Below are 57671 nucleotides of genomic sequence, written 5' to 3' on the forward strand. Positions count from 1 at the left end.
AGCGCCAATTACGACGATCTGGCCGATGGCCGGGTGGACGCCATGTCGGTCTACCGCACCGAGGCGCCGTACGTGCTGGACCGCCTCAACGTCCGCTACGAACTGCTGTCGCCGCGCAGCCAGGGCCTGGATTTCTACGGCGACGTGCTGTACACCACCGAGAGCGAATTGCGCGAGCATCCGGCGCGCGCCCAGGCCCTGCGCGAAGCGACGCTGCGCGGCTGGGTGTACGCCATGCGCCACCCGGCCGAAATCGCCGACCTGATACGCGCCCGCTATCCCGAACGCCATAGCCGCGAACACCTGATGGTTGAAGCGCAGGCGATCGCCCAGTTGCTGGAGCAGCCGCTGATCGAACCCGGTTACAGCAATCCGCAACGCTGGCACGCCATCGCCCAGGCGTATATCGAGCAGGGCATGTTGCCGGCCCATTTCAGCCTGGACGGCTTTCTGTACCAGCCGCCGGACGGCAATCCGCTGCTGCGCTACGGCGGCGCCATCGCCGGCGCGCTGCTGCTGATCATCTCGTTGGCCGGCGCCTGGCGCCTGCGCGTGCAGGGCCGGGCGCTGCGCGAGGCGCGCGCGGAGCTGGGCGGCGCCGAGCGCATGGCCAGCCTGGCGCTGGAAGGCGCGCGCGAAGGCAGCTGGGAATGGCGGCTGGACAGCGGCGCCCTGCTCTTTTCGCCGCGCTACTGCGAGATGCTGGGCTACACGCCGGACGCATTCCATCCCACGCTGGCGCAATGGCTGGACTACGTGCACCCGGACGACCGGCCGCGCATCGAGCGGCTGATCCAGCTGCACCTGGCCAGCACCACCGACGCCACCGGCGATATCCGCAGCGAGCACCGGCTGCGCACCAGCGACGGCAGCTGGAAGTGGGTACTGGCGCGCGGCATGATCCTGCGGCGCGACGCCAACGGCCGGCCGCTGCGCGCGGCCGGCACCATGGCCGACATCAGCGAACGGGCGCAGGCCGAGGAACAGCGCATGTGGGCGGTGCTGGACGCCACGCCGGGCGCGCTGCTGGTGGCCGAGAAAAACGGCAAGGTGCGCCATGCCAATCCGGCCTGCGCGCACAGCTTCGGCTACGAGGGCGACCTGGCCGGCCGCTCGGTCGAGCAGCTGGCGCCGGAGGCGATGCGCAGCAATGGCCGCGCGCGCGAGCTGTTCGTGCGCCCCAACCTGCCGGGCCGCGTGTTGTGCGCGATGCGCGCCGACGGCGGCAGCTTCCCGGCCATGGTGCATATGACGCCGGTGTCGCTGGGCGAGCAGGAGCTGGTGATCATGGCGTTGCGCGACATGACCCAGCGCCAGCGCGCCGAGGAGGCGCTGCAAGCCTCGTCGGAACGCTATCGCCAGATCGTGCAGACCGCCGCCGAGGGCATCTGGATGACCAACGCCGACGACCTGACCACCTTCGTCAACCCGACGCTGGCGCGCATGCTGGACTACGACATGGAGCAGATGATGGGCCGCGCCATGACCGATTTCATGGACGACAGCGGCCGCGCGCTGCTCAAGCAGCATTTGCGGCGCCGCCTGTCCGGCGAGGCCAGCCAGGGCGACGTCTGCTTCCGGCGGCGCGACGGCAGCAGCGTCTGGTGCCTGCTGTCGACCACCGTGATGAACGCCGACTCCGGCCACTACGCCGGCACGCTGGCCATGCTGACCGACATCACCGCGCGCCGCCAGGCCGAGGAGGCGCTGCACGATTCCAGCCAGCGCCTGGCGTCGATCTTCAACGCCGTCACCAACGGCCTGGTGATGATCGGCGGCGGCGGCGCCATCATCGAACGCAACGCCGCCGCCGCGCGCATGCTGGCGCACACCGCGGAGCTGACGCCGGCCGGCCTGTGGGCCGGCGTGCGCGAGGACGGTACGCCGTTCGACGCCGCCAGCCATCCGGTGCAACTGGCGCTCACGCTCGGCATGCCGGTGCGCGACGTGGTCATGGGCCTGGCACAGCCGGACGGCACGCGCTGCTGGATGTCGGTCAACGCCGAGCCGATCCCGGACGACAGCGGCGCCGTGCACCTGGTGGTGGCCAGCCTGACCGACATCACCGACCGCAAACGCGGCCAGGACGCGCTGGAAGAACGGGTGGCAATGCGCACCCGCGAGCTGGAACACGCGCGCCAGGTGGCCGAGGAAGCCAGCCAGACCAAGGGCCAGTTCCTGGCCAACATGAGCCACGAGATCCGCACCCCGATGAACGGCGTGATCGGCATGGCCTACCTGGCGCTGAAGACCGAACTCGATCCGCGCCAGCGCGATTACCTGGAAAAGATCCGCTTCGCCGGCGAGCACCTGCTGGGCATCATCGACGACATCCTGGACATCTCCAAGATCGAGGCCGGCAAGCTGGAAATCGAGCACGTCGACTTCGCGCTCGACCACGTGATCCAGACCCTCAACACCGTGGTGGCGCCCAAGGCCGCCAGCCGCGAGCTGGAACTGGTGGTCGACCTCGATCCGACCCTGCCCAGGGTGCTGCGCGGCGACCCGCTGCGCCTGGGCCAGGTGCTGATCAACTACACCAACAACGCCATCAAGTTCAGCGAGAAGGGCCGCATCGAGGTGCGGGTGCGCCAGGTGGTCGGCGACGCCCACGGCTGCCTGCTGCGCTTCGAGGTCAGCGACTGCGGCATCGGCCTGTCGGAAGCGGAAATCGACAAGCTGTTCCAGTCCTTCCAGCAGGCCGACACCTCCACCACCCGCGAATACGGCGGCACCGGCCTCGGTCTGTCGATCTGCAAGCAGCTGGCGCAGCTGATGGGCGGCGAGGTGGGCGTGCGCAGCCGCCCGGGCCACGGCAGCACCTTCTGGTTCACCGCGCGCCTCGGCATCAGCAGCGCCAGCGTGCCGCAGCTGATCGACCGCGTCAAGGACGCCGCCGCCGAGCTGCTGGCGTCCTCGCGCAGCGCCGCCGTCATGGCGGCGCTGAAGAACGCCCGCATCCTGCTGGTGGAGGACAACACCTTCAACCAGCAGATCGCGCTGGAGATGCTGGAGGAAGTGGGATCGTCGGTGTGCCTGGCCGCCAACGGCATGGAGGCGCTGGAGCTGCTGCGCCAGACCGCCTTCGACTGCGTGCTGATGGACGTGCAGATGCCGCTGATGGACGGCCTGGAGGCGACCCGCCGCATCCGCGCCGACCCGCGCCTGGCCGACATGCGGGTGCTGGCCATGACCGCCACCGCCACCAGCGAGGACCGGGTGCGCTGCATCGAGGCCGGCATGGACGACTTCATCTCCAAGCCGATCCAGCCGGCGCTGATGTACCAGACCATCGCCAACTGGCTGCCCGAGCGCGACGACAACCACGCGCGCGACCTGCCGGCGCGGCCGCGCCAGCCGGCCTTCAAGACCACGCTGGGCGGCGACCCGGCGGTGATCGACCTGTCGATCCTGGCCAAGCTGCTGGGGTATCATCCGCACAAGGTGCGCAAGTTCGCCTTCAAGTTCCTGCAGAACGCCCAGGATGGGCTGAACCAGATGGAGGCGGCGCTGCGGCGCGGCGACCTGTCCCTGCTGCGCGACCTCGGCCACAAGCTGAAATCGCCGGCGCGCACCGTCGGCGCGCTGGGCATGGGCGAACTGCTGCTGCAGCTGGAACAGTTGCCGGCCGACGCCAGCGACGCCGACAACCAGCAACGCGCCCAGGCGCTGCTGCAGCAACTGTGGCCGCTGCTGGAGCAGATCACCGAGCAGATCATGACCAACACCACCTTCGCCGACGACAACTGAGATGCGCATACTGCTGCTGGACGACGATGCCTTCATGCTGGAGCTGGTGGCCGACATGGTCGCCGCACTGGGCGAACACACCGTGCTGCGTGAAACCGACGGCCGCCGCGCGCTGATCGAGCTGCGCCTGCGGCCGCCGGAACTGGTGATCTGCGACCTGTCGATGCCGGTCATGGACGGCATCGATTTCCTGCGCCTGGCGGCGGCGCAGCAGTACCGCGGCTGCGTGGTGCTGCTGTCCGGCGTCGACGCGGCGGTGCTGAACACCGCCGGCCGCCTGGCCGAGGCCCAGGGCCTGCACATCCTGGCGGCCTGCGCCAAGCCGATCGGCGAGGCGACGCTGGCCGGCCTGCTGGCGCGCGCGGCCGCCCATTGCCACGTCGAAATCCCCCCTTTGCCAGGCAAGCTTGGCAAATAGTTCAGCGGCTTTCGACAAACAACCGCACGTTTCTGAAAAATGGGTTATTATTTACGCCATCCCTGCCTGCCGACCTTGTTGCTATCCCCTCCGAGACATTGAAATCGTGCAAATGGCACCCAATTGCTGCCCATGGCAGCGTTTGCGGGTCGTCCCCAGGCGTTATTGATTCCCCTGACCTCGAATGAGGAAACTATGAGCGAAAATATCAAACACATTACCGATGCATCCTTTGAAGCCGACGTGCTGAAGTCCGACCGTCCTGTGCTGGTCGATTTCTGGGCCGAATGGTGCGGCCCTTGCAAGAGCATCGCCCCGATCCTGGAAGAAGTGGCCAAGGAATACGAAGGCAAGATCCAGATCACCAAGATGGACGTGGATTCCAACCAGCAGATCCCGAGCAAGTTCGGCGTGCGCGGCATCCCGACCCTGATCCTGTTCAAGAACGGCGTCGCTGCCGCGCAAAAGGTTGGCGCCATGGCAAAAGGCCAGCTGACCTCTTTCATCGACAGCAATATCTAAGTTAAGATATCGCTACGTTGCACAGCGGCGCCGCGCCCGCGGCCGCCGCTGAATAATACGAGACAACCCACGTAGTCCCCTCCCCTACCTTTACTTTCCCGTCGCGGGATACTCAACAATATGCATCTATCTGAATTGAAGGCCTTACACGTTTCGGCGTTGTTGGAAATGGCCATCGGACTGGATATCGACAATGCGGCGCGCCTGCGCAAGCAAGAGTTGATGTTCGCCATCCTCAAAAAACGCGCCAAATCGGGCGAGCAGATCTTCGGCGACGGCGCCCTGGAAGTGCTGCCGGACGGCTTTGGCTTCCTGCGCTCGCCGGACGCCAGCTACATGGCGTCGACCGACGACATCTACATTTCGCCGTCGCAGATCCGCCGCTTCAACCTGCACACCGGCGACTCGATCGAAGGTGAAGTGCGCACGCCAAAAGACGGCGAACGCTATTTCGCGCTGGTCAAGGTCGACAAGGTCAACGGCGAATCGCCGGAAGCGTCGAAACACCGCATATTGTTCGAGAACCTGACGCCGCTGCACCCGAACGAGCCGCTGCGCCTGGAACGCGACATCAATGGCACCGAAAACATCACCGGCCGCATCATCGACCTGATCGCGCCAATCGGCAAAGGCCAGCGCGGCCTGCTGGTGGCGTCGCCGAAGTCCGGTAAATCGGTCATGCTGCAGCACATCGCCCACGCGATCACCTCGAACCACCCGGACGTCACGCTGATCGTGCTGCTGATCGACGAACGTCCAGAGGAAGTGACCGAGATGCAGCGTTCGGTGCGCGGCGAAGTCGTCGCTTCCACCTTCGACGAACCGGCCACCCGCCACGTACAGGTTGCCGAGATGGTGCTGGAAAAAGCCAAGCGCCTGGTCGAAATGAAAAAAGACGTGGTGATCCTGCTGGACTCGATCACCCGCCTGGCGCGTGCCTACAACACCGTGATCCCGGCCTCGGGCAAGGTGCTGACCGGTGGTGTCGACGCCAACGCGCTGCAGCGTCCGAAGCGCTTCTTCGGCGCCGCCCGTAACGTCGAGGAAGGCGGCTCGCTGACCATCGTCGCCACCGCGCTGATCGAAACCGGCTCGCGCATGGACGACGTGATTTACGAGGAATTCAAGGGCACCGGCAACATGGAGGTGCACCTGGAGCGCCGCCTGGCCGAGAAGCGCGTCTACCCGGCCATCAACCTGAACAAGTCGGGCACGCGCCGCGAGGAACTGCTGATCAAGCCGGACCAGCTGCAGAAGATCTGGATCCTGCGCAAGCTGCTGTACTCGATGGACGAGATCGAGGCGATGGAGTTCATCCTCGACAAGATGCGCGCGACCAAGAACAACACCGAGTTCTTCGACATGATGCGCCGCGGCGGCTAAGCCCCGCCCGTCGTACCGGCGCAGGCCGGCACCCATGGCACGCTGGCCGTCAGGCTCAGCATGGATTCCGGCCTGCGCCGGAATGACGATGATAGACAGGCAACTCCGGTTGCCTGTTTGCGTTTACCGGCGTATAATCGCCGATCGCATTATTTTTAACCCTGGCAAGTGAGCGGCAATCGGGTCACGAGGTGGTATCGACCGACGAAGTGCTGTTTGGCTACCAAACTAACCGAGGTTCCCCATGAAAGCAGAAGGCCATCCAGAATACCGCGAAGTCGTGTTCCACGACCTGTCGTGCGACTTCAAATTCATCACCCGCTCGACCATCGCCACCCGCGAAAAAATCGAATTCAACGGCCAGGAATACCCGCTGGTGAAGATCGAGGTCTCGGCTGAATCGCACCCGTTCTACACCGGTAAGCACAAGATCGTCGACACCGCTGGCCGCGTTGAAAAATTCCGCCAGAAGTTCGGTTCGGTCGGTTCGAAAACCGCCGTCGCAGCAGGCTAATCCCCACGATTATTGCCGCTTCGATAAAAAAAGCAGCCTCGGGCTGCTTTTTTTGTTTATTGCCCTCATACTCCGGTTCTACTCTTTAAAACACACTGATCGATGAAGCCAGTCCGTCTTCCCGCCGCCGCTACCCTGGCACTGCCGCGCTGGGCGCTGTTCGCCCTCGGCCTGCTGTACATCCTGCCTGGCCTGATCGGCCGCGAACCGTGGAAGAACGACGACGCCGCCAGCTTCGGCATCATGTGGACCATGGCGCATGGCAGCTGGCAGGACTGGCTGTGGCCCAACATCGCCGGCCTGTCGTGGCCGGACGAGGGGCCGCTGGCGTTCTGGCTGGGCGCGCTCGGTATCAAGCTGTTCGGCTGGCTGCTGGGCGACGTGCTGGGCGCCCGCGTCGGCACCGTCGGCATCTTCCTGCTGGGCGTGCTGTCGCTGTGGTACGCCACCTTCAACCTTGGCCGCCGCCAGGACGCGCAGCCGCTGCGCCTGGCCTTCGGCGGCCAGCCCGAGCCGGACGACTTCGGCCGCACGCTGGCCGACGCCGCCGTGCTGATCTACCTCGGCTGCCTCGGCCTGCTGCAGCACAGCCACGAAACCACGCCGGAGGCGCTGCAGGTGTCGCTGACCGCGCTGCTGCTGTACCGCACCGTGCGCTACGTGGAAACGCCGTCGCTGCGCAACGCCGCCCTCAGCGGCCTGGCGATCGGCCTGCTGACGCTGGCGCGCGGCTGGATCACGCCGGTGTTCCTCATGCTGGCCCTGTTCGCCTGCACCCGCTTCCTGGCCCAGCCGGCCATCCGCGCCCTGCGCGACCTCGGCGCCATGATCGCCGTCGGCGCCGTCGTCACCGCGCTGTGGCTGGCGCCGGCGCAGTTGCTGGCGCCCTACCACCAGCAGCCGCTGAACGCCTGGCTGGGCTGGAACTGGCTGCAACTGGACTGGCCAAGCTGGACCTCGGTCAAGTTCTTCTTCCGCGTCGGCGTCTGGTTCTTCTGGCCGGCCTGGCCGTTTGCCGGCTGGGCGGTATGGGCCTGGCGCCGCCAGCGCGGCGTGTTGCACATCGTGGTGCCGCTGGCCTTCTTCGGCATGGGCCTGCTGCTGACCTTGTTCAATCCGCAACCCGAGCAGGGCCAGCTGCTGGTGCTGCTGCCGCCGCTGGCGGTGATGGCCGCCTTCGGCCTGCTGACCGTCAAGCGCGGCGCCATCAACGCCATCGACTGGTTCTCGGTGATGGCGCTGACGCTGTGCGCGGCCGTGATCTGGGTGTTCTGGTTCGCCAAGCTGACCGGCTGGCCGGCGCAGGCCGCGCGCAACGCGCTCAAGCTGGTGCCGGGCTTCACGCCCGAGCTGGGCTGGATCGCCTTCCTGGTCGCGCTGGCCGCCACGCTGGGCTGGTTCGTGCTGGTGTACTGGCGCATCTCGCGCCAGCCGGCGGTGCTGTGGCGCGCGGTGGTGCTGTCCTCGGGCGGCCTGATCCTGATCTGGATATTGCTGATGACGCTGTTCCTGCCGGACTTCAACTACGGCAAGAGCTACGCCGGCGTGGCGCGCCAGATCGCCAACAAGCTGCCGGCCGGCACCCGCTGCATCGAATCCAACGTCGGCCCGGCCCAGCGCGCGTCGCTGGCGTTTTACGGCCAGCTGCCGTTCGCCGGCGTCGAAGCAGGGCGCTGCAACGTGCTGCTGTTGCAGGATAGCGTCAAAGTCCGCGACGACCATGAAATCCAGCCGCAGTTCCGCGGCAAGCAATGGGTGCTGCTGTGGGAAGGCCGGCGCCCGGCCGACCGCGAGGAACGCTTCCGCCTGTACCGCCGCGCCGACTGAGCCGGGGCGCGCACGTTACAAACGTCATGTTGCTGGCCGGATAGCATGCTGCTATCCTTTTTGGCAGAAAGCGGCCAGCCCATGCGATTTATTTTCCTGACATTATTCCTGCTGGCGACTTGCGCGCGCGCGGCCGAGGCCCCGCTGTACATCACCACGGAACACGCGCCGCCATCGAGCATGCGCGGCGACGACGGCGTCGTGACCGGCCGCGCCACCGAGAAGATCCGCGCGCTGATGGCGCGCACCGGCACCGACTACCGCATCGAGCAGCTGCCGTGGAAGCGCGCGCTGATGCTGGCGCAAACCCGCGACCACACCTGCGTCTACTCCACCTCGCGCACGCCGGAGCGCGAAGCGCGCTTCAAATGGATCGGTCCCACCGACGAGGCCGAATGGCAGTTCTGGGGCCGCGCCGATCACGCCTTTCCGCTCAACACGGTCGACGACGCGCGCAAGCTGCGCATCGGCACCGCCATTGGCGACGCCCGCGACGACTACCTGCGCAACCGCGGCTTCAACGTCGACGCCGCCAGCAGCGACCTGGCCAATCCGCACAAGCTGCTGCTCAACCGCATCGACCTGTGGGCGGTGGCGGTGCGCAACGGCAGCGCCGGCCCCAGCCAGCCGGGCTGGGCCGGCAAGGTGGTGCCGCTGCTGGTGTTTCACCGGGTCCAGGTGTACCTGGCCTGCAACCGCGCCATGCCGGACCAGCAGGTCGAGCAGCTGAACGCCGCGCTGGCCGAACTGCGCCGCGACGGCACGCTGGCGCGCATCGACCGCAAGTACGAGCACGGCGGCCAGTAGGCGCGGTCGCGCGCGCTTAGCGGCGCGCCACCATGATGCCGTTGGCCGGCACGTTTTGCGCCAGCGGCAGCTTCTGGAAATCGCTGATCGCGATGCCGTCGCCATCATCCTGGAAATCAAACCGCACGCCGGCGTCGGTCATGAAGCTGGTCTGCGAGATGGCGTAGATGCGCACTGGACGGCCTTTGTCCAGCGTGGCGTACAGCTTGGTCAGGCGGTTGTCGAACGAGATGCGCTGGCCGTTTGCCAGCTTGTAGGTATTGCGATACGGGCTGAATTCGTCAGGCTGCATCTGGTACTGCTGGGCACGCGGGGCGGAGACGCTGACGCTGGTGTCGCCGGCGTGGGCGGCGGAGAAAGTGGTCAGAACGAGCGCGGCGACAACGCCGATCATGGTCGATTTCATGGTGAACTCCAGTAAGTAGTGTGAACTGCGGGAGTCACCGCTGGGGGTTGGTTATTCAGCGGCGGACATGAGCAGATTATCAAAGCCGGCGCCAAACATCCTGCGTATGCGACGAGCGGCAAAAGCGCGGGCGCGAGCGGTCAAAAAGCGGGGACAGACGGTTTACCGGCCGCGACTGTTGCGCGCGCCGGCTTTTTCTGCGGACGATGTGATACAAACCGCGCCAACCGGGCTATAGTGATGCAATGAGTTGCCCTACGGCAGCAAATACCTCCCGGTTGCGCCTCCAGTCCGCGCACCGGCCACGGCGGCCCAGGCTGCTGCGCCCCACCCTCGCGCCCAGCCCCCGGCAACATGCTCCCGATGGTGCAATATGTTCACTCTTTACAAACTTCAAACGGCACTGCGCAAAACCACCGTGCGCGCCGCCCTGCTGGTCCTGACGCTGTCGCTGGCCGTGCTGCTGGGCCTGCGCGCCGACGTGCCGCAAGACCCCAGCCCCATCCTGCGCACGCAGGACATCGCCCAGATCACGGCGCTGCCGGCCAAGCGCGCGCAGCTGGAGTACCTGCTGATCGCCGCGCCGCAGTCGGAGGCGCCGCGCTATGTGTTCAAGCTGAAGAATGACAACAAGCTGTACGTGGTCAAGGTGCCGGGCACCACCCACATCAGCCTGGAGCGCGAGGTCCTGCTGCGCAACAACCTCCCCTACGCCATCGCCCGCGACGACTACCTGGCCTCGCACAAGGCGGTGATGCAGGACGACGACAGCAGCCTGCTGGCGCGCGCCGGCGCTTTCGTGGTGCGCCACCTGCTGGACATCCTGCTGGTCATCCTGGCCTTGTTCCTGCTGAAGAACGGCCTGCCCGGCATGGGCGTCAACGCCACCGTGCTGACGCCGGACCAGCTGGGCGGCAGCATGGACGACCTGATCGGCATGGAAGACATCAAGCAGGAAGTGCTGCACCTGGAAGACATGATACGCAACCGCGACCTGTACAAAGAGCACGACATCGACAAGCCGTTCAACGTCATGCTGACCGGCCCGGCTGGCACCGGCAAGACCAAGCTGGCCGGCTACCTGGCCAAGCGGCTCGACATTCCGCTGATCCAGGCCTCCGGCTCGGCGCTGGAATCGGGCTACATCGGCGGCGGCTCCAAGGCGCTGCACGCGCTGCACCGCAAGGCCTGCGCGCGCGGCAAGTGCATCATCTTCCTCGACGAGGCACAGGGCCTGTTCATGCCGCGCGGCCGCGGCGAAAAGAAATGGGAGGACGACACCGCCAACACCCTGCTGGGCCTGCTCGACGGCGTGCGCAGCGACAAGGGCGAGGGCGTGATCTGGGTGGTGGCCTCCAACTTCGACGACGCCTCGACCCGCATGGACGAGGCCATGCTGCGCCGCTTCTCGGTCAAGATCAACTTCCGCCTGCCGAACAAGAGCGAGCGGCGCGAACTGCTGCGCTCCTTCCTGGCGCGCAAGGCCGACGGCTGCGTCGACTGGAACGACCTCAACCTGGACCACGTGGCCGAGATCACCGCCAACCTCAGCCCGGCCGTGCTGCAGACCGTGGTCGAGCGCGCCAGCATGCTGTCGATCCAGGAGAAACAGGTCATCAACACCGACCTGATGTTCCGCGCCTTCGAGCGCGCCACCATCGGCCTGACCGACCGCGCCACCACCGCCGAGAAAACCCGCCAGCGCGAGCGCGTCGCCCTGCACGAGCTGGGCCACTTCTTCATGCAGATCGACCCGTGGCTGCGCCAGGGGCTGTCGCTGGCCGAGGTCAAGGAACGCTCGCCGCTGTTAAAAATTTCCACCGAGTCGGTGTCCAAGCTGGGCGCGCTCGGCTACGTGCTGTCGGCCGCGGACGACGTGGCGCTGCGCACGCTGGAGGAACTGGAGCGCGACGTCATCCAGCTGTACGGCGGCGTGGCGGCCGAGGAACTGTTCTACGGCGCGCGCGGCATCTCGGTCGGCAGCCAGAACGACATCGAAAAAGCCACCTCGATGCTGGACCTGATGGTCAACAAACTGTCGATGTACTCGCGCTCGAAGATCGACCACAGCCAGTTCAAGGACCAGGAGGCCGACCTCGGCCAGGTGGCGGCCAAGGCGGACGAGCTGTACAGCTACACGCTGACCGCCATCGCCGACTACCGCGAGCAGATCGCCGAACTGAAGGGGGTGCTGATGGACCAGTACGTGCTGTCGAAAGACGCCATCTTCGCGCTGCTGGAACAGCAGCAGCAACGCGCTCAGGCGGAGGCCCTGTGCTGACCGGGCGCCACGCCAAACAGGCGCCGGTACTCGCGGCTGAACTGCGACGGGCTGTCGTAGCCCACGGCAAAGCCGACGGCCGCCACATTCTGCGACGAACTCAGCAACAGGGAGCGCGCCTGCTGCAGACGTATCTGCTTCTGAAACTGAATCGGACTCAGCGACGTCACCCGGCGGAAGTGCCGGTGGAATGACGTCGGGCTCATGCCAACCTGCCCGGCCACGTCCTCGATGTGGAAGGGCTCGGCGTGATGCTGGCGTATCCAGCGGATCGCGCGGCTGATCTGCGCCATCGTGCTGTCGGCCAGGCCCAGCTGGCTGACCATGGCGCCCTGCGGCCCGCGCATCAGGCGCCATAAAATTTCGCGCTCGATGGCCGGCGCCAGCACCGGCAAGTCCGCCGGCCGCTCCAGCAGGCGCAGCAGACGCACCAGCGGCTCCAGCAAGCCATCGTCCAGCGCGCTGACGGCGATGCCCGGCGGCTCGGCGCTGGGGCCGCGCGGCAGGCCGGTGTCCAGCATCAGCGCGGTGATCACGTCCGGCTTCAGCGTCAGGCTCATGCCAAGGAAAGGCCGGGCGGCGCTGGCCTGCGACACATGGCCGCTGACCGGCAAATCCACCGACGCCACCAGATACTGGCCGGCCTGATAATCCAGGTCCTGCGTGCCCAGCACCAGGTGCTTGGCGCCCTGCGCCACCACCGACAGCACCGGCTCGGTCACGTAGGCGGTCAGCGGCGTGGGCGCGGGCGCGGCCGCCACCAGCAGGCCCGGCAACGGACGCCGCAGGCCGTCCGCGCCGGCGTGGCGGGCGATCAGGGCTTGCAGTTCGGCGAAAAGGGTGGCGTCCATGGTTGGTCGGATTATGCATGAATCTGGCAGTTTTGCGATACCTCGACCGGATGAGAAAAGCGTCCAATAACGCTATCGACTGATCCCTCAAGGAGCCCATCATGCAAAGCGTCACCTTTCCCAGCAACGGCCTGAAGATCGCCGCCCACCTCTACCTGCCGGCCGGCGCCGGCCCGCACGCCGCCATCGTGGTCGGCCATCCGGGCAGCAGCGTCAAGGAGCAGAGCGCCGGCCTGTACGCGCGCCATCTGGCCGAGCTCGGCTATATCGCCCTGGCCTTCGACGCCGCCCACCAGGGCGAAAGCGAAGGCCTGCCGCGCGGGCTGGAAGACCCGGCACAGCGGGTGGAAGACTTCAAGGCCGCCGTGTCGTATCTCACCACCCGCGCCGACGTCGATCCGCAGCGCATCGGCGCGCTCGGCATCTGCGCCTCGGGCGGCTACGTGACGGCGGCCGGCGCCACCGACCACCGCATCCAGGCGGTGGCCACCGTCAGCGCGGCCGACATTGGCCGCCACCTGTCGCGCGGCGCCGACGGCCAGCAAAGTCCGGCGGTCCTGCAAACCCTGCTCGACACCGCCGCCGCCGCCCGCACCGCCGAGGCGCGCGGCGACAGCCTCGGCGCGCTGCCGCTGTTCCCGGCCGACGCCGAGCAAGCCCGCGCCGGCGGCCTGCACAGTTTTGAAGGATGGGAATACTACTGCACGCCGCGCGGCGAACATCCGCGCTCGGCGCGCACGCTGACCTGGGACAGCGTCGACCGCATCGCCGGCTTTGACGCCTTCCACTTCATCCACCTGATCGCGCCGCGGCCGCTGCTGATGATCGTCGGCGGCGACGCCATCACCGCCTGGATGAGCGAGGAAGCGATGGCACAGGCGCGCGAACCAAAGCAACTGCACCGCATCGACGGCGCCACCCACGTCGACCTGTACGACCGCAAGGTCGCGCAGGCGATCGACAAGCTGGCCGGGTTCTTCGGGCAGCAGTTGGCCTCACGGCGTGAGGAAGCGTAAATAAAGCGGTAATGCTTGCAGCGCCAGCACGGCGATCGTAATCCACTGCAAAATTTCGACGCGCCGCAGTCGCGCGTCCATTTTTTCGACCTTGCGCTCCAACGCCTCGACCCGGCGCTCCAACGCCTCGACCCGGCGCTCCAGAGCCTCAACCCGATGCTCGAGCGCCTCAACCCGATGTTCCAGCGCCTCAACCCGCTTTTCGAGCGCCTCGACCCTGGCGGACAGCGCATTCACCCGCTCCTCCAGCACCGCGACCTTGACGATCAATATCGCCACATCCTTGCGCAGATCCCGCAGTTGCTCGCTATGGTTATCAATCAAGCCATCATGCTTGTCCTTGACGAGCCGCTTCAACTCATCAACCTGCTCCTCCAGCGCCTCCACCCGCTCGACCAGTTCCATGGCAGCCTCCGACGTGAGGCATTCATTATCCGCCCCGTCCAGCCGCGCTCCGTTTGATCTGCGTCACACTTTCATCGGCAGGATCACCATCTGCAAGCCCTCCAGGTGCAAGCGCCGCTGCGCCGCCAGCGCCGCCTGGTTATGCAGCAGCCGCGTGAACCAGTTATCCGAAGCAAAGATCAGCTTGCTCGTGAAGAAAATCGAATGCGGAAACTCGCGGCTGATCTCCTCGCACATGCGCGTCACCTCCTCCACCGCATCCGTGCCAAAGCCCAGATACGACGCCGATGCCATGCCATGGCTATGACAGAAATCCACGAAGAACTCCAGCGTCTCCGCCGCCTCCGCGCGCATCTGCTCCATCGCCCCCTCGCCGCCATAGGCATGCGCATCGACGGTACGCGCATTCACAAACAGAAAATTCTTGAAGTGATCGGGAAACATGCGCTGCACCCACAACAACGCATGCAAACCGCCGCCGCGCGAATTCCCCACGATGAACACCGCCGTCTGCGCCGCCGGATCCGGCTCCACCGGCTCCGTATTCGACCCGAACGGCTGCGACGCGAACACCTCATCCACCGAATGGATCGCCTGCTTGGTCTGGCGATAGTGATTGCGGATATACACACACAGCGTCGCAATCGCCGCGATAATCAGCGCCGTCGCCCAGCCGCCCTCGGCAAAGCGCTCCACCAGCAACACCAGCAAAATCCCCGCGCAAATCACAAAGCCCAGCGCAGACAACAACCAGCGCCGCTTCCAGTGCGAACCCTTCTTGCGATTGCGCGACCAGTACAACACCAGCCCGAACAGCGAAATCGCAAACGTCAGAAACACCGAAATCGAATACAGCACCACCAGCAAGGTCACGCTGCCGCCCGTGCCCCACAGGATCGCCAGCGCCGCGACGCCCATCACCAGGATGCCATTCTGCGTCACCAGCCGCGTCGACAGATAACGGAACTTGTGCGGCACCCACGAATCCGCCGCCATGTTCGACAACACCGACGGACCGCCGAGGAAACCGGTATTGGCCGCCACAAACAACAGCCCCGCCTCAAACGCCAGCACGATCACCAGCAGCATCTGATTCACCATCTCGCCGCCGAGGCCCATGCTGGCGATGATGGACTTGAAGGTCGACGCATTCAGCGTCTCGCCCGGCACCGGCCGCGCATCCCACAGCAGATACAGCAGGATGATGCCGCCGGCCGTGAACGCCAGCGACAAGGCCATGTAAATCATCGTCACCTTGCCGGTACGCACGCGCGGCTCGGCCAGCAGATTGACGTTGTTGGACACCGCCTCCAGCCCCGTGTACGTGCCGCCGCCCTGCGAATACGCCAGCAACAGCATGCCCGCGACGCCGGCCCAGCCGATATGGCTGGCCAGATCGGCCGTCTCCGCCATGGTGTTCGGAATCAGCTCCGGCAGATGCGACGCGTGCGCGAAGATGCCGTACACGATCAGCACCAGATGGGTGGCCACGAAGCCGAGGAAGATCGGCAGCAGAATCTGGATCGCCTCCTTCAGCCCGCGCAGATTCATCACAATCAATAGCCCGATGAAAAACATCTCGGCCCACAGCTTGTACGGCTGAAAGCCCAGCGGCAGGAACGACGCCAGCGCGTCGACGCCGGAAGCGATAGAAATCGCAATCGTCAGCACATAATCGAGGATCAGCGCGCAGCCCGAAATCAAGCCCATGTACGGCCCCACCAGCTTGGTCGCCACGCGGTAGCCGCCGCCCCCGGTCGGGAACAGTTCGATCACCTGGTTGTACGCCAGCGCGATGATAAACACCGTCACCGCCGTCGCCAGCGCCATGTACAGGCCCAGATGGGCGTGACCACCCAGCGCGCGGAAGGTTTCCTCGGGACCGTAAGCGGACGAGGACAACCCGTCCGCGCCCAGCCCGACCCAGGCCAGGAAGGCGACCAGCGCCATGGAGTGGCGGGTTTCGCTCTTCATTGGATCGAGCGGCTTCCCCAGGATAATCTCGCGAATCTTATTATTTTTCATGCGTCTCGGCGCCGGCGACGGGGCCGGCAAAGTCTTGCGGTAAGCAGGATGATACCCGCTTCAGACGGCTGAAAACTTGTTGAAATATAAAAATACCGAAGCAGGGTTGCGGCAGGGTTGCAAATCGGTGATAATGCGGGTCGCATTGCAAAACACCTGCCTCGGTGGTGGAATTGGTAGACGCAGCGGACTCAAAATCCGCCGCCGCAAGGCGTGCCGGTTCGATTCCGGCCCGAGGCACCACAGGTATTGCAGAGAATTAGGTATAGACGAGGATGCTCAATTATACCGATTCACATCAGGTCATTTGACCAAATTTGACCAGCGCCTGCTGGCTTTTAATCATCTCCCCTTCAAAAAGCTAATTTGGTATATCGCGGTATATCCCGATACTTGCTGCTGCGGTTGGGCCTTGGTACATTGCAGGTTATGCACAGCAAGAACCGACTCCATCTCGTGATAAGCACTGCGATCTTCTTCGCAGCGTCTCTTGCTGCATTTCTGATCGTATGTTGGCTGATTTTGCACGACGCCGGTTTCGCACCGCTTTTAGCGTGCGTAACTCTCTACGTGCTCCTCTTCCGAGCCTGGCGGGATACACGTGTCGCAGCAAAAGAGTTCCGCATCACCCTTCCGGGCACTCCTTGGCACACCGAGTGCCAACGGCCAATCTCAATATTCACCAGCGCTGATCAACGAGCGGCAGAACGTCCGCCCCGTAAAACTCCATAAAACGACCGAAGCGCACCGCTAGGTGCATTGACAGTTTACGACCAGTCCGCAACTCAGACTGGCGATGGAGAAGCATATGGCACAACAAACCACGTTGGATCTCGTCTTATAAATCTCGCAGGGTGCATTACTCGTCCCCCTTAAGAAAACCGCGGCTATCCTTGGCTTAGAAACGCAAACGGTCCGAAACCGCCTCTGCGAAAAGCGCTTCCAACTTGACCCCGTCAAGATCGGGAGTCGCAATTTTTTCCGCGTAAGCGATATCGCACAACTCATTGACGCCTCGTCCATCACAGCATCAACACCTACGCGAGGCCGCCCTCGAAAGTCATCGAAGGTGGCCAAATAACCTCTGCGGACAGCGTGCAAAAGACGATACGAGTTATTCGAATCAGCGAATTTGCAAGCACAGCGGGTATCGCTCTATAGCGTATTTCTAAAAGGTGAACTATGTCACGACGCGTCATAAGAATTTCCGAACTTGCCAGTACGCCCCGCTGCGCTGCACATCTACGCGAGCGAGTACTAACCGGCAAAGGCAGGCTACGCCTGGCCGCTAGGGCGGCTTCCCTTTGCCTTTTCCGCTAGGGCGGAAATTAGCACTCGCTCTTGTCTCCGGTTCGCTGCGCTCTCTCCGCGCCAGAACGGGCTTGGCAGGTCCCCGCGAAGCGCGGGAAAGTGCCTTTTTTCCTCGCTGGACGCTCGTCAAAAAAGCACTTTCCCGCGCTTCACTTGGGGACGGGCTCCGCCCCCAACCCAGACCGCGTCCTTGGGGCCACTTTCGTCGCCGTTCGGCGCCTCATCCTGGTTCGGCTCCCCCGGCCTCGCAAGTCTTCGCTGTCGCTCGCATGCGAGGTCTTCGCTGTCGCTCGATTTTGCGCGCTTCGCCGCAAAACCAACGAGCCCCCTTTGTTGCCGATTTAAACTGACAAATATCCAACGTGATGAATCAACCCTCTCCCGTCCACTCAACAACATTTGATCCCCAAATATAGCCGACTGCCCCCATGTTCTAGTCCACCGTTCCAATAAACTGAGGCTAAAAGGTAGTGCCACGTTTCCCTCATCAGCCGTCTCAACTGGAACCCTGTTAATGCTTCCTTCGGCTATACCTGAAAGCAGTACTTTCCGACAATCACGTTTCCTTTCTTCTAAGTTTCTCGTATTGACAGTAGAATTACTGCTAGCAACCAATAATTACGAGACGACGACAGGCTTGGGCCAGTGTTTCGACTTGTGAACTTGCTCGGCCAAGTTCAATGCAAACAGATGAAGCAGCCTCGCTATCGGCAAATCAACAGTTAGACAACTCAATGAGCGTACACAGATGAAGCCGCAGTCGGAATTTTTAAAGCCTCGATGGCTACGCGATCTACTGAGATTCACTCCCTTAAAAAGCCAGTTCGTGCTATCCGGGAACGTCCGAGACTTGCAGCCGTGCGAGGTCTCGCCTGGAATCATTACTGCCCAGTCCCTAATCAGTACGCTGTGCGACGGCCTGCGTGAATCAGGCTACTCTCAATTCGTCACTTGGAATCCGCTGTTGGGCTTTACTGTCCCCGCGAAGGGAATAACAACGAACGAGTCAACAGAACAGCTCCTCAGTAGCTTGGGTTTGGTCCCTGTAAATGGAGTTGCAACGGGTGGCATCGACAGCGTAGGTGCGGCCATGGAGCGCTTAATCAGCCTTGCCGGCCCGCCAACCGCGCTGATCGTCGATTTTGCGTCACGCTTGACGGTACGGCCGGAATCCCTTACAGCCGCCGAACACAGCATGTTTACGCGCGCGTTGGTGCTCAGCCATACAGCGCAGGCGCGCCCACATGGGGAGCAGCGGCTCCCGTTCTTTAACACCATTATCTGGATTGTGGATAAAGAAAGCGATATTCCGGATTGGATTCTGATCGACAATCCCCGAATTCGTCACGTTCCTGTAGCAAAACCTGACGGCGCCGCACGCCGCGTTTTGTCACCAGCGCTTCTACGCGCGGTTCCGGGATTCCAACAAGCAGCAGCTAATGTACGGGCCGACGCCGAGCGCGCATTTATCGATGGCACAGAAGGGATGTTACTGTCGGACATGAATGCAATCGCCACCCTGGCAAGGGTGGAGAATGTTTCCGTAGAAAGAATTGCGGATGCTGTCAGACGCTACAAAGTCGGTGTCACCGAAGACCCTTGGCTACAAATCGATCGCGACAAGATCCGCAACGCGGAAGCTGAGATAAGCAAGCGAGTCAAAGGACAAACCCACGCAGTGACGCATTTGCTAGATTTAGTGAAGCGCGCAATGACAGGAGTCGGTGCGCAACGCAAAGGTGGACGCCCGCGCGGCGTAGCCTTTCTCGCTGGTCCAACCGGCGTGGGCAAGACCGAGTTGGCGAAAACCATTACAAGCTTGCTATTCGGAGATGAGAGCGCCTATATCCGATTCGATATGTCTGAGTTCAGTTCCGAACATGCGGATCAACGCCTAATTGGAGCGCCACCGGGCTACGTCGGATATGACGTGGGAGGCGAGCTTACCAACGCAATTCGAGAAAGGCCCTTCAGCGTTGTGCTCTTCGATGAAATCGAGAAAGCCCATCCTCGTATCCTCGATAAGTTTCTGCAGATACTCGATGATGGCGTACTCACGTCGGGTCGTGGTGATCGCGTCTACTTCTCCGAAGCACTAATCATCTTCACCTCGAATCTGGGCATCTATCGACAGAGTGAATCAGGTGATCGTGTGCCAAATGTGGTTCCTGGGGAACTATTCGTTAACGTGCAAGAAAAGGTACGCAACGAGATCGAGCACCATTTCAAAGTGGTGTTGAACCGACCTGAAATCCTGAACCGGATAGGCGAGAATATAATCATCTTCGATTTCGTTCGGCAGGAAGTTGCAGAACAAATTTTTGAGCACATGCTACGCACCGTACTCGACGACCTCGTTACACAAGGCATTACCATCGAACTGGACGAGGTATCAGAGACCTCACTCAAACAGCTTTGCCTGAGTGACCTATCAAATGGGGGCCGAGGTATCCGCAACCAGATTGAAGCTTATCTGATCAATCCGTTGGCGAGAGGCCTATTCGACCAAGACGCACAAGCGGGTGACCATTTCATCCTCGCCGGAACGGACGCGGCCACCCTGCGCCTCCAAAAGCGTTAGTCCATGGATATTCATATCTCACGACTCCACTTTCCAGTGACCACACTCGGCCCCGGACGACGCATTGGCATTTGGCTACAAGGCTGCAGTATCCATTGCCCAGGCTGCATTTCTGCGGACACGTGGGCCGTTGATAAGGGAAGGACCACAGTGGATAGCGTAATGACGCATCTCGCGCAGTGGCTACCAGCCGCCGAAGGTATTACGATTTCTGGCGGTGAGCCATTCGAACAGCCTGAAGCGCTTGTTGCACTGGTGACCGCTCTGCGCAGTGCAACGCCGGCCGACATCCTTGTCTACAGTGGCAAGCCCATTGAGCACTTGACACTTGTGCTGCAACGATCGGCGGGGTGTATCGACGCACTAATCTCAGATCCATTTGACCTCAATGCTCCGCATACAAAGCCCTTGCGCGGCAGCGACAACCAGCGCCTTCATCTACTTACGGCACTAGGGATTGATCGCTTCAGTGCATATGAAGCGCCATGCAAAGTGCTAGACAAGTCACTTGACGTCATGTTTGACCCGGATGGCAGCGTCTGGTTCGCCGGCATTCCGCAGCGCGGAGATTTTTTGCGCTTGCAAGAGCTATTGATTAATCAGGGACATCGAGTCCACATCAGCGCCGACAGGGCGCGCACCACCAAGGTACACCAATCATGATGCGTTTTTGCCCCAATTGCCGAACAGAACGTCCCTTGGAGGAATGGTTCTGTGAGGGTGTCGTCGACACCGCACCTTGTCAGTGGGATTTATCTGCACTTCCCATCCGCGAAATCGGCGACCGGCCACAAGAAATCGTCACTCAAGATGAGCAACGGCTTCTATCAGTCGGACTAATGTGCACAAACGGACACCAGATAGATGCCGGTGACTTGATGTGCCTGACTTGTGGTGCAGATCCTGCCAGTAATGAGGATGCGACAGTAGCCACTGCGCTGCCACCACCGATATCGGAAGAGACTCAAATTGGCGGCTGGCGATTAACGCGTCGCATTTCCAGTAGCGATAGTGTACGAGAACGCTACATCTGCCAGCATCGCGACACAAATCGCCAAGCGGTATTGACGCTCTATCGCCCGGGTGCAGAACCAGATCCTGCCGTGTACGAAGTAATCGGCCGCCTTCCGCGAGAACACGTTCCCGAGATCATTACTACTGGTCGCTGGGATGGCCGAGCCTACGAGGTAGCCGAAGAACTGAGCGGTGGAACGTTAGCCGATGTCGGCATCGCTTTCAGCGACATGGCCACCATCCGCCATGTAATTTCTGAGTTGGGCCAAGCATTGCATTGCTTCTCGGAAGCTGGTCTTCGGCATCGTGACCTGCGTCCAGGTACCTTGCTGGTGCGTAGCCGTGACCCGCTCGATCTTGTAATCAACGGTTTTGGCTCTGCGCGTCTTTCGGAGTTTGATCTCGATATAGTTTCTCCTCTCGAAACCTCGCGCTACATGGCACCAGAAGCCATCGCAGGTGGGGTTGCTGCCGCTTCCGACTGGTGGAGCCTGGGCATGATTCTGCTTGAACAACTAACCAGCGGTGCTTGCTTCGCAGGATCTAACCCCCAATCATTCCTCATCCATGTTCTAGCGAACGGCATCACCCTGCCCGATGATTTAGATCCTCAACTCCACCTATTGTTCCGTGGTTTATTAGCAAGGGACCGGCACCAACGCTGGCAGTGGCAGCAAGTTAAAAGCTGGCTAGACGGTGAGATAGTCAACGCTCCTGCTGCGGTGAGTCCTGAGATCGACAGTACCGATGGAAATAGTATAGTGCTCAACAAAAAGCGCTATCACAAACCAGCCGTATTCGCGTTAGCCGCCGCTGAGAGTGAGAATTGGAACGAGGCCAAGGATCATTTAAATCGTGGTGTATTGACGACCTGGGCTGAGCAAGTCAAAGTCGCTCCTGCCACGCTCGCGGGTCTGCGCCAAGTCGCGCAATTGGAAGGTGTGGACGACGATTGCCGACTGATGATTGCACTCAAACTGCTCAACCCTGAGATCCCGTTGATTTTACGTGGAGACATTGTCACACCAGGGTGGCTTTTGCAGAATGCGCTGGAAGCATATGACCTCATCACTGGCGCGGTTCCACCCTTTTTGCAAAGATTGCAGACGGAGACTTGGCTATCGCAACTCCGGACACGTGCCGAGGTGGTGCGGCAGCGCGCCGCCAACTTGGGCATTGATCTCAACGAGGAGACCGTCCGCGTCAATTTACTTTCCACCTCACGCGCACGTCTAGCAGCAGTATGGGACCAGCAACGGCTGTTGTTCCCTGATTCCGACCATCCAGGTTTGCTGTCCTTGTCGGAGCGACGTACGATCAGCGAAGAAGACCTGATTGTCCTGCTGAGTGCTGCCGTCTCGCAGTTCCGTTCAATTGATGCAGTGCTGGAACAAGCCCAAGAACTAGCGAAGCAAGAGGATATTCTCAGTTTTGACCCGTTCGCCGCGCGAGCTGAGTTAAGCCTGTTACGTACTGAACTGTTCCGGAAGGTCGACGACCGTATTGCAGGCTTTGCCAGGACTGGGAAGAAAATTATCGATGATCTGGCCGACCAGTTCCGGCTCGAACGCCGGCTGCCGTTGCATGAAGTCGTACTGATCTTGGCAGTGCCGGCAGATCAATGGCTGGAGCCACAAAAACAGCAATATGTCTCGCAGATCCTCGATTTTTTTGAAAAGAAATTGTCCTCCGCAGTATTGCGTGGCCCGTTGGTACGTATGACAATCGGCAAGTCCACTGGCCGCGCCGACATGATGGAGCTGAGCAGTGCGCGGCAGAGTGGCACTGCCTTATTAGAGCACCTGCTGCAACGTAATTCTCAATCGGTAGCCATCGATCCAGGCGTCCTCGCCGACAATCTCCCATTGGTCGGCAGGCTTACAGCCCTTCATCGCCAGACCTCGATCTATAAACGAGATACCGGTATCGATGGTATGTATCTCGGGTTCCCGTTTCTCATCATTAAGGACAACCGCAGCAAGACGCGCCCCAGAATCACGCCGGTACTACTTTGGCCGGTGAAATTGCTAATGGAGTTGGGAGCACGAGGGCAAGTCGCACTGGCCTTCGATACCGAACGCGAAGAAGTTCGCATTAATCCTGCGTTAGAAGGCTTATTGGGGCGCGAGGCGGTCAAAGAATGGCGCAGCGCTGCGGACGAAGTACTGGGCCGTTCTGCGCTGAAAATGAGCGACGTCCTTGACGCTTTTGGCATGCTCGCAGCACCGGAGCAACGCCAGTTGACTTCCCTACCGCCGCCCTCTTATGACATTCCAGCTGGCACTGCGTCGCTTCGTTGCGCCGCCGTTCTGTTCCACGTGACATTCAGTGGTCAGGCCATCGGCGAAGACCTCAGGCAACTCAGAACTCTGTCTCCGTCGGGTACTGCGCTGGAATCAATGCTAAGGCTCAAGGAGAAGGCGGAGTTTGATACGCCAGTTGAGCAGTCAATGGAGATTGACCGCTACTTGACCGTCGCTAGCGACCCCTCACAGGAGTCAGCCGTTCTGAAGGCACGCCAGTGGCCCGGCCTGCTCGTAGAAGGGCCACCAGGGACCGGCAAGAGCCAGACCATCGTTAATATGGTCGCGGATGCCATCGGCCGAAAGAAGAGTATGCTGATCGTGTGTCAGAAGCATGCGGCACTTGAAGTGGTGTATAAACGCCTTGTGGCCGAAGGACTCGGCGACCGCATCATAATGATCAACGACGTCAACAAAGACCGAGAGCCGACTATACGCGCGGTCCGTGAGCAGCTGGATGGCATATTCAAAGGGTCGCAATTTGATAATGGTTGGGTACGGCAGCGCGAGCGGGTTGCCGCTAAAATCGAGTCCCTTGAAGGTGAGTTAGACCGTCTGCACCAGGCCATGCATCGCGTTGACGAAGCGACAGGACTAAGCTACCGAGCCCTGCTGGGCCAACTCATTGAGCTGGAACTTGGAAGCCCACCGCTTAATATTCCGCAGCTTCGTACCAAGCTGTCTGTACTCGACTCATCCGTCTTGACGACGGTCGAAGAGGAATGTGCGCCACTGGCCCGATACTGGCTGCCCGCGAAATTTGAAGGCAGCGCCCTTGCTCATCTGAAGGCGTTCGCAACCGATCAAGGAACCCTCGACGAATTCCATGTCGCATTCAAAACGTTCCTTGATGCCGAGCACAGCCGCATGGAGATATTGAATCAGCATCCAACTCGATTTGATATCGATGATCCCGCTCCGCATAGAGCTTGGTTGAATGAAAACGCACCACGTCTGGAAGCATTGGATGAAAGTCAACGCAAACGCCTGGCTCACTGGTTACCGCTTTTTCGCCCTGCCGACAAAGCCGATGCGCCTGGCCAGTTACTCTATAACTCACTGCGCAAGCTCCACCAGGAGTTAATTTCCATAAGCGGCGCCGGCTATCATGGCGTGCTCTCAGCCGCACTCGCAAGTCTGCCGAGTGCCCAATTGGACAAGATCACCCAGCTGGCCGACTTAGCAGCCCGGCCGCTCACGGTTGTTGACCGTTTGAATCCCTTCACCTACCTTCGACGTAGTCAGGTATTAAAATTTGTATCGCAGACAGGTGCCAAGGCCGAGCTGGATCCGATCACCAAACTACTCGCTGCCGCCCGCCTTGAACTACAGTGGCGACCGATCCGGCAGGCGCTGTCCGAGATATCGAGCGAACTCCACCTAGAGCCTGTAGAAACAACCTCTGGACCAACCTTGGCGGCCGAATGCCTGACGCGATTGCGGAAGCTGGAGGAAGTGCGCGAACTAGCACAGTATTTGGCGATGGCGCCACGGGGGAGTGAATTCGACGCAGCGGTCATGACGGGAGACCGTGCGCCCGTAGAGCAACTTCTAGACGGTTTTGAGCGCGCTTTCGTACGCCATGCAGCACGTCAGCACAGTTTCCAAGCTCTATCACTACTGGAAGAATGGATTGAGCCGGATCTTACAGCCCAGTGTCGTCATGCCATTTCGCAAAATACCGAATTCCGCACGATACCCAATCGTATTCAAGATGCGCTTTCCACTTTAGTGGCTTATCAGCAATTCCGCATGCGGTCGCGGAATCTGAGCAAGGAATCTCTTGAGACATTTGCCGTGATGCGCACCCATGAAGCCTCCATGAGCGCGATTCCGATGAATGATCTGGACGGCGAGGTTCGTCGCGTGATTAATAGGGAGGCGCGACTGGGTTGGAAACGCAGAATAGAACAAACCAGTCCCGAGTTACTGCTTGAACAAACTGAAACGATCGCCAAAGTAGAATCCCTTGCAGTGGCTGATGAAGAAATGCGTCGGCTGAACCGCGACGTTTTGCGTGATGGGATTCAGCGCGGCTTCTTAGCCGGTCCCAAGCAATGGGAGGACGTCACACGTCTCAAAGGTCAACGCTCCCGTCGGTTGCGCGAATTCATTGAACTTGGCGCAGGCATGGGGTTGATGGCGTTGCGCCCCGTGTGGCTAATGAACCCTGACGTTGCCAGCCGGGTTCTTCCGTTAAAGAATAATCTCTTCGATACAATCGTTTACGACGAGGCATCACAGATGCCAGTGGAATATGCATTGCCGACCCTGTTCCGCGCAGGCGTCGCCATCGTGAGTGGTGACGAAAAACAAATGCCTCCAAGCGCATTTTTCTCGGGCCGCACTAACAGTGACGAGACAGACATATTCGATGGCGACCAACCTGACGACGACGCCAGCGAAGAAGAAAAGGAGCAATTTGAGGAAACCTGGAACCGCCGGGAGATAAAGGACTGTCCGGACTTGCTTCAACTCGCGCGCAGTGCGCTACCAGTTACTACGTTGCAGATACACTATCGCTCAGTTTACCGAGAACTCATTGGCTACTCAAACGCTGCTTTTTATGAAAATAATCTCAGTGTCCCAGCACGCCATCCCGACTCAACCATCCGAGCCATCAAACCGCTTGAACTGATTCAGGTGAATGGTCTGTATGAGAAACAGACTAACAGCGCGGAAGCCGATCGCGTTGTAGAGCTCTTGGCCGAACTGTGGCGCCTTCCCTATTCCGAGCGGCCTTCCACCGGCGTCGTCACGTTCAATATGAAGCAAGCAGACTTGATCGAGGAGCGGCTGGAGCAACGAGCCGAAGCTGATCCGGAATTCCGCATTGCTTATCAAGAAGAGGCCAGTCGCAGCGAGCACGGCGAGGACCTGGCAATATTCGTCAAAAACGTTGAAAACGTGCAGGGTGACGAACGCGATGTCATTGTCTTCTCTACGACCTTCGGACGAAATAGCCAAGGCACCTTCCGACGGTCATTCGGCGTCCTCGGGCAAAAAGGCGGCGAGCGGCGCCTCAACGTCGCGATAACACGGGCACGAAAAAAAGTCATGCTGGTGACGTCTATGCCAATCGCCGATATCTCCGACATGCTAACCACCAAGCGCCGGCCGGCAATTCCCCGCGACTACCTGCAAGGTTATATGGAATACGCGCGAACCTTGTCCAATGGCGACCTGCATACCAGCAGTGCTTTGTTGGGACGGCTGCACAGTGAACGCGTGAACGCCCGAATGAAACAAGGCCAACAGCTAGACGGTTTTGCGAGCGATGTACTCAGTTTCTTGCATTCGCTGGGGGTGCACCCAGTGACAGCGCAGGAAGGCGACGCATTCGGCCTGGACTTCGCAATTGCCGATCCCAAGACCGGCCTCTACACAATTGGCATCGAGTGCGACGCGCCACGACACGAATTACTACACCGTGCCCGCGCGCGGGACATCTGGCGCCCGTCCGTATTAAAACGTGCGATCCCAAAGCTACATCGAATTTCATCACACGCTTGGTACCACAACAATATCGCGGAGAAGGCCAGGCTGGAGTCTGCCATTGAATCCGCCATCCACAAGGACTAGATAACATGAGTGGCCCCAAAGTTGTACGCATCGTCACACGCGAAGAAATAATAGCAATATGCGAGAACCTCCTACGCCAACTGGACCAAACTATCGCGACGTGGACGAGTGAGGGACATCGGATCAAGGAACTATCCGATGCGGAGATCGCGTCGACGTTGCTACGGAAGCAGGAGCTGGGCGACTTGCTCGCGCAAGAAGCCTTCGCTGAATTGCAAAAGAATGTTCCTGACGAAATAGAATATTTGCATACTGATCTTGAACGACGCCGACAACGCAGCGTTGAAAAGCTGGTACATGCTCGGCAACGCCGGCGCCAAGGCGAACGCAGTGCCACCACGCTCATAAGGGCATTGGAAGTGCGTGGTATCGTCGTGCCAGCAGCATTGCGGAATCTGGCCGCAGGTGAGGAAGTGGCCGACATTGATGCCGTTCTTGCAGATGGACTTGCTATGCTCAATCCAATGGCGAGTGGATTGACCGACGTGCAACGGGAGCAGGCGAGAAAGCTCATGACCGAGGTACCGGAAATCGGTGCGTGGGAATCAGTTGCCATCGCAAACCCAAGGATTGAACGCATTGATCAGCAGATCGCGGAACTCCATACGTTGCTCGGAGTGGAACAGGCAGCAGCGTTTAACGAACGCCTCCGCACGATCGAGACAAAGACTGTTGATGCGCATCAGCACCTCCTGTTGGACAGCTTAATCGTCGACCTCGCGGCAGCGCTGAAGGAAATGCGCTCCCAGCGTACGATCCCGACAGAGGCGACGCCGCCTGCTGTTGATGAGCGTTTTGCGGAAGCTCGCCGCAAGGCAATCCTGAACGGCTTGGCCCACTTGGGATACGAGGTTCATGAGGGAATGGAAACAGCATGGGCAAGCAATGGCCATATCGTGGCGAAGAAACCATCATTGCCAGATTATGGCGTTGAGATTGGTGGCCAAGCCCAAACTGGGCGGATACAAGTACGCACTGTTGCGCTCACGGAAAACCGCGATACTCGCCGCGATAAGGACGTTGAGACGTTGTGGTGCGGCGAGTTTTCACGCCTTCAAGATTTACTCGCCCAGGAAGGCGACGCACTGATTGTCGAACGTGCATTGGGCGTTGGGACAGTTCCGCTGAAGCTATCGCCCAGTACGCGGACCGTCGAGAATCTCGAATCCAAGAGTCGTACCTTTCCTTAAAGAGTCTGCCTCATGCGGATCTCTCAGCAGAACCAGCGCTACTGGCAAGATGTAAGGTGAACATATTACTGCCCGACAAAGGCGACGGACGCCCATGACGAGCTAACAGATACTTTGTCCCGCTGCTTCGCGGCGAATTTTTCTTGAGAAATTTTGGAGAGCAATTTTGAGCATAGATGCCCTTGAGCTTTCAGAGACGCTCGCTTTTGGTGGCCGGCTCACTGCACGCGAGTCTGGCTTTGACTTAACTTACTACTTCCCTGGTCCAGATCGGCGATACAACGGCACCATACTGAAAATTGACTCTTCGATGCTTGAGCAGTACATCACCGCTTGGCAAGATAACTGGAGTATGCACCAGACATTAAGTGGCTCTGTGCAATCTATCTCTTTCTCTACATCAGGAAAACTGGGGATGACCATTGATTCCAGAGGAGTCCAACTTTATAAGCTAAGGGTAAGCAGTGATTCAGAGCTTTCCGCCATGCTGGACACTTTGCGGTATGCCCAAATGCGCGGGGCTGCATTAAGGCTGGACATCCTGAGTCGTTTGGGTCGGACCGAAATGTCGACAGATGAAAAGCTAAACCGCTTTGCTCGATTTAAGAATGGGGAGGACTTGCGAATATGCGCCAACCCAGACGTCGATAGGGAATTAACCACTGCGCTGCTGCTAGTGCGCTCAAAAATAAAAATCGGAATTAATAGTTGCCGCCACCACGTTAGCAATTGGTTCGGTAAGCAGGCAAGTCAAGATTTCATGGAGGATATTCGCCGCCACGGGCTGGATGTCTTCTGCGAACAGGCTACTTTTATTATCTCTTGGCAGGGTCGGTCGTAAGATGTATTCAAAGGCTTGCCATCAGTTTCTGCGAGAACGTACACATGCCGATCACCTCTTTCACGCTCTTGCCGTTCGCTTTTTGGAGAATTCCTATGGAACCGCTCGCTCCTGCTTTGGCGTCTAAATCTTCCAAGTGCGTGGATTGATCTATTTTTCGTTCATGATGATCTATCTGATCGCGCTTTGGCCTTTCGTCCGCAACCTCAAAATGTTCTATCCCCATGCTTCCCCTTCTCAGCACGCTCTTGAGCATCAAGAGCAGCAGCATCTAATAGCTCTGCAATCGCGCTTACATGCCACACTTTACCGATATCTGAGTGAGGGTGAATACGACCAGAATAGATTCCAAGAAACTCCCAATGAGGACCGGGAGACACAACTGACACCACACCTCCCTCAGCGTTGAGTTTCCTGTAATTGCCCACACGCCAAGCAATGACTGCTGATCCAGACTGCCCTTGCCTAGTGCGGCAATCGATCATAAAGGTTGGGTTTTCTGCCGTCACAAGGCTCAGTTCGTGTGCAAGAAAACCGGTGGCCCAGATTGGAAATTTGGCCACCGACGTTCGCCCGAATGGATAACCAATCACACTCACAGGTTCCGCCGGACCAACCACGATACCGTGCCGATCCAGCGTCGTGTCAATGTAATAAGGAAGTTTGTGTACATCATTTCCCCAAGTAAAGTTGAGCGCGACAATATCAGCGCGTTCTTTGAGGCGCGGATGCTCGATCCAGTAAGGGGAACCGTTCTCTCGATAGAGGGGCAGACTAACTTTGTTCCAGTCCTTTGGTCGATCCTCAAACGGAGCAAGAAAATAAATATCGATGTGATCCGGTATCGCTGCGGTACTACTAAGGCACTGCCCGCTTTCCTGATGCCGCCCTGTGAGGTTGTGCCGATTCGTAATTAATGCACAGTGCGACTCGCGAGTACGTGAAACTAAAAAAGCCGTACCTGAGCTAAGGATCGTATCGCCGAACCGCATTTCGATATAAAGCGCTTTGGCAGACGGAATAGCAACGTCATATCCATCATCTCCGACCACAGTTTCTGAATTTTTGATCATGCTCGCGAAGTAAAATTGCGCCTCACATCAAACATTTTTGGGTCTTCCAATACAGCAGTCAGTTTTTTTTCTTTGTTACCTTAACAAGATTGCTCACTTAGGTCACTCCACGCGACAACATTGGAAACTCACTAACACAACTATTGCCATAGAAATTATTCAAAGCCAATCTCGGTAGCTTTGACATTCACGGAGTGTCGGTTCCATTCCTCGCCCCGCATTTTCGTGCGCACCTTGACCTCCATTTTTGCTGGAGCTCGTACAGCGCCGTCGTCATGAACGTAAATTATTCCCTCAGCCATCAAGTCCGTAGCCTTTGCCATGCCGCGCTTGATACCTCGGATGTACCATTCAATGGCCTGCTCTTTGATTGCATCCGGAATCGCCTCAAGCGCTGCCTCAAAATCCAAGCTTGGGTATCTGGAGTGAGATGGTTCAATTTCCAGAACTTCGGCGATACCATTGACCGCTTTTCGATAGGTAGCAGATGCTGCTCCGACTGGTGTTTTACTCATGTTGTCCTCTCTGGGCCAAGTACATCACCTAACTCTCTCGATGTCGAAGCCGACTCATGGGTCGGCTTGCGCAATATTGTGGATTTTCCTGACATGAAGCAGGGTAATAGAACCAATGAATAGGGCCTCTTAGACCTCAAAACCGAGTCAGTGAAACGAACGGGTTACGTAAGAACGTCAAATACAATGCGGCGCCAAAAATCAGGGCCAGGAGTAATTCACTTTGGTAAGTTGCAATGGAATATGCCACTAATGCAATTCCCAATAGCAAGGCACTCAACAGCATCATGGCCCCAAACCCGCGGTCAACAACTCCGGAATCTCGACTTCGCATCAGATTTGCTCCGACCTCACCGAATAGTAAAATGCCGCCAGCGACACATGCGCCGACAGAGAGAAATTCCAGCAGATCGTGCGGGGGGCGCCCCTCTGGTAGATGCCACTTCAAATAGGCGAACATCACGATACCAATCCAGAAAACCAGCGAAGCAACGGTGCTATTTGAAGAGCAGTCTCTCATTAAATTTCTCCTATTAAGCGCATTGGTCCTTACAGCAAAACTGCAGCGCTTGTATCTCGCAAATTTCTTGCTGATACCGCAGTCTCATCAATCAAGGAAACTATCGCAGCATGCAGAGCATCCAACTGTTCACTACAATAACGACCATCCCAATCGCTGCAGGAATCCACAACAGCACAGCCAAAGTCACACTTATCCATACTGGAAAAAAAAGGTGCACGGCTATGGTCGCTAGCAAAGGCACACTTATCGCAATTATTCCGTGTGTCCTTTCAATAAAACTAAACAGTACGCTCAAGACACCAATACAGTAGCCTGAAAGGCATCTCTCAATTTTTTCCAACATGACTTCAACTCTATCAATTCAAAACCGACTTCATTATGTTCAGCTAACGTGAAGAATCGGTAAGAAGCTGCATCAACGAACAGGCCACCGCGCCGAGCGAAACCCAAGCAAGCGGCATCTCACAAGAGCGTTTTCAAGTCTGAAGACTTAACATCCCACCAGTCTTGAGAAATAGGGGTAACAGCGCCCAACTTAGCGACACGTTTAGCGATATCGTCCGTGATGCTAAGCTCATTGGACAACCATACACGGTAGCTATCCGCCTCGTCCGTCCGCATGACGGCCACGATTGAATTTTCGTTTACCGCGATTTCTGAATTCAGTAAAGACAGGGTCATTTTGTAGAATTTTGCCATTGGCGTCCTTTAGCTATCTGTAACTAGGTATGCAGAGTGGACCGCACACCCGGTAATTTCCAAGAATAATATACCTCAAATAAATATAAATTGCCTCAGTAAAATTATTGCTATCATAAAAGAAGTATCTGGGACATGGCTAACCCAGTTTCTTCGCCAGATCAGTTGCGCGTAGGTGCGTGTACCGCTTCAACATCGCGAGAGTCTTATGCCCAGTGATCGAGGCTACTTCCATGAGGTTCAATCCCTTTTCGAATAACCGGCTGGTTGCCTCATGCCGAAGGTCATGGAAGCGTAAATCTGCAAGGTAGCCAGGCTGAGCTTGATGCCCGTGAGCGGCGCACTCGCTGAGGTAACGCTTTTGCGCTCGCTGCTTGGCAGCATTAAACGCTCGTCGCAACTCCACTTCTGTCACTTGAAACAATGCTCCCTTGATTGGTATAGGCACCTGCGCAAGGATAGCAACCGCCCGAGTAGATAGAGGAATGATCCGGTCATCGCCATTCTTTGTGTATCGCAGCGTTGCGATAGCATTCGAAAAGTCGATGTCTTTGTGCTGCAGTTTCAGAATTTCTCCCTGCCGGCATGCCGTTTCAACTGCAAGCTCGAACACTGGCGCCACATACCGATTCCGCGCTTTCTTCAATTCGGCCAATAAGCGCTCGAACTCGCCTGCCTCTAGACGTCGATCTCGCCCCTTACCGTTAGTGGGAACCTCAACGCTACGGATTGGGTTATCCAAGCTCATTCCCCAACGCTTCGTCGCCACTTGGAAAAGGCTTGAAATCAGCATTAAGTACTTTCGAAGACTACTATCGGACCACCTTTCAGATTTCGCTGTTTCCATAAACTGGAGCACCGCTTCACGTCGAACCAAATTAATCGGCAAACGAGCAATCGGGTATCTCTTAAGCTTGCCAATCTTGGAGATCTCGGCGCGAGCTCCGCGCTTGGTCGGAGTTATCTCCGCCAAATACCTGTCCAGCAATGCTTCTAAAGTGAGCTTGGCTGCGGTTTCTTTCCGTTGCTTAGCTTCTAGCACTAGCTTGTATGCCGGGTCAGTAGCGGCATCAGCGCGCAACCTATCACGGTAGGCCCGTGCTTCTTGAACTGTATCGAAGGTCTCATCGATACGAGTTCCGTTGACCATCATGCGAACACGGTAGGAGAAACCATCGCAGCGAATAGTGATATTGCGCTCTACAACGCGCTCGTTCTGAATTTTTTTGGTTGCCATTGACGAAGACCTTTTTGACCAAATTTGACCTGAAAGTACCTTACGGCACTCGCCTGTCCTCGTCTAATAGCCAGATATACTGCCTTCTACCAAATTGCCGATAGTGCCCTCAAAATCCGCCGCCGCAAGGCGTGCCGGTTCGATTCCGGCCCGGGCACCAGAACAGCAAAAGCCGCACGTCATTCAGACGGTGCGGCTTTTTTGTTTTTACTGACATTGAATCTTGATGGCGTGTTGCCCAGCCTTGGTCCCTTTCCGGTAGGTGAACTTGCATTCACGGGTTTCATCGGGCAGCCGACGCGACAGCGTGACCTGATTGCGGTCCCCGTATGTGCACTGCAACCATTTCCCATCAGGAAACGCTCCGTCCAGCTGGTAAGTGTATGACCAGACATCGTGTCCACGTGTCTCCGTGAAATCCGCGAGATCTCCTTTCATGACTGGCGGACCGTACATCGGTGCGGCGGCATGCAAGTACAACGGGGAAGCAACAAAAGAAGTCCATTCGCTCCCCATGCCGCTTACCTGGACCGATGAGGGAGAAATCTGCTCGGGACACTCAAAAGCTGGCATCGGTGCGCCGAGAAGCAACGGCGGGAACATCAGCAATAGCGACATCATCCGCACGTTGAGGGAGCTCAATAGCACTGATCCACTAGCGCCTTCAGTGACGCAAAATATTTTTCGTCGGCTGTAACCCGCACGTACAAGGCTCCGTATTAACCAAAGGATCGGCTGTTCTGCCGGTCATTTAACCAATACCTCAAAGGAGCACTACCATGAACGCACGTCACTTCGCCACCGCTACCTTCACGCTGGCCGCCCTCGCTGCGGGCGTTGCAATGGCCCAGGACAAGCCTGCGGCAGCCAAGCAAACCGCCGTTGAAAAATGCTACGGCGTGTCGATGGCCGGCCACAACGACTGCAAGGCTGGCGAAGGCACCACCTGCGCCGGTACCGCCAAGGCCGACTACCAGGGCAACGCGTGGAAGAACGTCCCGGCCGGCACCTGCACCTCGATCAAGACCCCGAAGGGCCACGGTTCGCTCACGCCTTTCTAAGCACCGCCATGCAGCCGGTACTGACGGCGGGCCTGGGCCTCAAGCCACAGCATTTCGACGACGCACTCGCGTGCGATGCCGATGGGATCTGGTTTGAGGTCCATCCCGAGAATTATCTGGTCGCCGGCGGCCCCCGGCTGGCCTGGCTCGATGCGATCCGGGCACGCCATCCCTTGTCGATCCACGGCGTGTCGATGTCGCTTGCCGCCGCCGAACCGCCGGAACGGGAACGTTTGCAGGCGCTGGCGACACTGGTCGCCCGCCTGCAGCCGGCGCTGGTATCCGAGCATCTGGCCTGGTCCACCTGGCGCGGCCACTATTATCCTGACCTGCTGCCTGTGCCGCGCAACCTGACTACCTTGCACCAGGTCGCGGCCAATGTGGAACGCATGCAGGATGCGCTGGGACGCCGGATTGCGCTGGAAAATCCCAGCCACTACATCACGATGCCACACGACTTCAGCGAAACAGACTTCCTCGCGGAGCTGTGCCAGCGCACCGGTTGCGGCTTGCTGGTGGACGTCAACAACATCTATGTCAGCGCGCACAATGTCGAACAGGACGCGGCGCGCTGGATCGATGCGATTCCCGCGCAGGCGATCATGGAGATTCACTTGGCCGGCCATCAGTTGGACGCGGCGGGCGCGCTGCTGGTGGATAGTCATGACACCGCCGTGGCGCCGCCAGTGTGGGATCTGTACCAGCGCCTGCTGGCACGCACCGGCCCGGTGCCCACGCTGATTGAGCGCGATGGCGACATTCCGGCCTTTTCCACGCTGCTGATGGAGCGCCATCGCGCGCACGACATGCTGACGGAGCAATCATGAAAGATGTCGAGGAGTTGCGGCGTTACCAGGACGCCTTCATCGCGGCGGCATTCCACGGCGGCGACGACGCCATCACGGCGCAACCCGGCTTCGTAGTCTACCGCAACACGCTGCTGAAAGGCTGCGTGGACAACCTCGCCGCCAATTTCCCCACCGTGATGCGACTGGTCGGCGAGCAGTGGTTCCGCGCCGCCGCGCTGGAGTACGCCCGCGCCGAACCGCCGGTCAGCGTCAGCCTGTTCGACTATGGCGCCACGTTCCCGGCATTCCTGAAGCAGTTTCCGCCAGCCGCCACGCTGCCCTACCTGACCGAAGTGGCGCGGCTCGATCGCCTCTGGATCGAATGCCATACCGCGGCAGACGCCTTGCCGCTGTCCGCCGAACACCTGGCGACGCTGGCGCCTGAAGCGCTGGGCGCCACCTGCTTGCGCCCACATCCCGCCGCGCGTTGGCTGACTAGCGACCAGCATCCCGCCTGCGCGATCTGGATCGCCAACCGCGAGCAGCGCGAATTCGTCTCCGGCGCCATCTGGCGCGGCGACAGCGTTCTGCTGACACGCATCGACGGTGCCGTCCACTGGCGGCTGATCGATGCCGGCGTCACCGCGTTTCTCGATGCCTGCCTGTGCGGCGACGCCCTGGAGGCAGCCGCCATGCACGGCCTGTCCCTGCAACCGGACCTGGATATCGCCGCCACCCTCGCCATGCTGCTGCAGGCCGGCGCATTAACCACCTTACCTGAAAGCCCCTGACATGAACCTGTCCGCCGTGCGCACCGCGTGGAACCGCGCAGCACATTTCGCCTCGACCGCGATCTCCCACAATCTGCTGGCCGTCACCGCCCGCGCCGCCATCGCCGCCATCTTCATCCAGTCGGGACGCACCAAAGTCACCGGTCTGCTGACGCTCACCGACGGCACTTACCAGCTATTCCGCGAGGAATACCGGCTGCCGCTGGTGCCGCCCGAGATCGCGGCGCACATGGCCGCCTATGCCGAGCATTTCTTTCCGCTGCTGCTGATCCTCGGGCTGTTCACGCGTGGCGCCGCGCTGGCCTTGCTGGGCATGACCGCCGTCATCGAAATCTTCGTCTATCCATACGCCTGGCCGACCCACCTGTCGTGGGCAGCGCCGCTGCTGTACCTGATCGGGCGTGGCGCCGGAAAATGGTCGCTGGACCGGCTGCTCAAGCTGGACTAGCTTCATGCTCGGCAATATCAAAATCCGCACGGCGCTGGCCGCCGTGCTGGCCCTGTTCTGCTGCGCGCTCGGCGCCAGCCTGCTGGCCGGCTGGCTCAACGCCCGCGCCGCCGCCAGCGCCATGGAGGCAGTGGTCCACCTGTCCGACCGCCAACTGGGGCCGTTGCATGACACCGAACGCCTGCTGCTGCTCACACTGAGCCAGATGGACAACGCCTACATCGACCTGCTGCGCGGCGACCAGATCGCGTCCAACGACAACACCCGCAAGGCCTCGGACTCGCTCAAGGCCGCGCAGGCGGCGTTCGGCCGCTACCGGCTGGTGATGCGGGACGACCCGCAGCTGACGCGGCAATCGGCGACGCTGGTGCGCAACTACGAGGACTACGCCCATGTACTGGGCCTGCGGGAACAGGCGCTGTACGAAGTCTCGCTGGACCAGTACGCAGCGGCGACCGTGGACGCGCAGCACGCCGATGCCAGCTTCGCGGCCACGCTGCGCCAGCAGATAGTGCAGGCGGAAGCCACCCGCGCCCAACTGCGGCAGGCGTCGATTGAGCGCTATCAGGGCGCCAGCCGCATGGCGGCCGGCATCGGCCTGTTCTCGCTGTTGCTGGTGCTGGCGTGCTGGCGGTTTTTCCGTACCGTTCTGCTGGAGCCGCTGCGCGTCGCCCAGTCGCACTTCGACCGTATTGCCACCGGCGACCTGAGCGCCGAGATCGGCGTCAGCGGCAACAACGAAATCAGCCGGCTGCTGCACGCGCTGCGGCGCATGCAGCAGGCGCTGATCCACACCGTGAGCGCGATTCACGACGCTACCGGCGACGTCGACCAGAGCGCGCGCCAGATCGCCGACCGCAATCAGCAGCTGGCGGCACGCAACGCGTCGCAGGCGGCGTCGTTACGCCAGACGGCCAGCGCGCTGCAGCAGCTGGCGGCGGCGGTGCAGCAAAACGCCGACGACACGCTCTGTGCCGACCGCCAGGCCGCCGGCGCGGCCAGCGACGCCGCGCTGGGCGGCAACCGCGTGGCCGACATTGCCGCCACCATGCACGGCATGGCGGCCGCCGGCAAGCAGATCGCGGAAATGGTTGGCATCATCGACGGCCTGGCGTTCCAGACCAATTTGCTGGCGCTGAACGCGGCGGTGGAGGCGGCGCGCGCCGGGCCGCAGGGCCGCGGCTTCGCGGTGGTGGCCGCCGAGGTGCGCGCGCTGGCCCTGCGCAGCGCGGACGCCGCGCGCCAGGTGCAGCAGGTGGTCGAGGCGTCCACGTCCAGCATCGCCGATGGCGCGGCGCGCGTTGACGAAGCGGAGAAAACCATGGCGCACATCGTCGGCTCTGTGGAACGCGTGATGGGCACCATGCAGCGCATCTCGCAGGCCACAACCGAACAGTCGGCCGGTCTGCAGCACGTGCATGCGGCAGTGGCGCAGATGGACCGCACCACCATGCAGAACGCCAGCCTGGTCGACGTCACCACCGAAACGGTCGACGCGCTGGCGCGCCAGGCATCGCGGCTGGTCGATGCGGTAGCGGTGTTCCGCATCGCGGCCGACAAAAAATTGGCAGTGCTGTAACCACCCCGGAACGCGCGCCGAAGTAGTTGCAGGAGCTGCAGTCAATCACGACTGCACCAGACCTGAATGGGAAAAACGTATGATCAAAAATCTTGTCATGGCCAGTACGATCGCGGGCCTGCTGGCGGCCTGCGGCGGCAGCGATGTACCGCCGGCGCCGGTGGCACAATTGTTCGCCCAGACCAACGACACCGACAACGCGGTGCTCGTGTATGTGCGTAACGCGGATGGCACCTTGAGCGCACAGTCGCCGGTCAAGACCGGCGGCAAGGGCACGAATGGCGTCAACTACTTCATGGGCAACACGGTGGGGCCGGACGCGCTGACCAGCAATCACAGCGTGGCGCTGTCGGACGATAACCGGCAACTGTTCGTCGCCAACGCTGGCGACAACACCGTCAGCGTGTTCACCATCAATCCGGCCGGCGGCCTGACCTTGCTGGGTGTTTCCGGCACCGGCGGTATCCGCCCGACCTCGCTGGCCTGGAACAACGGCGTCCTGTACGTGACGCACCAGCAAGGCGCCAACGAACTGGGCGCGTATCGCGTCGGCGCCGATGGCAAGCTGACGCAGCTTGGCCAGTACCCGGTGCTGCAGCAGGATGCGCTGCCGACCGAAGTGTCGGTCAGCCCGGATCATCAGTTCGTCATCGTCAACGGCTTCTTGCGCGCGCTGACGCCGACCACGCCAGGCAATACGCTGCTGGCGTTTCCGATCAACGCCGACGGCGGCCTGGGCCAGCCGGTCAATTCGGCCACGGTGGGCGTGGGACCGTTCGGCGGCGTGTTCGGTCACGGCGCGCTGGCCAAGACCTACTTCACGGCGGACGCCGCCGGCACCACCGCCAGCGCCTATACGCTGTCCGCCGGCGGCGGCTTCAGCGCGCTCGGCGCGCCGGTGGCCGTCAACGGCCAAAAGGCGCCCTGCTGGATCGTGGCGACGCCGGACAACCGCTTCGTTTATGTCAGCAATGGCAGCGGCACGATATCGCAGTTCGCGGTGGATGGCACCGGCCGGCTGAGTCTGGTCAACGCGGTGGCCGCGTCCGAACCGGCCACGGCGGCCGGCGCCTCCAGCTTCGCGGCCGATGCCTGGATCAGCCCGGACGGCAAGTTCCTCTACCAGGACTACGTCGGCGCCGACAAGATCGTCGTCTATGCGATCGGCGCGGACGGCGCCCTGAGCAAGCGCGGTGAGCAAGCGGCGGGCACCAAGTCCGGCATCAGCCTGCAGGGCCTGGCCGGCATTTAAGCACCCGGGCGTGACTGGCTGCGGATCAACGCAGCCAGCGCCTTCAGGCCGCGATGGATGCCGACCTTGACCGCCGACTCCGACATGCCGGTATGGTCCGACGCCTCGGCCACCGACCAGCCCTGCAGTTTCACCAGTTCGATCGGCAGGCGCTGGCGGTCCGGCAACTGGCCCAGCAGCACGGCCACATCGCGCCGCGCGTCGCTCAACTGCTCGGCCGATTGCTCGAACAGTTCGGCCGCGTCGTCGAGCGGGTCGTTGAGCGCATCCTGGCGCACATGCGCGCGCAGGAAATCCACCAGCTTGTAGCGGGCGATGGCGTAGATCCACGCCGTCACCGGCTGGTCGGCGCGATAGGTGAAGCGCGCGTTGTGCACCGCCAGCAGGGTCTCCTGGACGATATCCTCGACATGGTCCTGCGAATGGAACAGCCGCTTGCGCAGGAAGGCCCGCAAGCGCTTGCTGAGCTCTTCCAGGAAGCGGCGATAGGCCACGGCGTCGCCATCCAGCCCGGCGAGCAGCCAGGCTTGCAGGTGTTCCTCGACAGGCGAGCGTTCTTTAGTATCGTGCATTTTTATTGGACTGGATGTGGTCGGACTCGGAAGGGCGGCAGACGGCGGCGAGGGCTTACCAGCGCAACAAAGCCTTGCCGACGGCCGCACCCAGCACGGCCGGCACCAGCATGCCAAGCGTGTACCAGATGGCCCAGAACGGCAGCGCGGTTTCCGGACAGTGGAAGCAATACACCAGCAAGCCCTGCGCGCCGGCCAGCAGGCCGGCCGAGGCGCCGGTCTGGCGCGGCCGCGTCGGCGCCAGACCGCGCAAGGCCCAGAACAGCGCGCAGAACGCCGGGATCGACAAGACGGTGACACAGGTGGTGCAGACCTTCCAGGTATCGCCCAGCATCAGACCGGGCCGCAGTTCGGCCGGCGCGGCGGCCAGCACCGCCACCCCGCCCAGCCAGAAGCCGGCCAGCACCAGGCCGACCACTTTCCAGCCCGGTCCGGCGCCGCGGCCGGGACGCGCGAGCCGGGTGGTCATCGACAGCGTGGCGCAGATCACCGCCAGCGGGAATGACACCTTCAGCCAGAACATGCCGGTCGCCATCACCTGCATCAGATCGTGCCGCACGCCCAGCAGGGCCACCATCAGCAGGCTGGCGCCGGCCAGCCCGGCCGCCAGCGCCACGGCGAAGCGCTTTTCCACATAGCGTGGATCGGCCGGCTCCGCGCCCGCCGCCAGCATTGTCACAAGATCATCTGTTTTCATGTCATTCCCTATCCATCGCTGTCATTCGCACGCTGTTATTCGTAGGCGCCCACGACAAGGTTACAGGTAACGGAAATATATTCCTGATTTCCGCCACCACTTCCATGCCGCGAGGAATAGGTCTTATGCCCCTGGCCTTGCTAGTGCGGGCGCCGCGAAAACTTCATAGTTCGTCCTGTCGCAACCAACTTCAAGCAAAGGACCTACGATGAAAACCTTCACCATTCCAACCGCCGCCACCGTGTCGCCCGCCAACCAGGCCATCTTCGCCAACCTGCAAAAAGGCCTGGGCATGGTGCCCAACCTGTACGCCACGCTGGCCCATTCCGAGCACGCGCTGGGCAACTACCTGACGCTGCAAAACGGTAAAAGCTCGCTGAACGCCAAGGAGCGCGAAGTGATCAACCTGGTGGTCAGCCAGGTCAACGAATGCGCCTACTGCCTGGCGGCCCATACCGCCCTGGGCGGCATGGTCGGCTTCACGCCGGAGCAGATCATCGCCATCCGCCAGGGCGGCGCCGCCTTCGACGCCAAGCTCGAGGCGCTGGCCCGGCTGGTGAAAAGCGCCACCGAACGCCGCGGCCACGCCGATCCGGCGCTGCTGGACGCCTTCTTCGCCGCCGGCTACACCGAGGGCCAGCTGGTCGATACCGTGATGGTGATCGGCGACAAGATCATCACCAACTACCTGCACGCGCTGACCCAGGTGCCGGTCGATTTCCCTGCGGCGCCAGCCCTGTAAGGAGCATGACCATGATGAACTTGCGTACCCTGAGCGCGGCCCTGGTGGCCAGCATCGGCCTGACCGGCCTGGCGCACGCCGCCGACCCGGCCTACTTCACCCAGACCGAGAACATGCACATGAGTCGCGACGCCAACGGCGTGCTGCTGGTGGAGATGAACACCGCCGGCGGGCCGTTCAAATTCACCGCCAAGGCGCATGAAGCCTTTGTCGACGCCTTCTATCACATCAGCCGCGATCGCGATAACAAGATCGTTATCCTGACCGGCAAGGGCGGCCAGTGGATGGGCGACATCGACTTCGCCTCGTTTGGCGACGTCAGCGATCCCGATGTCTGGTCCCGCGTGCATGACGAGGGCACGCAGATTGTCGAGAACATCGCCAACATCCGTGTGCCGATGATCTGCGCGGTCGAGGGCAAGGCCTGGGTGCACAGCGAATACTGCGCCATGGCCAACGTGGTGGTGGCTGGCGCCGGCGCCAGCTTCAACGACGCGCCGCACTTCGCCGGCGGCATCGTGCCGGGCGACGGCATCTACACCACCTGGTCGTACCGCATGGGACCGACCCGGGCCGAAGCGCTGTTGCTCGATCCGGCGCCGTTCTCGGCAAAGCAGGCCAAGGACTACGGCCTGGTGTCGGAGGTGGTGGCGGACGGCCAGGCGGTGGCGCGGGCACGTGAACTAGCAGCGCGCTACCTGAGCAAGCCGGAGGTGACGCGGCGCGACACCCGCACCTACTTCATCCAGCCGCTGAAGCTGGCATTGATCCAGCAGACCGGCTACGGCCTGAGCCTGGAAGGCGCCAGCGCGGCCGCCCTGGTCAAGTCGATCAAGGCCGGCAACCACTAACCCGCACCGCGAAGAGAGCCCAGCATGTACCACCTCCACGCTTTCGCCACGCCGAACAGCATCAAGCCGGTCATCGCGCTTGAGGAACTCGGTCTGGATTACGAGCTGCACGCGGTCAACGTCCGCCAGGGCGAACAGAAAGCGCCGCAGTTTGTTGAACGCAATCCCAACGCCAAGGTGCCGGTGCTGACGGTGAGCGGCGATGGCGAGACCGTGTCGCTGAGCGAGTCGGCCGCCATCCTGGTCTACCTGGCGGAGCGCCACGGTGGACTACTGCCGGCGGCCGGCACGGCGCGCGCCCGCGTGTTCGAGCAACTGTTCTTCCACGCCTCGGCGGTCAGCCCGGCGTTTGGCCAGGCCGGCTACTTCCAGAAGCTGGCGCCGGAAGCGCTGCCGCTGGCCATCGCGCGCTTCCATGGCGAAGCGCTGCGTACGCTGGCCCTGCTCGACGGCCTGCTGGCCAACCACAATTACGTGGCCGGCGACGCTTACAGCATCGCCGACATCGCCCACTTCGGCTGGATATGGCGGCGCGCGTTTGCCGGTGTCGACCTGGACGCCAGCCCGCACGTGGCGCGCTGGTTCGCCACCCTGTTGCAACGACCGGCGATACAACGCGCCATCCAGCGGGTGGAAGCGCTGGTGCCGGCCGCCTGATCCCCCAACTCTACAAGGAACCTCATCATGACACTGCAAGCCAAACTCGACGCATTCAAAGCCGACTTCAAGGGCGGCAAAGCCCCCTACTTCGCGCCACCGGAGATCCATCCCGTGATGGAGCGCGCCACCGCCGAACTGATCGCCTCCGGCCAGGCCGGCCGGGCGCTCAAGGCCGGCGACCGCGCCCCGGTGTTCACCCTCAACGATCCCGATGGCAAACCGGTGTCGTCGGCCGAACTGCTGGCGCGCGGGCCGCTGATCCTCAGCTTCTACCGCGGCGTGTGGTGCCCGTACTGCAACCTGGAACTGCAGGCGCTGCAGGAAACGCTGCCGCAATTCCAGGCGCTGGGCGCCAGCCTGGCCGCCATTTCGCCGCAAACGGCCGCCAACAGCCGCAAATCGCAGCGCCAGAACAAGCTGGACTTCCCGATCCTGAGCGATACCCACAACGACGTGGCAGCCGCGTTCGGCCTGCGCTTCACGCTGCCCGACTACCTGGTCGACCTGTACCAAAGCCTGAAAAACGACCTGCCCGCCTTCAACGATGACCCGGCCTGGACGCTGCCGATGCCGGCCCGTTACGTGATCGGCCAGGACGGCGTGATCGCCTATGCCGAGGTCAATCCGGACTACACGCTGCGTCCTGAACCGGACAGCATGCTGCCGGTGCTGCGCGGCCTGCAAACCAAGGCCTGAAACGGGAACGATCATGACCCCACGCACTTTTCTGGTCACCGGCGCCAGCCAGGGCATCGGCCTGGCGCTGTCGGCCCGCCTGGCGGGCGCCGGTCATCACGTGGTGGGCCTGGCGCGCCGCGCGCAGCGGCCCGACTTTCCCGGCACCCTGGTTGCCATCGATCTGGCGGACCGCAACGCCACCGCCGACACGCTGGAACGGCTGGCCGCGCAGTACCGCTTCGATGGCGTGGTCAACAACGTCGGCCTGGTGCGGCCGCAGGCGCTCGGCCGCATCGACCTGGACGACATGGACGCGGTGTTGGGGCTGAACCTGCGGCCGGCGGTGCAGGCGGCGCAGGCAGTGCTGCCGCACATGCGCCAGCAGGGCTGGGGCCGCATCGTCAACATCGCCAGCCTGACCGTGCTCGGCGCGCCGGAGCGCACCGCCTACGCCGGCGCCAAGGCGGCGCTGATCAGCTTTGCCCGCACCTGGGCGCTGGAACTGGCCGCCACCGGCATCACCGTCAACGCGGTGGCGCCGGGGCCGACCGAAACCGAACTGTTCCGGGCCAACAACCCGGCCGGCAGCGCAGGCGAGCGGCGCTACCTGGGCGCGGTGCCAATGGGACGCCTCGGCCGGCCGGACGAGATCGCGGCGGCCGTGGCTTTCCTGCTGAGCGACGACGCCAGTTTCATCACCGGCCAGACGCTGTTCGTCGACGGCGGCGCGGCGCTGGGCAAGGCGGCAGCGTGACAAGGCTGGTGCGGGCGCGGCGCCAGTGCCGCAGCACGGCAGCGCCGTTCAGGCCGGCGCTACTGCCGCGCCACCGCCCGCCGCCATGATCTCCTGCACAAAGGTGGTGAAGGCGCGGGCCTTGGCACTGGCCAGGCGCCCGGCCGGGTACACGGCCCAGACGTCGATGGTCGGCAAGGACCACTCCGGCAGCAGCTGTTCCACCGCGCCACTGGCCAGTTCCGGCGCAAACATCCACTCCGACACGATGGCCACGCCAACGCCGCTGCAGACGGCCGCGCGCACCCCTTCCGCCGCGTTCACGCGCAGGCGCCCGCCAACGGTGACCGACACCTCCGTACCGTCGCGCTCGAACGACCAGGTGGTGGCGCCGCCGGAATCGCGCAGGTACACCACCGCCTCGTGCCGCGCCAGATCGGCCGGCAACCGTGGCCGGCCGTGTTCAGCCAGGTAGGACGGCGCCGCCACCGCCAGCCGTCGCCCGGTGACGATGCGGCGCGCCGTCATCGACGAGTCGCCCAGGTCGCCCATGCGCAAGGCCACATCGATGCCGTGCTCCAGCAGATCGATCTGGCGATCGTCCAGCATCACCTCCACCTCCAGCCCCGGATGGCGTTGCAGGAACTGTTTGATGTGCGGAATGATGTGCAGGCGCGCGAAGGTGACGGCGGCGCACACGCGCAGCTTGCCGGCCAGCTCGGCGCTGGCGCCGCGCGCCACGCCGTCGGCCTCATCGACCATGGCGATCGCGCGTTTGGCGGACTCGTAATAGGCCTGGCCGGTCTCGGTGGTGGTCAGTCCGCGCGTGGAGCGCAGCAACAGGCGCGCCTGCAGCCGTTCTTCCAGCTGGGCGATGGCCTTGGAGACAGCGGGCTGACCCACGTCCAGCCGCCGCGCCGCCGCCGAGAACGAGCCCGTCTCCACCGTGCAAACAAAGGTTTCCATCAAAGTCAGTCGATCCATCCCTATCCTTTCCCGAGGCGCGGCCGACCGGCGCGGCGCCACGCGCAATCCTGCATTATGCCGTGTAACCGAACCGGCGGCGGCAGCGTATTAGATCGCAGCGCTTGCGGCACACTGGAGCGGCCGCCGCTACACGTCAAGGAGACCCCACAGTGGCAGTAGAACATTTTGAAGGCACGGCCATCATCAACGGCGTGCCGATCTGGCACAAGGTGCTGGGCAGCGGCCCGGCACTGGTGGTGCAAAGTCCCGGCTGGGGCATCGGCTCGCGGTTGTACCAGGAGACGCTGAGCGATCTCGCCGCCCACTTCACGCTGGTGTTCTATGACACCCGGGGCAGCGGCCATTCCGACAGCGCCGATCTGGATTACGCCCAAGTCACAGTCGGCAACCTGGTCGAGGACCTGGAGGCGCTGCGGCGCCACCTGGCGCTGGACCGCTTTGCGCTGGCCGGCCATTCGCATGGTGGGTACATCGCCCTCAACTACGCGCTGAAATATCCGGCGCGCCTGACTGCGCTGGTGCTGGCGGGCGCCCAGGTCGGCGTCGAGGAGCCGGGCGAGGACTTGAAGCGCACCCTGCCGCGATTGGCGCAGCGGCCCGAATATCGCGAGGCGGTAGCCGCGTTCACCGCGCCGCGTGCGCTGCGCGACCACCGGGATTTTTCCGCCTTCCTTAAAAAGATCGGTCCGCTGTACTTCAGGCATCCCGCCGGGCCGGCGTTCCGCCGCTTCATCGAGAATATCGAACACGCCCACATTTCCCTGAACAGTTTCCTGGCCACCGCGTCGACCGACAAGCGCTTCACAGTGCGGGAGCGGCTGTCCGCCATCTCGACGCCGACGCTGTGCATGGTCGGCGAGCACGACTTCATCTGCTCGCCGGTGCAGGCTCAGATAATCGCCGACGCCATTCCTGGCGCCGAGCTGCGGGTATTCTCCGAGAGTGGACACTTCTGCTGGATGGAGGAGCCCGAACAATTCCGCGAGGTGTTGGTCGCGTTCTTCCACCGCCGTACCTGATCAGCGGAAGAAACTGGCCGCGTCGCTGAAGAATCGCTGCGACTGTTCGATCCAGGGGAAGTGGCCGGTGTTTTCATATACCAGCAGCCGCGAGCCCGCGATCTCCTGCCGCAGCTTTTCCGAGACGCTGACCGGACAGACTGGATCTTGCCGTCCCACCACCATCAGCGTCTGGGCCGTGATCGTCGGCAGCGCGGACAGCGGCGGCACCTGCGGCCTGGGCGCGCTGGACGTGTATAACGCATACGCGGCGCCGGTCAGTGGCGCGCTGACCGTTTGCAGGAAGGCCGCGCCATCCTTGACCGGATCATACACGTAATACGCGGCGGTATCGCGGAACCACTGCGTAAAATCAGCGTCCTGCTTGGGCGCGTCCTCGCCAAAGCGCGCTACCGCCAGCTTGAAGCGCGGATCGGCGCGGCGCCAGGCGGCTTGCTCCTTGTTCGCCTGGCGGTCGGAGAAGCCAATCAGTTGGGTGCCGACCAGCATCAGCTTGTGCACGTGGTCCGGATAGCGCTCGGCATAAGCGATGGCGATGGCGCCGCCGTTCGAATGGCCGATCAGATCCAGCGTCGGCAGCTGCCAGTAGCGGCGCAGCCGCTCCAGGTCGTCCGCCATGTCCGACTCGTTCAGCGTGGGATAGTCGACCGCGTGGCTGGATTGTCCGCTGCCGCGCGTGTCGTAGGTCAGGACGGTAAATTGTTCTTCCAGCGGCGCCAGGCCGTTGCGCAGATAGGCCGAGCCGATGCCCCAGCCTGGCGCCTGCACCACCAGCACCGGTCCCTTCCCCTTTACCGTGTAGTGGAACGACAGACCGTTCAGCGTGACCTCATGTTCGCCGGGCTGCAGCCGGGCCTCGGCCACGGCGTCTTGCGCCGCGGCCGAGGCCAATGCCGGTTGGCCGAACAGGATCGCCGCGCCGGCGACCAGCGACGCCGCGACAAGCGGATACTTCATACCTTCTCCTTGTGACTGAATCGTGAAATCAGTTAATTGACTATGATGAGGGTATTACGTATCAGTGCCGCAAATGGTTACACCGCGCGACGATTCCAGCGACCAGCCATCGTCAGCGAGACGGCGGCGGCCGCGAAGCCCTGACAGTCCGGGGCGATCAAGCTGTCTCGGCGACGACGGGCTTGACCAGATCCTTGCGCTCCACGCCCAACCACATGGCCACCGCCGCCGCCACAAACACCGACGAGTAGATGCCGAAGCAGATGCCGATGGTCAGCGCCATGGCGAAGTGGTGCAGCGTTGGGCCGCCGAGAAACAGCATCGACAGCACCATCATTTGCGTGCAACCGTGGGTGATGATGGTACGCGAGATGGTGGAGGTGATAGCGTTGTCGATCACCTGCTGCACGCTGGCGTTGCGGCGCTTGCGGAAATTCTCGCGGATGCGGTCGAAGATCACCACCGACTCGTTCACCGAATAACCCAGCACCGCCAGGATCCCCGCCAGTACCGTCAACGAAAACTCCCATTTGAAGAAGGCAAAAAAGCCGAGGATGATCACCACGTCGTGCAGGTTGGCGATAATGGCCGCCACCGCGAACTTCCATTCGAAGCGCACGGCCAGGTAGATCATCACGCCAATCACCACCATCACCAGCGCATTCAGTCCGTTCTGTCCCAACTCCTCGCCCACCTGCGGGCCGACGAATTCCACCTTGCGCACGGCGCAGGCGTCGTCCTTGCACAGCGCTACGGAGACGCGCGCGGAGGCGTCCTTGGACGAGATGCCCTGCACCACCGGCAGGCGCAGCATCACATCGTGCGCGGTGCCGAAGCTGGTGGCCTCCGGCTGCTCATAGCCCAGCGATTCCAGCGTGTGACGGATACGCTCCAGGTTCGCCGGCTGCTGGTAGCGCAGCTCCATCACTGTGCCGCCGCTGAACTCCACCGAGTAATTCAAGCCGCGATGCAGCAGGAAAAACACGGCGGCCACGAACGTCAGTGCCGAGATGATGTTGAACACCAAGGCATGCCGCATGAACGGGATGTCTTTTTTAATGCGGAAGAATTCCATGATGTCTCCGTTATTTTTGCGCCGGCGTCCACACGGTGCCGATGGCGAGCGATTGCAGTTTCTTCTTGCGGCCATACCAGAGGTTGACCACGCCACGCGACACAAACGCGGCGGAGAACATCGACGTCAGGATGCCCAGCGTGTGCACCACGGCGAAGCCGCGTATCGGTCCCGAGCCGAAGATCCACAAGGCCAGGCCCACGATCAGCGTGGTGACGTTGGAATCGATGATGGTGGCCCAGGCGCGTTCAAAGCCGGTGGCGATGGCGTTCTGCGGCGACGCGCCGCCGCGCAGTTCTTCGCGTATGCGTTCGTTGATCAGCACATTCGAGTCGATCGCCATGCCCAGCGCCAGCGCGATGGCGGCCATGCCGGGCAGCGTCAGCGTCGCCTGCATGCGCGACAGGATGGCGACCAGCAGCAACAGGTTGACCGCCAGCGCCAGCACGCTGAAGACGCCAAAGATGCGGTAGTAGACAATCATGAAGATGGCAACCGCCGCGAAGCCGTACATGGTGGAATGCCGGCCCTTGTTGATGTTCTCGGCGCCCAGCGCCGGACCGATGGTGCGTTCCTCGATGACGTCCATCGGCGCCGCCAGCGCACCGGAGCGCAGCAGTAGCGCCAGTTCGGCGGCGTTGTCCGAGCTGCCCATGCCGGTGATATTGAAGCCGCTGCCGTTCAACTCCTGCTGGATGCGGGGCACGGACAGCACTTCCGGCTTGCCGGCTTTTTCAAACAGCACGATCGCCATGCGCTTGCCGACGTTGCCGGCGGTGGCTTCGCTGATGCGGCGCCGGCCTTCGCTGTTCAGCTCCACGTTGACCGCCGGGCGGTGGTTGTCGTCCAGGGCGGCGACGGCGCTGGTGATGTAGTCGCCGGTCAGCACCACGTCCCTGGAGACGACCACCGGCGCGTCGCGGCCGACGGTCAGCAGTTCTTCGTTGAAGGGAATCGCCGCAGAGCGTTCGGTGCCGGGCGTGATGCTTTCATCCACCATGCGGATCTCCAGCGTGGCGGTGCGGCCGATCACCGAGCGGGCGCGCGCCACGTCCTGCATGCCTGGCAGCTGGACGACGATGCGGTCCGCGCCCTGCTGCTGGATCACCGGCTCCGCCACGCCCAGCTGGTTGACGCGTTTGGAGAGGGTGTTGATGTTTTGCTGTACGCCGTCATCGATGGTTTGCTTGAGCGCTTCCGGCTTCAGGCTGATGACGGTGGTGAGGTCGCCGGCGTCGATGAAGGCCAGGCCAGTCAGCTGGCCGGCCAGGATGTCCTTGGCGCGCTGGCGCGTGGCGTCATCGCGGAATGTGATGGTGACCGTGTCGCCTTCCCGGGCGATGCCGGCGTGGCGTATGTCCTTGTCGCGCAGGATGGTGCGGGCGGAAGTTTGTATGCTCTGGATGCGTTTATTGAGGACCGCCCTGGTATCGACCTGCATCAGGAAGTGGACGCCCCCGCGCAGGTCCAGGCCGAGGTACATGGGCACCGCGTGCAATGTCTGCAGCCACCTGGGCGTATCGGCCTGCAGGTTGAGCGCCACCACGTATGCGGGGTCGGACGGATCGGTATTCAGGGCTTTTTCCAGCGCGGACTTGGCGCGGAACTGGATGTCCGGTGTGGCGAAGCTGGCGCTGACGTAGGGATAAGCGCCGCTGGTGTCATAGCTGACGCTATCGCTGGCGATACCCTCTTGCGCCAGCGCGCCGGCGACCTTGGTCCGCATCTCGGGCGTCATCTTGACGGTGGATTTGCCGCTGGTGACCTGTAGCGCCGGCACCTCGCCAAAGTAGTTCGGCGCCGCGTACAGGGCCCCCAACAGAATGGCGCCGGCAATCAGGACGTACTTCCAGATTGGGTATCGGTTCATATTTCTCTCGTTTTTGTCGAATGTGCACGAGTTGAGGTTGGTGTTTCGACAAACAAGAGCTGATCAAAAATATATTTTTGAGCGACGTGAACGCGATAAATGCGTGGAGGTCTAAAGAAAAAGGAGATCATCATGACCATTCATTTCGATAGCCACCAATATGCTACCCGGCTGACAGAAGCCGGCATGCCCTCCGCGTTGGCAGGCATCCAGGCGGAGATGGCGGGCGATGTCATGAGCGAATTGTCGGCGCTGGACTCACGGCTCGGGCAAACCGACAGCAAAATTGAACACGCGAAGATCCTGCTCAACGCGCGCATCGATCAGGTGGAGGCGCGGCTGGAAGTAAAAATTGCAGACACCGGCAGCGACATCATTAAATGGATCGTCAGCGTCGGCATACTGCAATCATCGCTGATTACGGCTTTGCTGCTGAAGTTAATGCAGTAACATCTGCTTACGCTGGATACACTTTTTGTGTCAGCGCTGCCGGTATCTCTCCCGTTCTATATGCAAGCGCCGCTGATGGCGATATTCAGGAGAGAAAAAATGGAAAACACCCCACGCACCCGTATTCATCCGATGATGGCTTTCGCTGCCGGTTCCGTTGCCCTGGTCAGCCTGATCGGCGCGGCGTCGATTGCCGGTCTGCTGCCGAATTCGCACGCGAACAATGCCAACGATCTTCCAGCGCAGACCGCAGTGGTCGCACCCGCGCCGGTCGCGCCGGTGCAAGCCGCAGTGCCAGCGCCTGCGCCTGCGCCTGAACCACGCCGCGTGGTGGAGCATAAAACTGTCGTGCATCACACCTATGCACCCGCACCACAGGTGGCGCAAGCGCCCGCACCGGCTCCCGCTCCCGCGGCAGCACCGCAAAACAGCATCGTCGGCATGGGACTCGGCGCGGTAGTCGGTGGCCTGATCGGCAACCAGGTTGGCAGTGGTAATGGCCGCAAGCTGGCGACGATTGCCGGCGCTGTCGGCGGCGGTTATGTCGGCAACGAGATCGCCAAAAATCAGCAACAGCAGCAACAACAACAGCGTTAAAAAAAATGGCCCGCGTACAGCGGGCCATTGGCTTACTTGGCCGGGAACTTCGGATTCCACAGCTTGCGGCTGGACTTCTTCTCGTAGCCCTTGCCCTGCGGGTAGCCCACCAGCTCCATCTCCGAGCCCCACGGCGACAGGAAGTGTACCCAGGTTTCGCCTTCGGTATCGCCGCTGGTCATGGTCATCGGTTCGCCGACGATGGCGATGCCTTTCGACTTCAGGTAGGCCACGCCGGCTTTCACGTCGTCGGTGTAAAAGGCGATGTGCGAGGCGCCGATGTCTTCCTGCTTCGGCATGGTGCCGCTGCCGGCCGAGTGCTTGTACTCGAACAGTTCGATGTTGGCGCCGGCGCCGCAGCGGACCATGGCCAGCGTCACGCTCTCCGCGCGCGGCGCCATGCCGAATGGGCCGATCTGCGTAATCGGCTCGCAGCCGAAGGTCGACACCAGGAAGTCCTCCGCCTGCTTCAGATTCGGCACGTTGATGCCGACGTGGTCGATACCCGCCGTCTTGATGCCGGCCGCCTGCGCCGCGCCACCCAGGTTCAGGACAAACGCCGTCAATATCGCTGCCATGATTTTCATAATTCGCTTCCTTATTTTTTGTCGATAAACACACGTGCGCTGGCCAGCTTGCCGTTCTTGATGGTGAAGATGTCTTCACCGCGCACCTGATTGGGATTGTCCCTGGGGCCATAACCCCAGGTCACGCGGCCTACGCCGTGATTCCACGCCACCGGTTCCGGCGTGAACACAAAGCCGGCATGCCCGCCCTGCACTCGCTGAATCAGCTTTGCCACATCGGCGTAGCCGGCGGCCGCGCCACCGTAGTCGGCGACGTAGAAGTCCTCGGCGTACACCGCTGGGAACTTCGCCGCCCAGTTGCGCGGATCGGGATCGTTCCAGATTTCGAAGTGGCGGTTGATCAGTTGCTGGGCAACCGCCACCTCGTCGGTCTGCTGGCCATGGGCTAGCGTTGCCGCCGCCATCGCCGCAATGACGATCAGGGTTCTCACGCTCAGATCTGCGCCATGCCGCCGTCGACGAACAGCTCAACGCCGTTGACGAAGCTGGCCGCGTCGGACGACAGGAAGGCCACAGCCTTGCCGATTTCCTCCGGCTCGCCCAGGCGCGCCAGCGGCACTTGCGAGGCTAGGAAGTCGAATAGGCCCTGGCGCGCTTCGTCCGGCACCAGGCCGCCCAGGCCAGGCGTGCGGATCGGACCAGGGCTGACGACGTTGACGCGGATGCCGCGTTCTTTCAGGTCCATCACCCACGAGCGGGCCAGGTTGCGCACCGCGGCCTTGCTGGCGCTGTAGATGCTGAAGTTGGCCGTGCCCTGGATCGACGTGGTCGAACCGGTCAGCACCACCGAGCCGCCATCCACCAGCAGCGGCAGCGCCTTCTGCACGGTGAACACCACGCCGCGCACATTGGTGCCGAAGATGCGGTCGAAGTGCTCTTCGGTGATGGCGCCCAGCGGCAGCATGTCGCCGCCGCCGGCGTTGGCGAACAGGATGTCCAGTTTGCCGGCGCTCTTGGCGATCTGCGCGTAGACTGCATCCAGATCGCTCAGCGAGGAAGCGTCGGCGCGGATGCCGGTGGCGCCGGCGCCGATGGCGGCAACGGCGGCATCCAGTTCGGCCTGACGGCGGCCGGTGATGAACACGCGCGCGCCTTGTGCGGCCAGTTCCCGCGCGGTGCCCAAGCCAATGCCGGTGCTGCCGCCGGTGACCAGTGCGATTTTGCCTTCGAGTGGTTTGTTCATGATTTGCTCCGTTAAGTAAGTTGCGATGGGTGCACTTTACCGCCCACCGATTTATTGATAAACGGTGTAAAATTAAAATCACTATCCACACATGGGAATAATCGATGAATCAGCTGTTGGCGATACGCGCCTTTGCGCGGGTGGTGGAGGCAGGCAGTTTTACCAAGGCGGCGGATTCGCTGGACATGCCCAACGCCACCCTCAGCAAGCTGGTACAGGAACTGGAGGCGCATCTGGGCGTGCGCCTGCTGCAGCGGACCACGCGCCGGGTGACGGTGACGCCGGACGGCCAGCAGTACTACGACAAGACGGCACTCATCCTGCGCAATCTGGAAGACGTGGACACCTCGTTCAACATCGCCCGCGCCAAGCCGCGCGGCAGCCTGCGCATCGACGTCGGCGGCTCGACCGCGCGCGATGTGCTGATTCCGGCGCTGCCGGAGTTCCTGGCGCTGTATCCCGACATCCGCATCGACCTCGGCGTGTCGGACCGCTCGGTGGACATGGTCAGCGATAACGTCGATTGCGTGATCCGCGGCGGCGCGCTGGATAATTCATCGCTGGTGGCGCGGCCGATCGGCCAGGCGGCCATGATCACCTGCGCCACGCCGGCCTACCTGAAGCAGTTTGGCGTGCCGGCCTACCCGGATGAACTGAAGAACGGCCACCGGCTGGTGGCCTACCTGCTGGCGCAGAGTGGCCGCGCGATGCCGTTCCGCTTCCAGCGCGACGGCGAAAAGACCGAGATCAAGGTCGAGCACCGCGTCGGCGTCAACGAGAGCAACGGCCACATGGCGGCCGGCCTGGCGGGACTGGGCATCATCCAGACCTTCGCCTACGCCGCCAAGCCGGCGCTGAAGGAGGGCTCGCTGGTGGAGATTCTCAAACCGTGGCGGCCGGCGCCCTACCCGTTCCACGTGGTCTACCCGCAGAACCGCCATGTCTCGCAGCGGCTGCGGGTGTTCATCGACTGGCTGGTCGAGACGCTCCCGCAGCGGCTGTAGAACTCACCCCAGGCTGGGGCGCTTGGGCGAGTAGGTCCATCCCGGCACCAGGTAGCGCATGGCGATGGCGTCGTCGCGCGCCGTGGTGGCGACCTGCTTGTACAACGCGTGCGCGGCCTGGATGCGGTCCATGTCCGGCTCGATGCCGAGCCCCGACTTCTGCGGCACCTGCACCGCGCCACCGACGATCTGCAGCGGCTCGCGCGTCAGCCGTTCCTGGCCTTCCTGCCAGATCCAGTGCGTGTCGATGGCGGTGATCTTGCCCGGCGCGGCGGCGGCGGCGTGGGTGAACATTGCCAGCGACACGTCGAAATGGTTGTTGGAATGCGAACCCCACGTCATGCCCCACTGCTCGCACAACTGCGCCAGCCGCACCGATCCCTGCATGGTCCAGAAGTGCGGATCGGCCAGCGGAATGTCGACGGCGCCCAGCAGGTGCGAGTGCGCCATCTGGCGCCAGTCGGTGGCGACCATGTTGGTGGCGGTCGGGATGCCGGTGGCGCGGCGGAACTCGGCCATGATCTCACGGCCCGAATAGCCGTCTTCCGGGCCGCACGGGTCTTCGGCGTAGGCCAGGATGTGGCCCTGGCCGCGACACAGATCGATCGCTTCGCGCAGCGACCAGGCGCCGTTCGGGTCCAGCGTCACGCGCGCGTCCGGATAGCGCTGCTTGATGGCGGTGACGGCTTCCATCTCCTCGGCGCCGCGCATCACGCCCCCCTTCAGTTTGAAATCCTTGAAGCCGTATTTGTCGACCGTGGCCTCGGCCAGTTCGACGATCTGCGCCGGCGTCATCGCTTCCTGGTGGCGGCGCGCATACCAGCCGCTGGCGCCCTCGCCGCCCAGGTAAGGCAGATCGGTGCGGGCGCGGTCGCCGATGTAGAACAGGTAGGCCAGCATCGGCACGCTGTCGCGCTGCTGGCCGGCACCCAGCAGTTCGCACACCGGCACGCCGAGGTGCTGGCCGAGCAAATCCAGCAGCGCCGCTTCCACCGCCGTCACCACGTTGTCCAGCCGCAGATTGATTTCGTGCGGCTGCTTCAACACTTCCGCCTCGGCCGCCGACGTCACCTGGTGATGACCGCCAATGGCGGCGCGGATCGCGTTCAGCGTGCGGTTGTAACGGCCGATTTCGGTGCCGACCACCAGCGGCACCGAGCGCTCCAGCGCCGCCAGGATGCCGGCGCCCCCCGGCACCTCGCCGATGCCGGTGTGGCCGGCGCTATCGGTCAACAGCACCAGGTTGCGCGTGAAGAAAGGCGCGTGCGCACCGCACAGGTTCAGCAGCATGCTGTCATAGCCCGCCACCGGAATGACTTGCATCGCGGTGATGACTGGGCTGGTTGCATTGCTCATGTTGTGACTCCGACTCATAAAAAAAACCGCCCCCGAAGGGGCGGGCTAAAAGGGCCCCGCAGGAGATGACGGGCCCCGACGATTAGAACTTGGCGCGCAGGCCGAGCGAGTAGGTGCGGCCCGGCGAGTACTGCGTGAACGGCGCGTTACCGAACTGGAAGTAGCCTTTGCGCGAATCGTTGTTCAGGTTGACGATGTCGAAGCTCAGGGTCGGCCAGCCTTCCTTGTCCAATACTTCCGCCAGGTCGATGCTCGACGAGAAGTCCAGCTGCTTGTAGTCGTTCGAGAACAGCGCGGCGTTGGTGATGCCGTTCTGGTTCGCGGTCGCGGTCTGGCTGCCCTTCGAGAAGGTGTGCGACAGGCGCGCGGTGTAGCCGTGGTTGTCGTAGTACACCGAGAAGTTGTTGGTGCGGTTAGGCACGCCCAGTGCGATAAAGCCGTTCAGGCCATCGCCGCTGGCGCGCTGGGTGATGAAGGTGGCCGTCTCGTTGATGCCGAAGCCGCGCACCGGCAGGATCTTGTCCAGCGGTTGCACCCAGCCCAGTTCCAGGCCGCGGATGCGCAGATCGCCGTCGGCGTTGCGGGCGCGGGTCATCACCACGGTGGCCACGCCCGGGCCGCCGCGCGAATCGATGGCGGTCTGCTGGTTCGGCGTCAGCGTGCCGTAGTTGATGCCGTAGGCGGCCAGCGCGCTGAATGGCAGCGTGACGTTCTCGTTGACGGTGAAGCCGTCCACCTTCTTCTGGAACACGGTCAGGCTGATGTAGCCTTCGCGGCCGGTGTACCAGTCGATGCCCAGGTCGATGTTGTCCGACAGGTAGGGCTTCAGCGCCGGGTTGCCGATGGTGCCGGTGTCGGCCGACACGCCGGAGAAGTTCACGCCGGGACGCAGCGCGTTCGGGTCGGCGCGGGTCATGCTGCGCGACAGGGCGGCACGGGCCACCACGTCGCTGCGCAGGTTGACCGCCAGCGTGCCCGATGGCAGCGTGTTGTTGTAGGTGGTGTCCTGGTACACCCACTGGTCGATGTTCGGATACTTGCTGCCGTTGAGCGGCAGGTTGGCGTTGCGCGGATCCGAAATCGAGTTCAGCGAGCCGACCGACTGGCGGGTGCGCACATAACGCACGCCGCCGTTGTAGCGGGTCGGGAAGCCGGCCAGGTCGAACTTGCCGTTGGCTTCCAGGTACAGGCCGGTGGTCTTCTCGCCGATGTAGCCGGCGCTGGCGCCGGTCGACGAGGCGCCGGTCGATGGCGCGGTGTTGTAGTAGTACTGGTAGTTCGAGTCCTTGGCGAAGCGCGGCCAGTCGACGATCGGCTTGCCGTACGGGCCAGGGACGATGTAGCTGGCCAGCGCGGTCTGCGGAATCAGCGAACCGCCGTAGGTCAGCGGCGTGGTGGCGCCGGCGGTATAGCCGGTGCCGTAGCCCGGATACAGGGCGGCGGCGCTGGCGCCCGGCGTCGAGGCGCCGTCGCAGACTGGCGCGCCGTTCGGGCCTTGCAGGAACACGCTCGGGTTGTTGCCGCACACGGCGGCCTGCCACGCGGCCGAGTTGTCGCTGGCGCCGATGCGGCGGGTGATGTCATCGTAGGCGATGCCGCCCTTGATGTTGAACTTGTCGTCGCCCCAGGTCAGGTCGCTGTGGAAGCCTTTGGTCTCGGTCTTGCGGAACTCGTTCTGGATGTTGACGCGGCCGGTGTTCCACACATAGCTGGCCGGGTTGTTCAGGTCCGTGGTGGACACCACCGATGGAATGCCGCCGGTGTTGGTGTAGGTGACCGTGTTGCCGCTGTTCGGCGGCGTGATCAGGTACACGGTCGGCGCTTCGTGGGTGAAGTTACTGCGGGTGTAGTTGACCTGTGCGTCCAGCTTCAGCGTCGGCGTGATCTTCCATTCCATGCCCGGGTTGATGCCCAGCAGGCTGACCTGGTCGTGGCGGTAGCCGTGCTCGAAGAAGTTCTGGGTGTTGGCGAAGGTGCCGCCGGTGACGGTGCAACCGTTGCTGCAATCGCTCTTGTCGACCGTCATGTTCAGCGGGATCATGCCGCCGTTGCGGACCGACCAGTCGTAGTCCATGCGCGTCATCTTGTCATCGCGCTTGCTGTACATGGTGTCCAGGTAGAAGTGCAGCTTGTCCGACGGGCGGTATTCGGCGGCGAAGATGGCCGAGCCCTTGTCTTTGGTGCCGAAGTAGTCCATGGTGCGACCCAGGCGCGGCACGATGGCGTTGTCGATCTGCTGGATGGTCAGGCCGGGATTGTGCGCCAGCAGCCAGGCCTGGTCGATGACCTGGCCGGTGACCAGGCCATTGCCGGCGCCAACCGGCACCGTGGCCGGGATGGTCCAGTTGCCGCCGCCGGTGTTGTTGCGGTTCGACGCCGGATTCTGCGCGGCCGACAGGTTGGCGTTGGTGTAGCCGACGGTTTCCCAGCCGGTGGTGTGGATCTGCTGGCGCGACAGCGCCAGGCCGCCCAGGATGCCCCAGTCGCCGAAGGTCTGGCTGGCCAGGAAGGAGCCGCGGCCGCCGGTCTTGTCGGCGATCTGCTGCTTGGTGGCGGTGACGCTGGCGGAAATGAAGCGGCCTTCCTTGTCGAACGGGCGGGCGCTGCGCAGGTTGACCACGCCGGCCGCGCCGCCCTCGATCATCTCGGCGGTCGGGCTC

Annotated in this window: 51 protein-coding genes and 1 tRNA gene (2 of these 52 running past the window's edge); 30 read left to right on the forward strand and 22 right to left on the reverse strand. The window is 61.9% G+C overall.

Features of this window, described 5'->3' with window-relative positions; all coding sequences use genetic code 11:
- The 7 genes from FHW58_RS15855 to FHW58_RS15885 all read left to right on the forward strand — a co-directional run.
- On the forward strand, window positions 1-3750 hold the 3' portion of the coding sequence (locus tag FHW58_RS15855) for a PAS domain S-box protein (protein WP_229265342.1). Its footprint begins 504 nt before the window's first position; the window shows 3750 of its 4254 coding nt (coding positions 505-4254); its start codon lies beyond the left edge, outside the window; its stop codon occupies window positions 3748-3750.
- A 1-nt stretch (window position 3751) separates the two neighbouring features.
- On the forward strand, window positions 3752-4168 hold the full coding sequence (locus tag FHW58_RS15860; protein WP_179674080.1) for a response regulator: 417 nt from the start codon (window positions 3752-3754) through the stop codon (window positions 4166-4168).
- Window positions 4169-4363: 195 nt separating this feature from the next.
- Window positions 4364-4690 (forward strand): thioredoxin TrxA, encoded by a 327-nt coding sequence (gene trxA, locus FHW58_RS15865; protein ID WP_161044319.1) that lies wholly within the window; start codon window positions 4364-4366, stop codon window positions 4688-4690.
- A 120-nt stretch (window positions 4691-4810) separates the two neighbouring features.
- On the forward strand, window positions 4811-6073 hold the full coding sequence (gene rho / locus FHW58_RS15870; protein WP_179674081.1) for a transcription termination factor Rho: 1263 nt from the start codon (window positions 4811-4813) through the stop codon (window positions 6071-6073).
- A gap of 244 nt (window positions 6074-6317) precedes the next feature.
- Entirely contained in the window at window positions 6318-6587 is a 270-nt protein-coding gene (locus FHW58_RS15875) for a type B 50S ribosomal protein L31 (protein WP_179674082.1), read from the forward strand.
- Window positions 6588-6689: 102 nt separating this feature from the next.
- Entirely contained in the window at window positions 6690-8414 is a 1725-nt protein-coding gene (locus FHW58_RS15880) for a glycosyltransferase family 39 protein (protein ID WP_179674083.1), read from the forward strand.
- Between the two features lie 81 nt (window positions 8415-8495).
- Window positions 8496-9221 (forward strand): ABC transporter substrate-binding protein, encoded by a 726-nt coding sequence (locus tag FHW58_RS15885; RefSeq protein ID WP_179674084.1) that lies wholly within the window; start codon window positions 8496-8498, stop codon window positions 9219-9221.
- A 16-nt stretch (window positions 9222-9237) separates the two neighbouring features.
- Here FHW58_RS15885 and FHW58_RS15890 read toward each other — a convergent pair whose 3' ends face one another.
- On the reverse strand, window positions 9238-9627 hold the full coding sequence (locus FHW58_RS15890) for a gel scht (RefSeq protein WP_179674085.1): 390 nt from the start codon (window positions 9625-9627) through the stop codon (window positions 9238-9240).
- Window positions 9628-10000: 373 nt separating this feature from the next.
- On the opposite strand from FHW58_RS15890, the gene FHW58_RS15895 reads away from it, so the two are divergent.
- Window positions 10001-11908: an AAA family ATPase gene (locus tag FHW58_RS15895; protein ID WP_179674086.1), complete on the forward strand. Its 1908-nt coding sequence runs from the start codon at window positions 10001-10003 to the stop codon at window positions 11906-11908.
- On the opposite strand, the gene FHW58_RS15900 is transcribed toward FHW58_RS15895, so the two are convergent.
- Window positions 11887-12759, reverse strand: a complete 873-nt coding sequence (locus tag FHW58_RS15900; RefSeq protein ID WP_179674087.1) for an AraC family transcriptional regulator — start codon at window positions 12757-12759, stop codon at window positions 11887-11889. The two genes, FHW58_RS15895 and FHW58_RS15900, sit on opposite strands and share 22 nt — an antisense overlap.
- A 101-nt stretch (window positions 12760-12860) precedes the next feature.
- Here FHW58_RS15900 and FHW58_RS15905 point away from each other — a divergent pair, with 101 nt between their 5' ends.
- Window positions 12861-13775: an alpha/beta hydrolase gene (locus tag FHW58_RS15905; protein WP_179674088.1), complete on the forward strand. Its 915-nt coding sequence runs from the start codon at window positions 12861-12863 to the stop codon at window positions 13773-13775.
- Here FHW58_RS15905 and FHW58_RS15910 read toward each other — a convergent pair.
- The gene (locus FHW58_RS15910; RefSeq protein ID WP_179674089.1) at window positions 13755-14180 is read right to left on the reverse strand and encodes a hypothetical protein; all 426 of its coding nucleotides are present in this window, start codon (window positions 14178-14180) and stop codon (window positions 13755-13757) included. The genes FHW58_RS15905 and FHW58_RS15910 overlap by 21 nt on opposite strands.
- A gap of 63 nt (window positions 14181-14243) precedes the next feature.
- The gene (locus FHW58_RS15915; protein ID WP_179674090.1) at window positions 14244-16205 is read right to left on the reverse strand and encodes an APC family permease; all 1962 of its coding nucleotides are present in this window, start codon (window positions 16203-16205) and stop codon (window positions 14244-14246) included.
- Window positions 16206-16363: 158 nt separating this feature from the next.
- On the opposite strand from FHW58_RS15915, the gene FHW58_RS15920 reads away from it, so the two are divergent.
- The 6 genes from FHW58_RS15920 (at window position 16364) to FHW58_RS15945 (ending at window position 29027) form a co-directional block, all read left to right on the forward strand.
- A tRNA-Leu gene (locus tag FHW58_RS15920) sits at window positions 16364-16448 on the forward strand.
- Window positions 16449-18606: 2158 nt separating this feature from the next.
- A complete protein-coding gene (locus FHW58_RS15925) occupies window positions 18607-20097 on the forward strand; it encodes an AAA family ATPase (RefSeq protein WP_229265343.1) in 1491 nt (496 codons plus the stop codon).
- Window positions 20098-20100: 3 nt separating this feature from the next.
- Window positions 20101-20760, forward strand: coding sequence for a 4Fe-4S single cluster domain-containing protein (locus FHW58_RS15930; protein WP_179674092.1), 660 nt, complete (start codon window positions 20101-20103; stop codon window positions 20758-20760).
- Window positions 20757-26996, forward strand: coding sequence for an AAA domain-containing protein (locus tag FHW58_RS15935; RefSeq protein ID WP_179674093.1), 6240 nt, complete (start codon window positions 20757-20759; stop codon window positions 26994-26996). Before FHW58_RS15930 ends, FHW58_RS15935 begins: the two co-directional genes overlap by 4 nt.
- A gap of 5 nt (window positions 26997-27001) precedes the next feature.
- Window positions 27002-28186 (forward strand): hypothetical protein, encoded by a 1185-nt coding sequence (locus FHW58_RS15940; protein WP_179674094.1) that lies wholly within the window; start codon window positions 27002-27004, stop codon window positions 28184-28186.
- 166 nt (window positions 28187-28352) lie between these two features.
- Window positions 28353-29027 (forward strand): hypothetical protein, encoded by a 675-nt coding sequence (locus tag FHW58_RS15945; RefSeq protein ID WP_179674095.1) that lies wholly within the window; start codon window positions 28353-28355, stop codon window positions 29025-29027.
- A 7-nt stretch (window positions 29028-29034) separates the two neighbouring features.
- On the opposite strand, the gene FHW58_RS15950 is transcribed toward FHW58_RS15945, so the two are convergent.
- The 7 genes from FHW58_RS15950 to FHW58_RS15980 form a co-directional block, all read right to left on the reverse strand.
- Window positions 29035-29253, reverse strand: a complete 219-nt coding sequence (locus FHW58_RS15950; protein ID WP_179674096.1) for a hypothetical protein — start codon at window positions 29251-29253, stop codon at window positions 29035-29037.
- On the reverse strand, window positions 29234-30100 hold the full coding sequence (locus FHW58_RS15955; protein ID WP_179674097.1) for a serine protease: 867 nt from the start codon (window positions 30098-30100) through the stop codon (window positions 29234-29236). Before FHW58_RS15955 ends, FHW58_RS15950 begins: the two co-directional genes overlap by 20 nt.
- 155 nt (window positions 30101-30255) lie before the next feature.
- The gene (locus FHW58_RS15960) at window positions 30256-30615 is read right to left on the reverse strand and encodes a hypothetical protein (protein ID WP_179674098.1); all 360 of its coding nucleotides are present in this window, start codon (window positions 30613-30615) and stop codon (window positions 30256-30258) included.
- A 136-nt stretch (window positions 30616-30751) separates the two neighbouring features.
- Window positions 30752-31135 carry a hypothetical protein gene (locus FHW58_RS15965; protein ID WP_179674099.1) on the reverse strand — a complete coding sequence of 128 codons (384 nt, stop codon included), beginning with the start codon at window positions 31133-31135 and terminating at the stop codon, window positions 30752-30754.
- A 465-nt stretch (window positions 31136-31600) separates the two neighbouring features.
- The gene (locus FHW58_RS15970) at window positions 31601-31837 is read right to left on the reverse strand and encodes a hypothetical protein (RefSeq protein ID WP_179674100.1); all 237 of its coding nucleotides are present in this window, start codon (window positions 31835-31837) and stop codon (window positions 31601-31603) included.
- A 139-nt stretch (window positions 31838-31976) separates the two neighbouring features.
- Complete coding sequence (locus tag FHW58_RS15975; protein WP_179674101.1) at window positions 31977-33074, reverse strand: site-specific integrase; 1098 nt, start codon at window positions 33072-33074, stop codon at window positions 31977-31979.
- A gap of 207 nt (window positions 33075-33281) precedes the next feature.
- Window positions 33282-33716, reverse strand: a complete 435-nt coding sequence (locus FHW58_RS15980) for an STY0301 family protein (RefSeq protein ID WP_179674102.1) — start codon at window positions 33714-33716, stop codon at window positions 33282-33284.
- 137 nt (window positions 33717-33853) lie between these two features.
- On the opposite strand from FHW58_RS15980, the gene FHW58_RS15985 reads away from it, so the two are divergent.
- The 6 genes from FHW58_RS15985 (at window position 33854) to FHW58_RS16010 (ending at window position 38993) form a co-directional block, all read left to right on the forward strand.
- Window positions 33854-34135, forward strand: a complete 282-nt coding sequence (locus FHW58_RS15985; RefSeq protein WP_179674103.1) for a DUF2282 domain-containing protein — start codon at window positions 33854-33856, stop codon at window positions 34133-34135.
- Between the two features lie 8 nt (window positions 34136-34143).
- Complete coding sequence (locus FHW58_RS15990; protein WP_179674104.1) at window positions 34144-34962, forward strand: DUF692 domain-containing protein; 819 nt, start codon at window positions 34144-34146, stop codon at window positions 34960-34962.
- Window positions 34959-35714 (forward strand): DNA-binding domain-containing protein, encoded by a 756-nt coding sequence (locus tag FHW58_RS15995; RefSeq protein WP_179674105.1) that lies wholly within the window; start codon window positions 34959-34961, stop codon window positions 35712-35714. Before FHW58_RS15990 ends, FHW58_RS15995 begins: the two co-directional genes overlap by 4 nt.
- 1 nt (window position 35715) lies before the next feature.
- The gene (locus FHW58_RS16000) at window positions 35716-36162 is read left to right on the forward strand and encodes a DoxX family protein (protein ID WP_179674106.1); all 447 of its coding nucleotides are present in this window, start codon (window positions 35716-35718) and stop codon (window positions 36160-36162) included.
- A gap of 4 nt (window positions 36163-36166) precedes the next feature.
- The gene (locus FHW58_RS16005; RefSeq protein WP_179674107.1) at window positions 36167-37741 is read left to right on the forward strand and encodes a methyl-accepting chemotaxis protein; all 1575 of its coding nucleotides are present in this window, start codon (window positions 36167-36169) and stop codon (window positions 37739-37741) included.
- A 97-nt stretch (window positions 37742-37838) separates the two neighbouring features.
- Entirely contained in the window at window positions 37839-38993 is a 1155-nt protein-coding gene (locus tag FHW58_RS16010; protein ID WP_229265345.1) for a beta-propeller fold lactonase family protein, read from the forward strand.
- Here FHW58_RS16010 and FHW58_RS16015 read toward each other — a convergent pair.
- Both FHW58_RS16015 and FHW58_RS16020 read right to left on the reverse strand, forming a co-directional pair.
- Entirely contained in the window at window positions 38990-39565 is a 576-nt protein-coding gene (locus tag FHW58_RS16015; protein ID WP_179674109.1) for a sigma-70 family RNA polymerase sigma factor, read from the reverse strand. The genes FHW58_RS16010 and FHW58_RS16015 overlap by 4 nt on opposite strands.
- A gap of 55 nt (window positions 39566-39620) precedes the next feature.
- On the reverse strand, window positions 39621-40262 hold the full coding sequence (locus tag FHW58_RS16020; RefSeq protein ID WP_179674110.1) for a DUF1109 domain-containing protein: 642 nt from the start codon (window positions 40260-40262) through the stop codon (window positions 39621-39623).
- 208 nt (window positions 40263-40470) lie between these two features.
- Here FHW58_RS16020 and FHW58_RS16025 point away from each other — a divergent pair, with 208 nt between their 5' ends.
- From FHW58_RS16025 to FHW58_RS16045, 5 genes are read left to right on the forward strand one after another with little or no spacing between them, the layout of a single operon-like run.
- The gene (locus FHW58_RS16025; RefSeq protein WP_179674111.1) at window positions 40471-41004 is read left to right on the forward strand and encodes a carboxymuconolactone decarboxylase family protein; all 534 of its coding nucleotides are present in this window, start codon (window positions 40471-40473) and stop codon (window positions 41002-41004) included.
- 11 nt (window positions 41005-41015) lie between these two features.
- Entirely contained in the window at window positions 41016-41855 is an 840-nt protein-coding gene (locus FHW58_RS16030; protein ID WP_218892772.1) for an enoyl-CoA hydratase/isomerase family protein, read from the forward strand.
- Between the two features lie 24 nt (window positions 41856-41879).
- Window positions 41880-42512, forward strand: a complete 633-nt coding sequence (locus tag FHW58_RS16035) for a glutathione S-transferase family protein (RefSeq protein ID WP_179674112.1) — start codon at window positions 41880-41882, stop codon at window positions 42510-42512.
- 27 nt (window positions 42513-42539) lie between these two features.
- Complete coding sequence (locus FHW58_RS16040; protein WP_179674113.1) at window positions 42540-43211, forward strand: peroxiredoxin-like family protein; 672 nt, start codon at window positions 42540-42542, stop codon at window positions 43209-43211.
- A 13-nt stretch (window positions 43212-43224) separates the two neighbouring features.
- Window positions 43225-43947 carry an SDR family oxidoreductase gene (locus tag FHW58_RS16045; RefSeq protein ID WP_179674114.1) on the forward strand — a complete coding sequence of 241 codons (723 nt, stop codon included), beginning with the start codon at window positions 43225-43227 and terminating at the stop codon, window positions 43945-43947.
- A gap of 48 nt (window positions 43948-43995) precedes the next feature.
- Here the strand turns inward: FHW58_RS16045 and FHW58_RS16050 are convergent, their stop codons facing one another.
- Window positions 43996-44910 carry a LysR family transcriptional regulator gene (locus FHW58_RS16050; RefSeq protein ID WP_179674115.1) on the reverse strand — a complete coding sequence of 305 codons (915 nt, stop codon included), beginning with the start codon at window positions 44908-44910 and terminating at the stop codon, window positions 43996-43998.
- 152 nt (window positions 44911-45062) lie between these two features.
- Here FHW58_RS16050 and FHW58_RS16055 point away from each other — a divergent pair, with 152 nt between their 5' ends.
- The gene (locus FHW58_RS16055) at window positions 45063-45932 is read left to right on the forward strand and encodes an alpha/beta fold hydrolase (RefSeq protein ID WP_179674116.1); all 870 of its coding nucleotides are present in this window, start codon (window positions 45063-45065) and stop codon (window positions 45930-45932) included.
- Here the strand turns inward: FHW58_RS16055 and FHW58_RS16060 are convergent, their stop codons facing one another.
- The 3 genes from FHW58_RS16060 to secD all read right to left on the reverse strand — a co-directional run bounded on the left by FHW58_RS16060 (window position 45933) and on the right by secD (window position 49834).
- The gene (locus tag FHW58_RS16060; protein WP_179674117.1) at window positions 45933-46889 is read right to left on the reverse strand and encodes an alpha/beta fold hydrolase; all 957 of its coding nucleotides are present in this window, start codon (window positions 46887-46889) and stop codon (window positions 45933-45935) included.
- Window positions 46890-47046: 157 nt separating this feature from the next.
- Entirely contained in the window at window positions 47047-47964 is a 918-nt protein-coding gene (gene secF / locus FHW58_RS16065; RefSeq protein ID WP_179674118.1) for a protein translocase subunit SecF, read from the reverse strand.
- A gap of 10 nt (window positions 47965-47974) precedes the next feature.
- Entirely contained in the window at window positions 47975-49834 is a 1860-nt protein-coding gene (gene secD / locus FHW58_RS16070) for a protein translocase subunit SecD (RefSeq protein ID WP_179674119.1), read from the reverse strand.
- A 132-nt stretch (window positions 49835-49966) separates the two neighbouring features.
- On the opposite strand from secD, the gene FHW58_RS16075 reads away from it, so the two are divergent.
- Together FHW58_RS16075 and FHW58_RS27815 are read left to right on the forward strand one after the other, a co-directional pair.
- Window positions 49967-50284: a hypothetical protein gene (locus tag FHW58_RS16075; protein WP_179674120.1), complete on the forward strand. Its 318-nt coding sequence runs from the start codon at window positions 49967-49969 to the stop codon at window positions 50282-50284.
- Between the two features lie 99 nt (window positions 50285-50383).
- Window positions 50384-50881: a glycine zipper 2TM domain-containing protein gene (locus tag FHW58_RS27815; protein ID WP_179674121.1), complete on the forward strand. Its 498-nt coding sequence runs from the start codon at window positions 50384-50386 to the stop codon at window positions 50879-50881.
- 32 nt (window positions 50882-50913) lie between these two features.
- Here FHW58_RS27815 and FHW58_RS16085 read toward each other — a convergent pair whose 3' ends face one another.
- From FHW58_RS16085 to FHW58_RS16095, 3 genes are read right to left on the reverse strand one after another with little or no spacing between them, the layout of a single operon-like run.
- Window positions 50914-51468, reverse strand: a complete 555-nt coding sequence (locus FHW58_RS16085; protein WP_179674122.1) for a VOC family protein — start codon at window positions 51466-51468, stop codon at window positions 50914-50916.
- An 11-nt stretch (window positions 51469-51479) separates the two neighbouring features.
- Window positions 51480-51899 carry a nuclear transport factor 2 family protein gene (locus FHW58_RS16090; protein WP_373996684.1) on the reverse strand — a complete coding sequence of 140 codons (420 nt, stop codon included), beginning with the start codon at window positions 51897-51899 and terminating at the stop codon, window positions 51480-51482.
- Between the two features lie 2 nt (window positions 51900-51901).
- On the reverse strand, window positions 51902-52651 hold the full coding sequence (locus FHW58_RS16095; RefSeq protein WP_179674123.1) for an SDR family NAD(P)-dependent oxidoreductase: 750 nt from the start codon (window positions 52649-52651) through the stop codon (window positions 51902-51904).
- Window positions 52652-52755: 104 nt separating this feature from the next.
- Here FHW58_RS16095 and FHW58_RS16100 point away from each other — a divergent pair, with 104 nt between their 5' ends.
- On the forward strand, window positions 52756-53655 hold the full coding sequence (locus FHW58_RS16100; RefSeq protein WP_179674124.1) for a LysR family transcriptional regulator: 900 nt from the start codon (window positions 52756-52758) through the stop codon (window positions 53653-53655).
- A gap of 3 nt (window positions 53656-53658) precedes the next feature.
- Here the strand turns inward: FHW58_RS16100 and FHW58_RS16105 are convergent, their stop codons facing one another.
- The gene (locus tag FHW58_RS16105) at window positions 53659-55011 is read right to left on the reverse strand and encodes an enolase C-terminal domain-like protein (protein WP_179674125.1); all 1353 of its coding nucleotides are present in this window, start codon (window positions 55009-55011) and stop codon (window positions 53659-53661) included.
- A gap of 82 nt (window positions 55012-55093) precedes the next feature.
- On the reverse strand, window positions 55094-57671 hold the 3' portion of the coding sequence (locus FHW58_RS16110) for a TonB-dependent receptor (RefSeq protein ID WP_179674126.1). It continues 503 nt past the right edge of the window; 2578 of the gene's 3081 nt are visible here — the last part of the coding sequence; its start codon lies off the right edge, out of view; it ends in the stop codon at window positions 55094-55096.

It is taken from the genome of Duganella sp. 1224 (assembly GCF_013408245.1).
Classification (GTDB): Bacteria; Pseudomonadota; Gammaproteobacteria; order Burkholderiales; family Burkholderiaceae_D; genus Rugamonas.

What these genes read in the sequence shown, in the direction of transcription:
- FHW58_RS15860 (WP_179674080.1), top strand. Translation starts at nt 3,752, where the DNA reads ATGCGCATACTGCTGCTGGACGACGATGCCTTCATGCTGGAGCTGGTG.
- trxA (WP_161044319.1), top strand. Translation starts at nt 4,364, where the DNA reads ATGAGCGAAAATATCAAACACATTACCGATGCATCCTTTGAAGCCGAC.
- rho (WP_179674081.1), top strand. Translation starts at nt 4,811, where the DNA reads ATGCATCTATCTGAATTGAAGGCCTTACACGTTTCGGCGTTGTTGGAA.
- FHW58_RS15875 (WP_179674082.1), top strand. Translation starts at nt 6,318, where the DNA reads ATGAAAGCAGAAGGCCATCCAGAATACCGCGAAGTCGTGTTCCACGAC.
- FHW58_RS15880 (WP_179674083.1), top strand. Translation starts at nt 6,690, where the DNA reads ATGAAGCCAGTCCGTCTTCCCGCCGCCGCTACCCTGGCACTGCCGCGC.
- FHW58_RS15885 (WP_179674084.1), top strand. Translation starts at nt 8,496, where the DNA reads ATGCGATTTATTTTCCTGACATTATTCCTGCTGGCGACTTGCGCGCGC.
- FHW58_RS15890 (WP_179674085.1), bottom strand. Translation starts at nt 9,627, where the DNA reads ATGAAATCGACCATGATCGGCGTTGTCGCCGCGCTCGTTCTGACCACT.
- FHW58_RS15895 (WP_179674086.1), top strand. Translation starts at nt 10,001, where the DNA reads ATGTTCACTCTTTACAAACTTCAAACGGCACTGCGCAAAACCACCGTG.
- FHW58_RS15900 (WP_179674087.1), bottom strand. Translation starts at nt 12,759, where the DNA reads ATGGACGCCACCCTTTTCGCCGAACTGCAAGCCCTGATCGCCCGCCAC.
- FHW58_RS15905 (WP_179674088.1), top strand. Translation starts at nt 12,861, where the DNA reads ATGCAAAGCGTCACCTTTCCCAGCAACGGCCTGAAGATCGCCGCCCAC.
- FHW58_RS15910 (WP_179674089.1), bottom strand. Translation starts at nt 14,180, where the DNA reads ATGGAACTGGTCGAGCGGGTGGAGGCGCTGGAGGAGCAGGTTGATGAG.
- FHW58_RS15915 (WP_179674090.1), bottom strand. Translation starts at nt 16,205, where the DNA reads ATGAAAAATAATAAGATTCGCGAGATTATCCTGGGGAAGCCGCTCGAT.
- FHW58_RS15925 (WP_229265343.1), top strand. Translation starts at nt 18,607, where the DNA reads ATGGAGCGCTTAATCAGCCTTGCCGGCCCGCCAACCGCGCTGATCGTC.
- FHW58_RS15930 (WP_179674092.1), top strand. Translation starts at nt 20,101, where the DNA reads ATGGATATTCATATCTCACGACTCCACTTTCCAGTGACCACACTCGGC.
- FHW58_RS15935 (WP_179674093.1), top strand. Translation starts at nt 20,757, where the DNA reads ATGATGCGTTTTTGCCCCAATTGCCGAACAGAACGTCCCTTGGAGGAA.
- FHW58_RS15940 (WP_179674094.1), top strand. Translation starts at nt 27,002, where the DNA reads ATGAGTGGCCCCAAAGTTGTACGCATCGTCACACGCGAAGAAATAATA.
- FHW58_RS15950 (WP_179674096.1), bottom strand. Translation starts at nt 29,253, where the DNA reads ATGGGGATAGAACATTTTGAGGTTGCGGACGAAAGGCCAAAGCGCGAT.
- FHW58_RS15955 (WP_179674097.1), bottom strand. Translation starts at nt 30,100, where the DNA reads ATGATCAAAAATTCAGAAACTGTGGTCGGAGATGATGGATATGACGTT.
- FHW58_RS15960 (WP_179674098.1), bottom strand. Translation starts at nt 30,615, where the DNA reads ATGAGTAAAACACCAGTCGGAGCAGCATCTGCTACCTATCGAAAAGCG.
- FHW58_RS15965 (WP_179674099.1), bottom strand. Translation starts at nt 31,135, where the DNA reads ATGAGAGACTGCTCTTCAAATAGCACCGTTGCTTCGCTGGTTTTCTGG.
- FHW58_RS15970 (WP_179674100.1), bottom strand. Translation starts at nt 31,837, where the DNA reads ATGGCAAAATTCTACAAAATGACCCTGTCTTTACTGAATTCAGAAATC.
- FHW58_RS15975 (WP_179674101.1), bottom strand. Translation starts at nt 33,074, where the DNA reads ATGGCAACCAAAAAAATTCAGAACGAGCGCGTTGTAGAGCGCAATATC.
- FHW58_RS15985 (WP_179674103.1), top strand. Translation starts at nt 33,854, where the DNA reads ATGAACGCACGTCACTTCGCCACCGCTACCTTCACGCTGGCCGCCCTC.
- FHW58_RS15990 (WP_179674104.1), top strand. Translation starts at nt 34,144, where the DNA reads ATGCAGCCGGTACTGACGGCGGGCCTGGGCCTCAAGCCACAGCATTTC.
- FHW58_RS15995 (WP_179674105.1), top strand. Translation starts at nt 34,959, where the DNA reads ATGAAAGATGTCGAGGAGTTGCGGCGTTACCAGGACGCCTTCATCGCG.
- FHW58_RS16000 (WP_179674106.1), top strand. Translation starts at nt 35,716, where the DNA reads ATGAACCTGTCCGCCGTGCGCACCGCGTGGAACCGCGCAGCACATTTC.
- FHW58_RS16005 (WP_179674107.1), top strand. Translation starts at nt 36,167, where the DNA reads ATGCTCGGCAATATCAAAATCCGCACGGCGCTGGCCGCCGTGCTGGCC.
- FHW58_RS16010 (WP_229265345.1), top strand. Translation starts at nt 37,839, where the DNA reads ATGGCCAGTACGATCGCGGGCCTGCTGGCGGCCTGCGGCGGCAGCGAT.
- FHW58_RS16015 (WP_179674109.1), bottom strand. Translation starts at nt 39,565, where the DNA reads ATGCACGATACTAAAGAACGCTCGCCTGTCGAGGAACACCTGCAAGCC.
- FHW58_RS16020 (WP_179674110.1), bottom strand. Translation starts at nt 40,262, where the DNA reads ATGAAAACAGATGATCTTGTGACAATGCTGGCGGCGGGCGCGGAGCCG.
- FHW58_RS16025 (WP_179674111.1), top strand. Translation starts at nt 40,471, where the DNA reads ATGAAAACCTTCACCATTCCAACCGCCGCCACCGTGTCGCCCGCCAAC.
- FHW58_RS16030 (WP_218892772.1), top strand. Translation starts at nt 41,016, where the DNA reads ATGATGAACTTGCGTACCCTGAGCGCGGCCCTGGTGGCCAGCATCGGC.
- FHW58_RS16035 (WP_179674112.1), top strand. Translation starts at nt 41,880, where the DNA reads ATGTACCACCTCCACGCTTTCGCCACGCCGAACAGCATCAAGCCGGTC.
- FHW58_RS16040 (WP_179674113.1), top strand. Translation starts at nt 42,540, where the DNA reads ATGACACTGCAAGCCAAACTCGACGCATTCAAAGCCGACTTCAAGGGC.
- FHW58_RS16045 (WP_179674114.1), top strand. Translation starts at nt 43,225, where the DNA reads ATGACCCCACGCACTTTTCTGGTCACCGGCGCCAGCCAGGGCATCGGC.
- FHW58_RS16050 (WP_179674115.1), bottom strand. Translation starts at nt 44,910, where the DNA reads ATGGATCGACTGACTTTGATGGAAACCTTTGTTTGCACGGTGGAGACG.
- FHW58_RS16060 (WP_179674117.1), bottom strand. Translation starts at nt 46,889, where the DNA reads ATGAAGTATCCGCTTGTCGCGGCGTCGCTGGTCGCCGGCGCGGCGATC.
- secF (WP_179674118.1), bottom strand. Translation starts at nt 47,964, where the DNA reads ATGGAATTCTTCCGCATTAAAAAAGACATCCCGTTCATGCGGCATGCC.
- secD (WP_179674119.1), bottom strand. Translation starts at nt 49,834, where the DNA reads ATGAACCGATACCCAATCTGGAAGTACGTCCTGATTGCCGGCGCCATT.
- FHW58_RS16075 (WP_179674120.1), top strand. Translation starts at nt 49,967, where the DNA reads ATGACCATTCATTTCGATAGCCACCAATATGCTACCCGGCTGACAGAA.
- FHW58_RS27815 (WP_179674121.1), top strand. Translation starts at nt 50,384, where the DNA reads ATGGAAAACACCCCACGCACCCGTATTCATCCGATGATGGCTTTCGCT.
- FHW58_RS16085 (WP_179674122.1), bottom strand. Translation starts at nt 51,468, where the DNA reads ATGAAAATCATGGCAGCGATATTGACGGCGTTTGTCCTGAACCTGGGT.
- FHW58_RS16095 (WP_179674123.1), bottom strand. Translation starts at nt 52,651, where the DNA reads ATGAACAAACCACTCGAAGGCAAAATCGCACTGGTCACCGGCGGCAGC.
- FHW58_RS16100 (WP_179674124.1), top strand. Translation starts at nt 52,756, where the DNA reads ATGAATCAGCTGTTGGCGATACGCGCCTTTGCGCGGGTGGTGGAGGCA.
- FHW58_RS16105 (WP_179674125.1), bottom strand. Translation starts at nt 55,011, where the DNA reads ATGAGCAATGCAACCAGCCCAGTCATCACCGCGATGCAAGTCATTCCG.